The organism is Massilibacteroides vaginae (assembly GCF_900178525.1).
Taxonomy (GTDB): Bacteria; Bacteroidota; Bacteroidia; order Bacteroidales; family Tannerellaceae; genus Massilibacteroides; species Massilibacteroides vaginae.
Window position 1 is genome coordinate 115,344 of the sequence record NZ_FXDJ01000007.1, and the last position, 57,671, is coordinate 173,014.

At 41.6% G+C, this 57,671-nt stretch carries 59 protein-coding genes and 1 tRNA gene (2 of these 60 cut by a window edge); 31 read left to right on the forward strand and 29 right to left on the reverse strand.

The window, feature by feature from the left end:
• Together mobB and mobA are read right to left on the reverse strand one after the other, a co-directional pair.
• Nucleotides 1–562: the 5' portion of a conjugal transfer protein MobB gene (gene mobB / locus B9Y81_RS03430; protein ID WP_085535613.1), read on the reverse strand. It extends 665 nt beyond the left edge of the window; 562 of the gene's 1,227 nt are visible here — the first part of the coding sequence; its start codon is at nt 560–562; its stop codon lies beyond the left edge, outside the window.
• On the reverse strand, nt 547–972 hold the full coding sequence (gene mobA, locus B9Y81_RS03435) for a conjugal transfer protein MobA (protein WP_085535614.1): 426 nt from the start codon (nt 970–972) through the stop codon (nt 547–549). The genes mobB and mobA overlap by 16 nt, the downstream gene beginning before the upstream one ends.
• 649 nt (nt 973–1,621) lie before the next feature.
• On the opposite strand from mobA, the gene B9Y81_RS03445 reads away from it, so the two are divergent.
• The 15 genes from B9Y81_RS03445 to B9Y81_RS03515 all read left to right on the forward strand — a co-directional run bounded on the left by B9Y81_RS03445 (nt 1,622) and on the right by B9Y81_RS03515 (nt 14,506).
• Complete coding sequence (locus B9Y81_RS03445) at nt 1,622–2,401, forward strand: ParA family protein (protein WP_085535616.1); 780 nt, start codon at nt 1,622–1,624, stop codon at nt 2,399–2,401.
• Entirely contained in the window at nt 2,388–2,804 is a 417-nt protein-coding gene (locus B9Y81_RS03450; RefSeq protein ID WP_095996242.1) for a DUF3408 domain-containing protein, read from the forward strand. Before B9Y81_RS03445 ends, B9Y81_RS03450 begins: the two co-directional genes overlap by 14 nt.
• The gene (locus B9Y81_RS03455) at nt 2,801–3,442 is read left to right on the forward strand and encodes a hypothetical protein (RefSeq protein WP_085535618.1); all 642 of its coding nucleotides are present in this window, start codon (nt 2,801–2,803) and stop codon (nt 3,440–3,442) included. The genes B9Y81_RS03450 and B9Y81_RS03455 overlap by 4 nt, the downstream gene beginning before the upstream one ends.
• A gap of 133 nt (nt 3,443–3,575) precedes the next feature.
• Nucleotides 3,576–3,875 carry a DUF4134 domain-containing protein gene (locus tag B9Y81_RS03460; protein ID WP_085535619.1) on the forward strand — a complete coding sequence of 100 codons (300 nt, stop codon included), beginning with the start codon at nt 3,576–3,578 and terminating at the stop codon, nt 3,873–3,875.
• 6 nt (nt 3,876–3,881) lie between these two features.
• On the forward strand, nt 3,882–4,205 hold the full coding sequence (locus B9Y81_RS03465; protein ID WP_085535620.1) for a DUF4133 domain-containing protein: 324 nt from the start codon (nt 3,882–3,884) through the stop codon (nt 4,203–4,205).
• Nucleotides 4,202–6,694, forward strand: a complete 2,493-nt coding sequence (locus tag B9Y81_RS03470) for a TraG family conjugative transposon ATPase (protein ID WP_085535621.1) — start codon at nt 4,202–4,204, stop codon at nt 6,692–6,694. The genes B9Y81_RS03465 and B9Y81_RS03470 overlap by 4 nt, the downstream gene beginning before the upstream one ends.
• A 15-nt stretch (nt 6,695–6,709) precedes the next feature.
• Entirely contained in the window at nt 6,710–7,339 is a 630-nt protein-coding gene (locus tag B9Y81_RS03475) for a DUF4141 domain-containing protein (protein ID WP_085535622.1), read from the forward strand.
• Between the two features lie 18 nt (nt 7,340–7,357).
• The gene (gene traJ / locus B9Y81_RS03480) at nt 7,358–8,371 is read left to right on the forward strand and encodes a conjugative transposon protein TraJ (RefSeq protein ID WP_085535623.1); all 1,014 of its coding nucleotides are present in this window, start codon (nt 7,358–7,360) and stop codon (nt 8,369–8,371) included.
• Nucleotides 8,372–8,411: 40 nt separating this feature from the next.
• On the forward strand, nt 8,412–9,035 hold the full coding sequence (gene traK / locus B9Y81_RS03485; RefSeq protein ID WP_085535624.1) for a conjugative transposon protein TraK: 624 nt from the start codon (nt 8,412–8,414) through the stop codon (nt 9,033–9,035).
• A gap of 12 nt (nt 9,036–9,047) precedes the next feature.
• Nucleotides 9,048–9,344: a TraL conjugative transposon family protein gene (locus B9Y81_RS03490; protein WP_085535625.1), complete on the forward strand. Its 297-nt coding sequence runs from the start codon at nt 9,048–9,050 to the stop codon at nt 9,342–9,344.
• A 31-nt stretch (nt 9,345–9,375) separates the two neighbouring features.
• Nucleotides 9,376–10,638 (forward strand): conjugative transposon protein TraM, encoded by a 1,263-nt coding sequence (traM, locus tag B9Y81_RS03495; protein ID WP_245832402.1) that lies wholly within the window; start codon nt 9,376–9,378, stop codon nt 10,636–10,638.
• Between the two features lie 24 nt (nt 10,639–10,662).
• Nucleotides 10,663–11,583, forward strand: a complete 921-nt coding sequence (gene traN / locus B9Y81_RS03500) for a conjugative transposon protein TraN (RefSeq protein ID WP_085535627.1) — start codon at nt 10,663–10,665, stop codon at nt 11,581–11,583.
• A 1-nt stretch (nt 11,584) separates the two neighbouring features.
• On the forward strand, nt 11,585–12,169 hold the full coding sequence (locus B9Y81_RS03505) for a conjugal transfer protein TraO (RefSeq protein ID WP_085535628.1): 585 nt from the start codon (nt 11,585–11,587) through the stop codon (nt 12,167–12,169).
• Between the two features lie 10 nt (nt 12,170–12,179).
• Complete coding sequence (locus B9Y81_RS03510) at nt 12,180–12,611, forward strand: TraQ conjugal transfer family protein (protein ID WP_085535629.1); 432 nt, start codon at nt 12,180–12,182, stop codon at nt 12,609–12,611.
• A 137-nt stretch (nt 12,612–12,748) separates the two neighbouring features.
• Nucleotides 12,749–14,506 carry a hypothetical protein gene (locus tag B9Y81_RS03515; RefSeq protein ID WP_085535630.1) on the forward strand — a complete coding sequence of 586 codons (1,758 nt, stop codon included), beginning with the start codon at nt 12,749–12,751 and terminating at the stop codon, nt 14,504–14,506.
• Nucleotides 14,507–14,609: 103 nt separating this feature from the next.
• Here B9Y81_RS03515 and B9Y81_RS03520 read toward each other — a convergent pair whose 3' ends face one another.
• The 5 genes from B9Y81_RS03520 to B9Y81_RS03540 all read right to left on the reverse strand — a co-directional run bounded on the left by B9Y81_RS03520 (nt 14,610) and on the right by B9Y81_RS03540 (nt 16,284).
• Nucleotides 14,610–15,224: a hypothetical protein gene (locus B9Y81_RS03520; RefSeq protein WP_085535631.1), complete on the reverse strand. Its 615-nt coding sequence runs from the start codon at nt 15,222–15,224 to the stop codon at nt 14,610–14,612.
• Nucleotides 15,225–15,236: 12 nt separating this feature from the next.
• Nucleotides 15,237–15,467: a hypothetical protein gene (locus tag B9Y81_RS03525; RefSeq protein WP_085535632.1), complete on the reverse strand. Its 231-nt coding sequence runs from the start codon at nt 15,465–15,467 to the stop codon at nt 15,237–15,239.
• A gap of 4 nt (nt 15,468–15,471) precedes the next feature.
• On the reverse strand, nt 15,472–15,669 hold the full coding sequence (locus tag B9Y81_RS03530; RefSeq protein ID WP_245832403.1) for a DUF3873 family protein: 198 nt from the start codon (nt 15,667–15,669) through the stop codon (nt 15,472–15,474).
• 130 nt (nt 15,670–15,799) lie between these two features.
• Nucleotides 15,800–16,015, reverse strand: a complete 216-nt coding sequence (locus tag B9Y81_RS03535) for a hypothetical protein (RefSeq protein ID WP_085535633.1) — start codon at nt 16,013–16,015, stop codon at nt 15,800–15,802.
• A gap of 11 nt (nt 16,016–16,026) precedes the next feature.
• Nucleotides 16,027–16,284, reverse strand: a complete 258-nt coding sequence (locus B9Y81_RS03540) for a hypothetical protein (RefSeq protein WP_085535634.1) — start codon at nt 16,282–16,284, stop codon at nt 16,027–16,029.
• 338 nt (nt 16,285–16,622) lie between these two features.
• Between B9Y81_RS03540 and B9Y81_RS03550 the strand changes: the two genes are divergently transcribed.
• Nucleotides 16,623–16,898: a hypothetical protein gene (locus tag B9Y81_RS03550; protein ID WP_085535986.1), complete on the forward strand. Its 276-nt coding sequence runs from the start codon at nt 16,623–16,625 to the stop codon at nt 16,896–16,898.
• On the opposite strand, the gene B9Y81_RS15195 is transcribed toward B9Y81_RS03550, so the two are convergent.
• From B9Y81_RS15195 to B9Y81_RS03635, 18 genes are all read right to left on the reverse strand, one after another.
• On the reverse strand, nt 16,882–17,076 hold the full coding sequence (locus B9Y81_RS15195) for a hypothetical protein (protein ID WP_139822888.1): 195 nt from the start codon (nt 17,074–17,076) through the stop codon (nt 16,882–16,884). The two genes, B9Y81_RS03550 and B9Y81_RS15195, sit on opposite strands and share 17 nt — an antisense overlap.
• Nucleotides 17,036–17,338: a helix-turn-helix domain-containing protein gene (locus tag B9Y81_RS03555; protein ID WP_085535636.1), complete on the reverse strand. Its 303-nt coding sequence runs from the start codon at nt 17,336–17,338 to the stop codon at nt 17,036–17,038. Before B9Y81_RS03555 ends, B9Y81_RS15195 begins: the two co-directional genes overlap by 41 nt.
• 11 nt (nt 17,339–17,349) lie before the next feature.
• Nucleotides 17,350–19,398, reverse strand: a complete 2,049-nt coding sequence (locus B9Y81_RS03560) for a bifunctional DNA primase/helicase (RefSeq protein ID WP_085535637.1) — start codon at nt 19,396–19,398, stop codon at nt 17,350–17,352.
• Entirely contained in the window at nt 19,361–19,720 is a 360-nt protein-coding gene (locus B9Y81_RS03565; protein WP_085535638.1) for a helix-turn-helix domain-containing protein, read from the reverse strand. The genes B9Y81_RS03560 and B9Y81_RS03565 overlap by 38 nt, the downstream gene beginning before the upstream one ends.
• Before the next feature lie 352 nt (nt 19,721–20,072).
• Entirely contained in the window at nt 20,073–20,918 is an 846-nt protein-coding gene (locus tag B9Y81_RS03570) for an RteC domain-containing protein (RefSeq protein WP_085535639.1), read from the reverse strand.
• 67 nt (nt 20,919–20,985) lie between these two features.
• Nucleotides 20,986–21,447, reverse strand: coding sequence for a YqaA family protein (locus tag B9Y81_RS03575; protein ID WP_085535640.1), 462 nt, complete (start codon nt 21,445–21,447; stop codon nt 20,986–20,988).
• A gap of 338 nt (nt 21,448–21,785) precedes the next feature.
• The gene (locus B9Y81_RS03580) at nt 21,786–23,657 is read right to left on the reverse strand and encodes a heavy metal translocating P-type ATPase (RefSeq protein ID WP_085535641.1); all 1,872 of its coding nucleotides are present in this window, start codon (nt 23,655–23,657) and stop codon (nt 21,786–21,788) included.
• 50 nt (nt 23,658–23,707) lie between these two features.
• Nucleotides 23,708–24,130, reverse strand: coding sequence for a hypothetical protein (locus B9Y81_RS03585; protein ID WP_139822889.1), 423 nt, complete (start codon nt 24,128–24,130; stop codon nt 23,708–23,710).
• Between the two features lie 28 nt (nt 24,131–24,158).
• On the reverse strand, nt 24,159–25,337 hold the full coding sequence (locus B9Y81_RS03590; RefSeq protein ID WP_085535643.1) for a TolC family protein: 1,179 nt from the start codon (nt 25,335–25,337) through the stop codon (nt 24,159–24,161).
• Nucleotides 25,318–28,491 carry an efflux RND transporter permease subunit gene (locus B9Y81_RS03595; protein WP_085535644.1) on the reverse strand — a complete coding sequence of 1,058 codons (3,174 nt, stop codon included), beginning with the start codon at nt 28,489–28,491 and terminating at the stop codon, nt 25,318–25,320. The genes B9Y81_RS03590 and B9Y81_RS03595 overlap by 20 nt, the downstream gene beginning before the upstream one ends.
• Nucleotides 28,492–28,503: 12 nt before the next feature.
• Nucleotides 28,504–30,003: an efflux RND transporter periplasmic adaptor subunit gene (locus B9Y81_RS03600; protein WP_085535645.1), complete on the reverse strand. Its 1,500-nt coding sequence runs from the start codon at nt 30,001–30,003 to the stop codon at nt 28,504–28,506.
• 93 nt (nt 30,004–30,096) lie between these two features.
• The gene (locus B9Y81_RS03605) at nt 30,097–30,360 is read right to left on the reverse strand and encodes a hypothetical protein (protein WP_061115009.1); all 264 of its coding nucleotides are present in this window, start codon (nt 30,358–30,360) and stop codon (nt 30,097–30,099) included.
• 93 nt (nt 30,361–30,453) lie between these two features.
• Nucleotides 30,454–30,873: a hypothetical protein gene (locus B9Y81_RS03610; RefSeq protein WP_085535646.1), complete on the reverse strand. Its 420-nt coding sequence runs from the start codon at nt 30,871–30,873 to the stop codon at nt 30,454–30,456.
• A gap of 591 nt (nt 30,874–31,464) precedes the next feature.
• Nucleotides 31,465–34,743, reverse strand: coding sequence for a glycosyl hydrolase (locus tag B9Y81_RS03615; protein ID WP_085535987.1), 3,279 nt, complete (start codon nt 34,741–34,743; stop codon nt 31,465–31,467).
• A gap of 235 nt (nt 34,744–34,978) precedes the next feature.
• A complete protein-coding gene (locus B9Y81_RS03620) occupies nt 34,979–36,001 on the reverse strand; it encodes a Gfo/Idh/MocA family protein (protein WP_085535647.1) in 1,023 nt (340 codons plus the stop codon).
• Nucleotides 36,002–36,058: 57 nt separating this feature from the next.
• Nucleotides 36,059–37,144, reverse strand: a complete 1,086-nt coding sequence (gene gcvT, locus B9Y81_RS03625) for a glycine cleavage system aminomethyltransferase GcvT (protein WP_085535648.1) — start codon at nt 37,142–37,144, stop codon at nt 36,059–36,061.
• 11 nt (nt 37,145–37,155) lie between these two features.
• Nucleotides 37,156–38,376, reverse strand: a complete 1,221-nt coding sequence (gene pepT / locus B9Y81_RS03630) for a peptidase T (protein WP_085535649.1) — start codon at nt 38,374–38,376, stop codon at nt 37,156–37,158.
• Between the two features lie 12 nt (nt 38,377–38,388).
• The gene (locus B9Y81_RS03635; RefSeq protein ID WP_085535650.1) at nt 38,389–39,792 is read right to left on the reverse strand and encodes an amidophosphoribosyltransferase; all 1,404 of its coding nucleotides are present in this window, start codon (nt 39,790–39,792) and stop codon (nt 38,389–38,391) included.
• 271 nt (nt 39,793–40,063) lie between these two features.
• On the opposite strand from B9Y81_RS03635, the gene B9Y81_RS03640 reads away from it, so the two are divergent.
• The 6 genes from B9Y81_RS03640 (at nt 40,064) to B9Y81_RS03665 (ending at nt 45,973) form a co-directional block, all read left to right on the forward strand.
• Nucleotides 40,064–41,329, forward strand: coding sequence for a carboxypeptidase-like regulatory domain-containing protein (locus tag B9Y81_RS03640; protein ID WP_085535651.1), 1,266 nt, complete (start codon nt 40,064–40,066; stop codon nt 41,327–41,329).
• A 54-nt stretch (nt 41,330–41,383) separates the two neighbouring features.
• Nucleotides 41,384–41,932: an RNA polymerase sigma-70 factor gene (locus tag B9Y81_RS03645; RefSeq protein ID WP_085535652.1), complete on the forward strand. Its 549-nt coding sequence runs from the start codon at nt 41,384–41,386 to the stop codon at nt 41,930–41,932.
• A 1-nt stretch (nt 41,933) separates the two neighbouring features.
• Entirely contained in the window at nt 41,934–42,791 is an 858-nt protein-coding gene (locus B9Y81_RS03650) for a FecR family protein (protein WP_085535653.1), read from the forward strand.
• Between the two features lie 16 nt (nt 42,792–42,807).
• Nucleotides 42,808–44,361: a carboxypeptidase-like regulatory domain-containing protein gene (locus tag B9Y81_RS03655; protein ID WP_085535654.1), complete on the forward strand. Its 1,554-nt coding sequence runs from the start codon at nt 42,808–42,810 to the stop codon at nt 44,359–44,361.
• 88 nt (nt 44,362–44,449) lie between these two features.
• Nucleotides 44,450–44,522: transfer RNA gene (locus tag B9Y81_RS03660), tRNA-Phe, on the forward strand.
• A gap of 239 nt (nt 44,523–44,761) precedes the next feature.
• On the forward strand, nt 44,762–45,973 hold the full coding sequence (locus B9Y81_RS03665) for a site-specific integrase (RefSeq protein WP_085535655.1): 1,212 nt from the start codon (nt 44,762–44,764) through the stop codon (nt 45,971–45,973).
• On the opposite strand, the gene B9Y81_RS03670 is transcribed toward B9Y81_RS03665, so the two are convergent.
• Together B9Y81_RS03670 and B9Y81_RS03675 are read right to left on the reverse strand one after the other, a co-directional pair.
• On the reverse strand, nt 45,968–46,264 hold the full coding sequence (locus tag B9Y81_RS03670) for a helix-turn-helix domain-containing protein (protein WP_085535656.1): 297 nt from the start codon (nt 46,262–46,264) through the stop codon (nt 45,968–45,970). The genes B9Y81_RS03665 and B9Y81_RS03670 overlap by 6 nt on opposite strands.
• Nucleotides 46,265–46,268: 4 nt before the next feature.
• On the reverse strand, nt 46,269–46,556 hold the full coding sequence (locus tag B9Y81_RS03675) for a MerR family transcriptional regulator (protein WP_085535657.1): 288 nt from the start codon (nt 46,554–46,556) through the stop codon (nt 46,269–46,271).
• Between the two features lie 189 nt (nt 46,557–46,745).
• On the opposite strand from B9Y81_RS03675, the gene B9Y81_RS03680 reads away from it, so the two are divergent.
• The 9 genes from B9Y81_RS03680 (at nt 46,746) to B9Y81_RS03720 (ending at nt 56,383) form a co-directional block, all read left to right on the forward strand.
• Nucleotides 46,746–47,519 (forward strand): nucleoside phosphorylase, encoded by a 774-nt coding sequence (locus tag B9Y81_RS03680; protein WP_085535658.1) that lies wholly within the window; start codon nt 46,746–46,748, stop codon nt 47,517–47,519.
• 27 nt (nt 47,520–47,546) lie between these two features.
• Nucleotides 47,547–48,344, forward strand: coding sequence for an aminoglycoside nucleotidyltransferase ANT(9) (gene ant(9) / locus B9Y81_RS03685; RefSeq protein ID WP_085535659.1), 798 nt, complete (start codon nt 47,547–47,549; stop codon nt 48,342–48,344).
• A 333-nt stretch (nt 48,345–48,677) separates the two neighbouring features.
• Nucleotides 48,678–49,547 (forward strand): nucleotidyltransferase domain-containing protein, encoded by an 870-nt coding sequence (locus tag B9Y81_RS03690; RefSeq protein ID WP_085535660.1) that lies wholly within the window; start codon nt 48,678–48,680, stop codon nt 49,545–49,547.
• 213 nt (nt 49,548–49,760) lie between these two features.
• Entirely contained in the window at nt 49,761–50,387 is a 627-nt protein-coding gene (locus tag B9Y81_RS03695) for a hypothetical protein (RefSeq protein ID WP_085535661.1), read from the forward strand.
• 164 nt (nt 50,388–50,551) lie between these two features.
• On the forward strand, nt 50,552–50,893 hold the full coding sequence (locus B9Y81_RS03700; protein ID WP_085535662.1) for a helix-turn-helix domain-containing protein: 342 nt from the start codon (nt 50,552–50,554) through the stop codon (nt 50,891–50,893).
• A gap of 265 nt (nt 50,894–51,158) precedes the next feature.
• Complete coding sequence (locus B9Y81_RS03705; RefSeq protein WP_085535663.1) at nt 51,159–51,746, forward strand: BfmA/BtgA family mobilization protein; 588 nt, start codon at nt 51,159–51,161, stop codon at nt 51,744–51,746.
• A gap of 2 nt (nt 51,747–51,748) precedes the next feature.
• Nucleotides 51,749–52,708 carry a DUF5712 family protein gene (locus B9Y81_RS03710; protein ID WP_085535664.1) on the forward strand — a complete coding sequence of 320 codons (960 nt, stop codon included), beginning with the start codon at nt 51,749–51,751 and terminating at the stop codon, nt 52,706–52,708.
• A 303-nt stretch (nt 52,709–53,011) separates the two neighbouring features.
• Complete coding sequence (locus B9Y81_RS03715) at nt 53,012–54,160, forward strand: ComEC/Rec2 family competence protein (protein ID WP_085535665.1); 1,149 nt, start codon at nt 53,012–53,014, stop codon at nt 54,158–54,160.
• Nucleotides 54,161–54,163: 3 nt separating this feature from the next.
• Nucleotides 54,164–56,383 carry a ThiF family adenylyltransferase gene (locus B9Y81_RS03720; protein ID WP_085535666.1) on the forward strand — a complete coding sequence of 740 codons (2,220 nt, stop codon included), beginning with the start codon at nt 54,164–54,166 and terminating at the stop codon, nt 56,381–56,383.
• Here the strand turns inward: B9Y81_RS03720 and B9Y81_RS03725 are convergent.
• Nucleotides 56,370–57,236: a ComEC/Rec2 family competence protein gene (locus B9Y81_RS03725; RefSeq protein WP_085535667.1), complete on the reverse strand. Its 867-nt coding sequence runs from the start codon at nt 57,234–57,236 to the stop codon at nt 56,370–56,372. The genes B9Y81_RS03720 and B9Y81_RS03725 overlap by 14 nt on opposite strands.
• Nucleotides 57,237–57,243: 7 nt before the next feature.
• A protein-coding gene (locus B9Y81_RS03730; protein ID WP_217809491.1) for a hypothetical protein crosses the window boundary here: on the reverse strand, nt 57,244–57,671 show its 3' portion. It continues 67 nt past the right edge of the window; the window shows 428 of its 495 coding nt (coding positions 68–495); its start codon lies off the right edge, out of view — the gene reads right to left on this strand; its stop codon occupies nt 57,244–57,246.

Sequence of the window (57,671 nt, forward strand, 5' to 3'; positions counted from 1 at the left end):
GTGAAGCGGGACGGACAACATTGCCAATTTGCCGTTTTACATCGCCGTCGCCGTAGTTGACGGCTTTTAATGGTGCGCCTTCCTGCCGCAACTTTTTATCCGCAGGATGTAAACCGTACTGCTGTTCCAACTCACGGCAGGCATCCATCGAACGCCGATGCTCAAACTTATCGTTAATCTTCTTTCCTGTTTCATCCACCCGCAACGAAACCACATGAATGTGTTGCCGCTCGATGTCCTCGTGCTTATACACGATAAACGGTTGGTCGCCGTAACCCATTTTGTCCATGTATTTTTGAGCAATGTCGGATAACTGCTCGTCACTCAATTTGTCTTTCGGGTCGGGATTAATGGACACGTGCAACACGGGTTTTTCCGTCTTATTATTTGCCAATAAGTACGGCTCGAACGAGCGCATACACACAAGAATATCATACACGCCGTCCTTCGGTTCAATCATTCGATTGGTCAAAAGTACCTTCGCATGGTCATCGTCCACCTTGGTTTGGTTGTACGAAAGCGCACCGTAAAGCGTATTGCTCGAACTCATTTTTGCAACCATTTCTTTTCAAATTCTTCCGTGAGTTGCACAATTTGCTTGTTGATGGCGACCAATTCCATCGTTGCTTTTTCCAGTTTAAAGAGAAACGCAAGGGCTTTTTTCTCGGTAAAAGTGGTTTTGATTGCCTTCGTAATCTGATTATAGTTTACACCAATGGCGCGGAACTGCGAATGAAAAGTTGTCAACCGCATGTAGTAATCCATCGCCGCCTTGTCGATTTTAACGACCGAAACGGGCTTGTCAAAGATGCAAGCGGTGATAAAGTGCGCCTTGTTTTTCATCCCCGACGCATCGAACAGGGACAGGAACTGCGCGTTGTCGGCATCGTTCAGGTTGAACGCATACCGATGGCTGCACGGGTCGGTCTTGGGTTTACGACCGCCTTTAGGATTTTTCTTTTCTGCTTTCATAACAAAATGGATTTTAGTGGTACATCATAGCTGCAAGCCAATACACTCGAAAATCTTTCCAAAAAACGCTGACTTCGGAAGCGTTTTCCCCCGCAAGGGGCAAGTCGTTTTCAGGTACGGAAAACGGTTTTGAGGCACTCAAAACACAACTTGCCATTTGCCGATGCAAATAAAATCCGCCCTGCGGGACGGATTCGATGTTAGCGAGATTGACTTTTGAAGTTGGCATATTGACTTTTCTAAACGATGCTGCAAAGTTACGGGGCGGATTTCAGACGTACTCTATATCGCTGAACGCCAACCAGTGCCAAATCGACGCCAACCAGTGCCACCTGTCGAAAAAGTGAAAAATACGCCTGCTTTTCGTCGTTCTTTTGCAGAAAAATCAAAGATGTAATTCTATAAATACATGAAGTTTCAACGACATAAATCAGGATTGAAAGGAATATTCAATGAAGCAACACTTCGCAAAATTGCAGAAGTACAAACGTCAACAAGCATTGTCGTACTGGTTCAAATCAGTATTGTCGTACTGACGTGCTGTCGTATCGTCGTATGTAAGTATTTCAGGAAACCAGTAAATCATCATCAAAATAAGGACTTACAGTCATAAATCAACAAATAATTATTCACGTAAAAATTCAATGAAATGAAGAAAGAAACAGTATTCGTAGCCTTTTCCACGCAAAAAGGCGGGATGGGAAAAACAGCCTTAACGGTGCTAATGGCAAGCCATCTGCACTATGTAAAGGGGTTGCATGTGGGCGTAATCGACTGCGATTACCCGCAGCATAGCATCGGCGAAATGCGCAAGCGCGATACCGAACTGGTGATGCAGGATGACTACTTCAAACGCTTGGCATACCGTCAGTTTTCGACGCTCGGCATTAAAGCCTATTCCGTGAAGGAAACTTCTTCCGACAAGGCGATTGAGGAAGCCCAAAGCATGATGGATAATTCCGACAAGTATTTTGATGTGATTTTCTTTGACCTGCCCGGAACGCTCAACAGCGGCGGGGTTATTAAAACCCTCGTTTCGATGGATTACATTTTCGCCCCCGTGAGCGCCGACCGTGTGGTACTGGAAAGTACGCTGCAATATGCGGTGATGCTGACCGACAACCTGATTACCCCGAAAAAAGGGAACATCAAGGGTTTATACCTCTTTTGGAATATGGTGGATGGGCGCGAAAAGACTTCGCTGTACAAAGCCTACGAAAAAGCCATTGGCGAATTGGGCTTGCCAATGCTCAAAACGCTACTACCCGATAGTAAACGCTTCCGCAAGGAAGTATCGGACGAACGAAAAACTGTATTTCGTTCCACGCTTTTCCCTGTTGATAAGGCTTTGCTAAAAGGCAGCAACATTGAAGAACTCGCCGAAGAAATTTGTCAAACCATAAACCTGAATAACAATGGCAACGAATAAAAGGGACATCGGGGAAATCGACGAATCGCTATTGCTTTCGTCCATCAAGGAAAAAGAACCGCAAAAGGCGGAACGGGTAAAACCTGTAAAAGAGGAAATACAAGTACAGGAAGCCGAAGCCGAGCCTGTTCTCGAAAAACCAAAAGAAACCGCCAAGCGCAAGCGGAACAATGCGGTTGACTACACTTCGACCTTCTTGCAAAAGAACGAAATCAAAACGCGGCAATGCGTATATATCAGCCAGCGCATCCATGCGACCATTACGGAAATCGTTCGGGTGATTGCCGATAAGGATATTACTGTCGGCGGCTACATTGACAACGTGCTGCTGCAACACTTGGAAGCCAATAAGGATGAGATAAACGACCTATACAAACGTGATAGAAAGGACTTAATCGAATGAAACTCTTTGCCATGTTAGCCATTGTCGTTGCGCTGTACTTCCTGTACCGATTGGCGTTTCCGAAGAAAACGGAACTGCCGAAAAGCAACGAAAACATTCCGAAAAAACGGAATGACGAAACAAGTATTGTCGGTCAAAGCCGTGTTGTCCTCGGTTATCGAAGCCAACCACCGCCAACCCCTGCCACTGCTTCAAAATCTGATAATTCGGAAGAAAAAGCCGATACTTTTGCAGAGGAAAACGCATCGGAACCAATGGAAATTGATGTTCCTGCGGAATACGAAAATGAAAGCGAAGAACCCGGAAATGAGGATGTCGATACCAACGAGGAAGCCGAAGAACTTCGGCAAACCTTGGGAAGCGAAGCGGAACTGGCAGCGGGATTTTCGTATGAAGAAATGGACTTGGCGGTTGAAGCGGTCAGCCAACCCGAAAGCGAAAATGAGGCAGAGGCAGCCGAAGTGCTGTACCGACTGGAACATACGGAATGCGTTGAACAACTCGCCGCCGTCAGTCCCGAAAAAGCCTTGCGGATAAAGAGTTTGATAAGCCTGCACGTGCAGAGCATCGAACTGACGGATGAAGAAAATAGGATTGAAGATACGAGCGATTTCAACATCGCTGATTTTTTAAGTTGAATTTTTAAAAACAAGAAAGATGAAACAAAAAGATTACGGTTAGCGCAGCGGGCTACCACTAAAATCCAAAGTAAACAGTATTAACCCGCCGTGAAAGCCCATCCAACTTTCACGGCACATTTCAAGAATCATTATGACAAAAAAGAGATTATTTCTTTCGGCAGCCCTTATGTTGGCTGCTCTCGGCGCATTCGCGCAAGGCAACGGCTCAGCGGGAATCACCGAAGCCACCAGTATGGTAACCTCGTATTTCGACCCTGCCACCAAATTGATATATGCCATTGGTGCGGTGGTCGGTTTGATTGGCGGGGTAAAAGTGTACTCGAAGTTTTCGAGTGGCGACCCTGATACAAGCAAAACCGCCGCCTCGTGGTTCGGCGCGTGTATCTTCCTGATTGTATCGGCAACTATCCTTCGTTCCTTCTTTTTGTAAGCGGTCATGGACTATCCAATCAACAAAGGGATAGGCAAACCTGCGGAATTTAAGGGCTTGAAGTCACAATACCTGTTCATTTTTGCAGGCGGACTTTTGGCTGTTTTCGTGGTGTTTGTGGTGATGTACATGGCGGGTATCGGCCAATGGGTTTGCATCGGCTTTGGCGTGAGCGCAGCATCAGTCTTGGTATGGCTGACCTTCTCACTGAATGCCAAATACGGCGAACACGGCCTGATGAAAGTACAAGCCCGCCGCTCACACCCCAAATACCTTATCAACCGCAGGGCTATCCAACGATTATTCACCCGTAAAAAGAAAAACGCATGAGGAATACATTAAAAGCCGTTACGCTCGAAAGCAAGTTTCCGCTGCTATCGGTGGAACAGGACTGTATCATTTCAAAGGATGCCGACATCACCGTCGCGTTCAAAGTGGAACTGCCCGAACTCTTCACGGTAACAAGTGTCGAATACGAAGCGATACATTCCGCATGGACAAAGGCGGTGAAGGTATTGCCGAACTTTAGTATCGTGTACAAACAGGATTGGTTTATCAAGGAAAACTACGTTCCCGAAATTCAAAAAGACGACCTTAGTTTTCTAAGCCGAAGTTTTGAACGCCACTTCAACGAACGCCCCTACCTGAATCACACCTGTTACCTGTTCCTGACGAAAACCACGAAGGAACGCAGCCGCCGGCAAAGCAATTTTTCGACGCTTTGCCGCGGCTTTATTGTTCCCAAGGAAATTCAGGATAAGGAAACGGCATTGAAATTCTTGGAATCCGTCGGACAGTTTGAACGCATCGTCAACGATAGTGGCTTCATCAAATTGGTAAGACTCACAAACGACGAAATTGTTGGCACACCCGAAAATGCAGGTATCATTGAAAAATACTTAGCACTCTCGCAGGAAGACACCACCTGTTTACAGGATATATCCCTGTCTGCCGCCGACATGAAAATCGGTGATAACATCATGTGCCTGCACACGCTTTCGGATGCCGAAGATTTGCCTTCCAACGTTAGAACCGATGGACGGTATGAAAAACTATCGACCGATAGAAGCGATTGTAGATTGAGTTTTGCTTCGCCTGTTGGTGTTTTATTGTCGTGTAATCACATTTACAACCAGTGGATTTTCATTGACGATTCCGCCGAAAGCCTGCGCAAGTTTGAGAAGATGGCGCGTAACATGCACTCGCTATCCCGCTATTCGCGCGGCAACCAAATCAATAAAGAATGGATTGAAAAGTACCTGAACGAAGCCCATAGTTTTGGGCTGACTTCGGTACGCTGCCATTGCAACGTGATGGCGTGGTCGGACGATGCCGAAGAATTGAAGCGCATTAAAAATGATGTCGGTTCGCAACTCGCCATTATGGAATGCAAGCCGCGCCACAACACCGTGGATACGCCGACTTTGTTTTGGGCTGGCATTCCGGGCAACCAAGGCGATTTTCCTTCGGAAGAATCGTTCCACACCTTTATCGAACAAGCCTTGTGCTTCTTTACGGAAGAAACGAACTATAAAAGTTCGCCTTCGCCGTTCGGAATCAAGATGGTTGACCGCCTGACGGGAAAACCACTGCACGTGGATATATCGGACTTGCCGATGAAGCGCGGGATTATCACGAACCGCAACAAGTTTATCTTGGGTCCTTCGGGTTCGGGAAAATCCTTTTTTACCAACCACATGGTGCGGCAATACTACGAACAGGGAACGCATGTGCTGTTGGTTGATACGGGTAACTCGTACTTAGGTTTGTGCGAGATGATAAACCGCAAAACCAACGGTGCGGATGGGGTTTACTTCACCTACACCGAAGAAAATCCAATTGCTTTTAATCCATTTTATACGGACGATGGGCAGTTTGATATTGAGAAAAGGGAAAGTATCAAGACATTGATATTAACCCTATGGAAGCGGGACAACGAACCGCCCACACGCGCCGAAGAAGTCGCTTTATCAAATGCCGTAAGCCTGTACATCGACCGATTGGATAACATCATTCCGTCCTTTAATACCTTCTACGAATTTGTCGGTGGTGAGTACCGCGAAATCCTTGCTGCCAAACAGGTACGCGAGAAAGATTTTGATGTGGCGAACTTTCTGAACGTCCTCGAACCGTACTACAAAGGCGGCGAATACGACTACCTGCTGAACTCGGATAAACAGTTGGATTTGCTTTCTAAACGCTTCATAGTATTCGAGTTGGACAATATCAAAGACCACAAAATCCTGTTCCCGATAGTTACGATTATCATCATGGAAACCTTCATTTCCAAGATGCGCAAACTAAAGGGTATCAGAAAGATGATACTGATTGAAGAAGCGTGGAAAGCGATTGCAAAAGAAGGTATGGCAGAATACATAAAGTATCTGTTTAAAACCGTCCGAAAATTCTTCGGTGAAGCCATTGTGGTAACGCAGGAAGTCGATGACATCATCGCTTCGCCCATCGTGAAGGAAAGTATCATAAACAATTCCGACTGTAAAATCCTGCTCGACCAACGTAAGTACATGAATAAGTTTGATTCAATTCAAGCCTTGCTGGGATTGACCGAAAAGGAAAAATCGCAGGTACTTTCCATCAACATGGCGAACAACCCATCACGAAGGTATAAGGAAGTCTGGATTGGTTTGGGCGGCGTGCAATCCGCTGTGTATGCGACAGAAGTGAGTTTGGAAGAGTATTACACGTACACAACCGAAGAAACTGAAAAACTGGAACTGTTCCGCCTTGCTGAAAAGTTGGACGGAAACATTGAACTGGCGATTAAGCAACTCGCCGAAAGTAAACGAAGTAATCAATAATTTAAATTCAAAAAAATGAAAACTAAATTTTTTCTTTTGGCTGTACTACTTACCGTATGCAGCCTTTCAAGCAAAGCGCAGTTTGTCGTTACCGACCCTGCAAACATTGCCACCAGTATCGTAAATACTGCTAATCAGATTGTTCAAACGTCATCGACGGCTGCCAACATGATTAAAAATTTTCAGGAAGTGAAAAAGGTCTATGACCAAGGTAAAGAGTATTATGACAAGTTGAAAGCCGTACACAATTTATTACAGGATGCCAAGAAAGTGAGAAATACCATTCTCATGGTCGGCGAAATTTCCGACATCTACGTCAATAATTTTCAAAAGATGATGGCTGACCCGAACTTCCGCATCGAAGAATTGACGGCGATTGCCTTCGGCTATACGAAGTTGCTGCAACAAAGCGCGGATATGATTTTGGAACTCAAAGACGTGGTTAACGTCAACGGACTTTCGATGACCGATGCCGAGCGCATGGACATCATTAACTACGTGCATGACCGACTGGTGCAACATCGCAATCTCGTATCCTACTATACTCGTAAGAATATTTCCATTTCTTACCTGCGAGCGCAAAAGAAGGGTGATACTGACCGAGTGATGTCCTTGTACGGAACGGCTGACGAACGCTATTGGTAACCCTAAAATCAACTCATTATGGTACTATTAGCCGTTGATTTCGACAACCTGCACCAAATTCTGCGAAACCTCTACACCGAAATGATGCCCCTGTGCGGTAACATGGCGGGGGTAGCCAAAGGGATTGCGGGATTGGGTGCGTTGTTCTACGTTGCCACCCGTGTGTGGCAATCGTTATCCCGCGCCGAACCTATTGATGTCTATCCGCTCTTACGACCGTTTGCAATCGGGCTTTGTATTATGTTCTTCCCAACTTTTGTGTTGGGAACGATTAATACCGTGATGTCGCCCGTTGTAAAAGGCTGTAACCAAATGTTGCAAACGCAAACATTTGATATGAACGAGTATCGCCGCCAAAAAGACCAACTGGAATATGAAGCCATGATGCGCAACCCTGAAACTGCTTATCTCGTCAGCAATGAAGAATTTGACCGCCAACTGGACGAACTCGGATGGTCGCCTTCTGACTTAATGGTAGTGACGGGAATGTATGTCGAGCGCGGGATGTATAGCCTGAAAAAGTCCATCCGCGACTGGTTCAGGGAACTTTTAGAAATACTGTTTCAAGCCGCCGCATTAGTCATCGACACGATACGAACGTTCTTCCTGATTGTCTTAGCCATTCTTGGCCCGCTCGCCTTTGCGATAAGCGTCTATGATGGCTTTCAATCGACCATGACACAATGGATAACGCGCTACATCAGCGTGTATCTGTGGCTACCCGTATCGGATTTGTTCAGTTGCATACTGGCAAAAATCCAAGTCCTCATGCTGCAAAACGATATTTCCGAATTGCAGAACAACCCCAACTTTTCCATTGATTCATCCAATACGGTGTATATCATCTTTATGCTGATTGGCATTGTCGGCTACTTCACGATTCCGACGGTATCGAATTGGATTATTTCGGCGGGCGGAATGGGTAACTACGGGCGCAACGTCAACGCTGCTGCCATGAAAGCGGGCGGTGCTGCGGGGGCTGCGGCAGGTTCGGTTACGGGAAACATATCAGGAAAATTAATGGGGCGGTGAGCCACCGCTGGCAATTATTTATTCATAAAACAGAAAATGTATGGAATTTAAATCATTAAAAAACATCGAAACATCCTTCAAACAAATACGGTTCTTCGGAATCGTGTTTGTCTGCCTGTGCGCGGGAATTGTCGGGTATGCCCTTTGGAACTCGTACAGTTTCGCCGAAGCACAGCGGCAGAAAATCTACGTACTGGATGGCGGGAAATCGTTGATGCTCGCACTTTCGCAGGACTTGTCACAAAACAGACCTGTGGAAGCTCGCGAACACATCAAGCGTTTCCACGAACTCTTTTTCACGCTGTCGCCAGATAAGAATGCCATCGAAAGCAATATCAAACGCGCCCTGTTTTTGGTTGATAAAAGTGCTTTCGGCTACTACAAAGACCTGACGGAAAAAGGTTACTACAACCGCATAATCAGTGGGAATATCAATCAAACCATTGCCGTGGATAGTGTGCAGTGCAATTTTGATTCGTACCCGTACAAAGTGGCTACGTATGCAAGGCAAATGATAATCCGTGAAAGCAATATCACCGAGCGAAGTTTAGTAACGCGTTGTAATCTTATTAACTCGGTACGAAGTGATAACAACCCGCACGGCTTTATCATGGAAGCCTTTGAAATCGTTGAAAACAGGGATTTACGAGTCATTGACCGCTAAAATTTACAATGTATGATAAAGAAACAAGTAAACAGATTTAGGGATTGGATAGAAGACGGGCTTCGCCGTGTATGCGGCGGAATGTCGCCTGAACGGCGGCTGATAACCATTTTGGCGTTTTGCGTCATCTTCGGCAGCCTGTCCATTTACATGACCGTCAGTTCCATTTACAACATCGGCAAGCGCGATGCAGAGCAAAAGTATTTGGAAATTGAGCACATGAAACGATTGGAACTGCAATATTCCAACGACAGTATTAACCATTTAAAACAGCAAAAGTATGAGCGAGAACAATCAAACGGACAGTAAGCAAACGCTTACGCCCGAACAAAAGCAGAAGATGAAGAAGTACGCCATCTTCGCTTTGATGGTCGTGATTTTCGGGGCTTGCCTGTGGCTGATTTTCGCCCCGTCGGCGGATGAAAAAGCGAAGACGGAAGCCACGCAAGGCTTTAATGCCAATATCCCAATGCCCAAGGAAGAAGGCATTATCGGCGATAAAGAAAGCGCCTACGAAGACGAAAGGATGAACCAAAAAAAGAACGAGAAAATGCGTTCGTTACAGGATTTTGCCGACATGTTGGGCGGTGAAAAAGAAAAACCGTCAAGCGATTTGGTGTTAATGGATAACGAACCAACTGCACAAAAATCGGGTGGCTACACGTCGCAAAAGCAACGACCATCGTCCATTCAAACTTCCGTTTCCGCCTATAAGGACATTAATCGAACGCTTGGAAATTTCTACGAAAGTCCGAAAGACGACCCTGAAAAGGAACGCTTGGTAAAGGAACTGGAAGAAATTAAGGCAAAAATGGCTGAAAGTGAAAGCAAGAAAAACTCGGTGGACGAACAAATGGCGTTGATGGAAAAATCTTACCAAATTGCAGCGAAGTACATGCCGCAAATGCAGGGACAATCAATGGAAGCCAACGGACAACCTGCTTCGTCCGGACAAACCAATTCGCGCAACGCATCAGGTAAAACGCAGGTGGTTCCCGTGTCGCAAGTAACGGAACGCACGGTGTCGGCATTACAACAGGATATGAGTAGTGCCGACATTGTAAAGGCGTTCAGTCAGCCCCGAAATATGGGATTTTTAACGGCGACTGCTGAAAAGCAAGCGGAAGCCAAGAATACCATTACCGCTTGTGTACACGATGAACAAACGATTTTGAACGGACAGAGCGTCCGCCTTCGTTTGCTCGAACCCATGAAAGCGGGCAATATCCTTATTCCACGAAATACCCTGATTACAGGAATGGGCAAAATCCAAGGCGAACGGCTTGATGTTATTATCAATTCATTGGAATACGAGGGTTCGATTATTTCCGTGCAAATCATGGTGTATGATACCGATGGACAGCAAGGTGTTTTCATTCCGAATACTGCCGAAGTCAACGCTGCCAAGGAAATTGTTGCCAACATGGGCGCGAGTGCCGGAACGAGCATCAGCCTGACAAGCGATGCGGGTCAGCAGTTGGCTGCCGACTTGGGGCGTGGACTGATTCAGGGAACCTCGCAGTTCGTTTCCAAAAAATTAAGAGAAGTAAAAGTCAATCTCAAAGCAGGGTACAGAGTTTTTCTGTTACCTAACGAAAAATAAATAAACCACTAAAATCCAAAAGTAATGAAACAGTATTTTTTAATGATTGCCTTCGTGGTAATTGCATGTACAGCAAACGCACAAAACAAACCGTCTTCGGGCGACTTCTACGACGGGTTTACCCGTAAAATCACGTATGACAGAATGATTCCGCCGTATGGCTTAGAAGTTACGTTCGATAAAACCGTCCACATTATTTTTCCCGCCAACGTGCGCTATGTGGATTTGGGTTCAACCAACATCATCGCAGGAAAAGCGGACGGCTCGGAAAACGTTGTCCGTGTAAAAGCCGCCGTGAAAAACTTTGAAACGGAAACCAACTTTTCAGTCATCACCGACGAAGGCAGTTTTTATGCCTTCAACGTTCGGTATGCCGACGAACCCGAAAAGTTGAATGTCGAAATGAAAGATTTTATGCACGATGGCGAAGCAGTGAACCGCCCGAACAATTCTTTAGAAATTTACCTGAAAGAATTGGGTAACGAATCGCCCAAAGTCGTGCAAATTATCATGAAATCCATCTACCAAAGCGATAAGCGTAAGGTAAAGCACATAGGCTGCAAACGCTTCGGTATCCAGTATTTTTTGAAAGGAATTTATACGCACAACGGATTAATGTATTTCCATACGCAAACTAAGAACGCCTCGAACGTGCCGTTTGACATTGATTTTATCCGTTGGAAAATCGTCGATAAAAAGGTTGCCAAGCGTACTGCCATTCAGGAAACAGTCATTTATCCAGTCCGCGCCTACCACAACGTAACGCAGGTGTTGGGTAAACGTTCGGAACGCAGCGTGTTTGCAATGGATAAGTTTACGATTCCCGACGGCAAGCAACTGGTGGTGGAACTCTTTGAAAAGAACGGCGGGCGGCATCAGACCTTCATTATCGAAAACAGCGATTTGATACGTGCCGAAGTGATTAACGAACTAAAAGTGAAGTAAGATGAAAAAAGTAACATTTTTACTTGCGTTGATGCTGTGCCTGGTTGTTCAAAACCAAGCGCAGGCACAACGCCGTTTGCCCTCGCAAAAGGGCATTCAACTCACTGGCGGAACAGTCAATGGATTCAACTTCGATACCAAAAGCGACGGTTTTGGCTTCCATTTCGGCGCGGCGATGTCGTCCTATACCAAGCAAGGGCATCACTGGCTATTTGGTGGCGAATACCTGCAAAAGCAGTATTTGTACAACGACTTGCGATTGCCGTTGGCGCAAATTACGGGCGAAGGTGGCTACTACCTGAACTTTCTGTCGGATGGTAGTAAAACGTTCTTTCTGTCGCTCGGTGTGTCGGGCATGGCGGGTTACGAAACCATCAACTGGAACGATAAGTTGCTGCCCGACGGGGCGACCATCCAAAACGCTGATGCGTTCATCTACGGCGGTGCGCTGACGCTCGAAACGGAAATCTACCTGACGGATTTTGCCGCACTCATGTTCAACGTCCGGGAACGGATACTGTGGGGTTCAACGGTCGGAAAGTTCAACACGCAAATCGGCGTGGGAATTAAGTTTATCATCAATTAAAACAACGAATATGAAACGATTTGCATCAACCATTTTATACACGCTATTGCTGTCGGCAATAGTCTGTGCCTGTAGCGACGATTTGGATATTAAGCAGGATTACAGATTTTCTGTTGAAACGTTGCCGCTTCCGAAGTCGCTGCAAAAGGGCGAAACAGTTGCCTTAGAGTTTTCGATTGTCCGAGAAGGGCATTACGAAGGAACGGCGTATAAATTCCGGTACTTCCAAAGTGAGGGAACGGGAACGCTGACAGACAGCAAAGGAAAATCCATCCCGATGAACCGCTTTCAGCCCATCGCTTCCGATGATTTTGTGCTGATTTATACCAACATGGCGGAAGAACAAGCCCAATTGGATTTTGTGTTTGAAGATAACTTCGGGAAACGGATGGAATATACGCTTACGTTTACGGGTAAGCGGACGGATGAGGGGCTGAAATAGAATTTTGAGTTTGGTTTTGGAAAGCCCTCGGCATTTGTCGGGGGCTTTCCTGCTAAATAACAGGAAGATAATTGCGCTATATATTAATTAAGTTGTAGCTTTGCACGCAAAATGTGGCATTTATTAAACTATATAATATGCAAATTCAATCTATTGAAATTACAAATGTAAAAGGAATAAGAAATAAGCTATTTAGGTTAGACCTTGTTCCAAATAAACCTAATATATTGGTAGCACCTAATGGATTTGGGAAAAGTTCATTTGCAGTTGCTTTTGATTCTTTAAGGAGTAACAAAATAGAATTGGATGAGAAAAATCATCATAAAAAATCAGCAGCACACAGACCTATTCTTTCACTTACATTAAGTACAGGGTTAACACTTATTGCAGATGATACTCAAAATACTATATTAGATCATTTTGATGTATTTGTCATAAATAATCAAACAGAGCCAAAGTCCAAAGTTCAGTCTTTTGGAGGAAGGACTTTTGCTAAAACTTCACTTGATATTGTCCCAACTGTATTAGTCCCAACGATTCCTTCAAAGATTGGCTTTAATTATTCTTCTGGCTCTATTAAAACATCCTTTGGAGCAAATGGGAATAAAATACTAAATAATATTTCGAATATTTTTGGATGCGGAGCATTATTTCATAGAATCGAAAATGAGATAGATTTCACAAGATTTAGTCTCAGAAATTATCAAACGACACTTAATAATACTATTATACAGATTAACCAGCAAACTGGAACAGGAGATAATATAAAAAACTGGATAAGGATAAATGTTTTACCTGCAATTCAAGCACTAGATGAATATCAAAAACTTTCTGATATTATCGCTTCATTTAGATTCAGGGAAATAACAAATGATGTCGATTTATTTCTAGCGACTTGGCAAATATTAACTATAAGAAATAACTTAGGTGCAAATTTCAAGAAGGCTTGCAAATATCTCTATTACCTCGATGAGAAAGACGACTATACTCAAACTATAGATTCTTTTAATCCTGTAAAAGATAGATTTGATATAAAACCTAAAGAAGAAAGAAATAGCCTTATTGTTTATTGGCCTAAGGCCCACGAAATTTCTAATGGACAAAGAGACATTTTGACATTCATAGCATTGTTATTAAAATCAAGACGTAATTTCAAGAAAAAGGATTGCATTTTAATAATTGATGAAATATTCGATTACATGGATGACGCAAATTTGATAACATTTCAATATTATATTTCCACTTTCATTGATGACATGAAAAGATGCAAGAAAAGAATATTTCCCATCTTATTGACACATTTAGACCCTCTGTTTTTTAATCATTTTTGCTTTAATGATAGTAAAATCAAAGTCAATTACATAAAAGACATCAACGTTAAGTCTAACCAGCAAATACTTAAACTGATATATAAGAGAGCAGACCCAAGCATTCAGGATAATGTTGATGCTTATTTTTTTCACTTTCATCCAGATATTTCTCAAATCGATTTGACAAATGAGTTTAAAACACTTAGTTTAAATATGGATTGGGCTAAGCCCGAAATGTTTTTAAAAAAGATATCTCGCGAGATTAGAAGATATTTATTTGAAGATAATACCTTCGACCCTCTGGCGATATGTTTTGGAGTAAGAATACAAATAGAGAAATTAGTTTACGATAATATCCCGGACAAAGAAAATAAACGAATCTTTATTGAAGAAGTAAATGGAACAAAAAATAAACTTCATTTCGCTCAAACAATTGGAGTTCATATCCCTGAAACTTATTTTCTGCTCGGAATAATTTACAATACCTCTTTGCATTTAATAGAGGGACAAGATGTGTCGAAACCATTAGGCCTAAAATTAGAGAATGGAACAATTAAGCAGATGATATTGAATATCTTTAAGTAATTCAAAAACGATTTAAACTGGTTTCTTTGCTACTTTCTTTTTCCGCTCACGTCAAGAAAGAAAGTAGCGGGCGGTTTCTCGCCCATATAAATAATTCTAAAGGTCAAAAGAATGACAATTGCACTGCTTTTCTGCCCGTCAGTTCATCAAACATATCTTTCACTTGCCGAACGATTTCACACGAAAATTTGGCGTTGAAATTGCCGCAAGTGTCATCCTTCAGTCGCTCGGCTGCGAGTTGGTGATGCAGTAACATTTCTTTTAAACCCTCTTTTAAACAATCCTTTCGGCTGTCCATCACTTTACCCCAAATACTCAAACCGCTTGAACTGCTTGCATTGCCTGTTGAGCAACTGACCGAATACGTCCATTTGCCGTTTTTACCTCGCCCAATTTGCAGGTAGTTTGAGGAATACGGTTTGTCCTTTACGGTAAACGGAATTTCTTCCTGTTCCAAAAATTCGGGACGTTGCAACCATCCGTGTTCATCCAGTTGCTTGCCGTCAAAGCCAAACAGTAAACCTCTGTCATACGCCCGTTTGTTGGTGATAAACTGATACGGGCGGTCGCCAAACCGCTCGTATTCGTCCATTACCGCTTTATCATTGAGCCATACCGCCTTTAGGTAAACGGCAGCAAAATGTCGTTCGCCCCGCCAAAAGTTGGCAGTTTGAAATTCTGCCAACTTTTCAAATTTCGATAGATTTTTGTAGTCCATGATTTTAGCGTTTTACTTTTGAATTTTCCACCAACCGTAAATTTCCGTATCATCGGGGGCAATGCTGCACAACTGCCCCTGTACACAATCTTCCGCAAGCATGTTGCAAATATGCTCTATATCCGAATCCGATAATGGATGCTCGTATTCCTCGTATTCTGCTTGGTAATCCGACCATTCCCACCAGTATTCAATGGTATGGGCATAAAGTCGGGTAGTTTTATTTCTTTCGTTTGTTTTCATATCCTTATGCTTTTTTGTTTAACCATTCGTCCCGCCGTTCTCTGCATTTTTCCAACGTTTCGGCAACCGTTGAAAACAGTTCGCCGTCTGTGTGTCGGTAGTCGTATTGGAAATATTCTTTACCCCGAAATGCACCTAATACACATTTCACATACTGTTCCTGTCCCTTTTCGGTGGTGGTGCTAACACCGTTTTTAGTAATGGATTCCGTTTCTTCGGGTGTGTAGTTCGCACATTGCCCGTGACAATATCCGCCGACTTTGCAGGTCGCACAATTACTGTAATTCGCAGGTAAATAGTACATACATTTTGCTACTGTTTCCATGATGCTATTATTTAGATGTTTGCTTAATTCCTTTGATTTCCTTTTCGGGATGTACATTAAAATCCCAATCTATATCGTCATCAGGCAACGTGGAATGAATATCACCCCCGATAACCAACCCGCAATGTTTTTGTACGTATTCGGCTGCCTGTTGCCTTGTTTCGGCTTTTACCTTAAAAACGCCCTCAAAAATGAAGCGTGTCTTTACTTCAAACTCTTTCATATTCTTTTGATTTATAAAATGATTAAACCCAAAATCAGCAATAACAAAGCGATGGAAACCAACATTACTATAATCCGAAACGCTAACCGTATCAATGCACGGACAATCAGGAAACCTGCTACAACTGCCAAGCAACTGCCTGTTCCGTAGTTCGCAACCAATGCCACAAGCAATCCCACAACTGCTATCCGCTTCGTCCACCGCCAAATTATATGTAGATTTGAGAGGCGAGGGAATTTTTGTTTCACGTTATGTTTACCGTTCTTCATCGTGCTGACTTTTTTTATATGCGTCATCGGTCGGGTCGGTCATTTTTGTTTCATAGGCAAGCACGGTGAAGGGTTTAGGGTTGTCAAGTTTTGCGCAAAAATTACGCTCGCCCGAAGGGAAAGAGGAAGAATTTTTGTGGCAACCGCAGGCTCGAACTTTACTGCCTGTTCAGAACCCGTAAGCACCTTTGCCGAATGATAACAAATACCGAATCCCGACAGCATTACAGACAATGGGAAGCGTGGGAAAGGAACGGTAATTGTAATTGAAAATAAGACCGCACAAACAAAGGTTTGTGTTTGTCTGTTTATAGTATAAACCAATAATGCAAGAAATTATGGATGAAGATTTGAAAAATATGACCCATGACGAACTTGTCGAAGAAGTCAAAAAATTACGGCAAGGTATTCGTAAACACCGCGATAGCAGCGGACATGATTTGTGTTGGTTTCATCCGCAGTTGTGGAATTTACTTCCTGAAAAATATGACCCGAAACTTTCGGTTCCCGACTGGCCGCAGTTTATGGAAGGCTGTGTCCGTTTTCGCAGGTCGTTGGATGAGCAATTGCCAGACGTTCCGCGTACCAACGAAACGTTTAATCCCAATGAATGAAATTCCGTTGCAAGGGTACAGCCGCCGCATGTACGCTTGCTTTCTCGCCGAGATTCTCTTTGAAGTGTACGGCACGGGAACGGAAAAGTGTATCGCAGGCAGGTATGAAAAAGCCGCTTGGGTAGCGGCTCTGTGAATTACTTCTTGCCGGGAAGTCGCCCGTCATTAAAATGCTCACGGATAAACTTATGTACATCCGATTCCAGATAGTACGTTTTCTGCTCGATACGCTTAAACGGCAATTGCCCCGAACTTCGGTAACGCTGCAAGGTACGTTTTGAGATATTCAGCATAAAACATAAGTCCTGATTGTCCAACAACAGTTCGCCGTTAAGTCGGTGGCGTACCTTTTCCTTTTTGGTAATGCGGTTTTCAAGCATATCGAGCCTATCCATAATGCGTTTCATCCACGCCTCGAAATTATTTTTATCTATAAACATGGTATTTGATTTTAAATATGACCGAGTATGAAATAACTTACATTGGACGGGTCTTTCAGAATGATTTCCTTGTCCCGCATGAATTTGATATAGCTTTTGGCTGTGCGTTCTTTCACGTCCAATATCGCTTGGATTTGCTCGCATAAGTCCACATAGGTGCAATGCCGTTGCTTGCCAAAGATGCCACGGGCAACGCTCACCAATTCGCTTTCCTTGCGTTTTTCCTTTTCTTCCTTCGTTTTTTCGCCGATGTATGTGTGCATCGCCAGTTCCTTGTTCCATGCGAACTGAATCAACGGAACGTCCAACGGGCTACCGTCACGAACTTTCAGGGCTTTGATAACCGAGATATTTGGGTCTTCATCCTTTTCGATGGAAAGGATGGCAGCCGCCTTGCGTTGCAGTTCTGAACCCAAATGCCCACGTAGTTTCATGCCGTTGGGAATAAAGTGAAGTACACATACGATACAGGTTTTGTAGATGCCTGCCAATCGGTAGAGTTCGTCGATGATTCCCACACTTTCGGCTTCGTCGTTGGCGCAACGTACCAAATCGGCAATGCCGTCGATAACGACCATTTGAATACCGCCATACTGGTAGTAGAATTTATCCATGCTTTGAACAATGGCTTGTAAGCGTTCTTTGCGCGACATGCTTGTCAGGCAGTAGGCTTTGAAGTAGTCGGGCATTTTATCCTGACGGCTTCTTCTCAAAATATTGGAAATGTTCTTGTACAGTTGCGTTTCTGATTGCTCTGTATCGTAGAGTAATACGGCTTTGTTCTTCCCGTCCACATTAATGGTTGTTCCCAAAGTGTCGATTGAAAAGTCGGCGTTACGGATGGCTCCGGCAATCAGGCTCCCTACATAGTTACTTTTTCCCGTTCCTTCACCACCCGTTATGCCGAACAGGTTGCCTTCCGTCCCCAATGGGACATCATTAATAGATATTATCATTTCTGCTTTGATTGGCGGATTATTGAAGTCAATCTCACACGGCTTTAGAATTGCCATAGTTTCGCTATAAAGTGTGTCCAAAAATTCGATGAACAACCCGATAAAGTTTTCGCGGGTATTTTCTGCTTTGAAATAATCAGATATATCTTTCTCTGTTTTTGTTCCCGCAAGCGGTAAAACGAGCCGTTTTACGCCAAATTCAGCCAATTGCTGTTGGTGCTTCGCCGAAGCATCCAAACCCGTTTTATCCGTATCGTAGAGTAAAACGATATGTTTGAAGCGGTGTGATAGTTTGCGGATGATGCTTGTTGGAATGGTAGCCGTTTCCGAATTGAAACAGATTGCATGAAAGCCACGTGAAGCCAAGGAAAGCACGTCTTTCTCGCCACCTGTAATGAACAGCGTATCGCCTTTGGCGGGCAGTTGTTCCAGTCCAAAACAATAATTTTCACCAAAGTTTCCGCCATACAGGAAGCGTATTTCAGAAACCGGACGGTAGATTTTTACATGCCGTTTACCAAGGTATCCGAATATTGGTTCTTGTTCCGATGAAGTAAAAAAGAAAGGTTTACCTTCGCTATTCTCGCTCTTAAATTCTTTTAGGGAAACGACTTTGTAGGCTTTCAGTATTTCAGAAGTGATGCCGTATTGTTGCCAAAACGCCAACTCTTTGGATGTGAAGTTTTGCTGAATGGTGCTGTATGGCTTACTTTTCTTTGGTTCAATTGGCTGTTCCTCTTTCGCAACTGGCTTCATAACTGGTGAAACTGAAACCACGAACGAAGTGTCGCCATCATCTAAATTCAGCGATAAGTCCCGATTGATAATTTGCAGTATCTCTACAAAGTCTTTTGAGTTCCGGCAATCCAAGCCTTTCAGTTTTCCTACGAAAAAGAAACAATCGCCACTGAAATCGTCGTTACCAAAATCTTTGATACGGTAACAGCCGTTGCGACGGTCAAAAAACACGTTACACGATGCTTTGCTGTCATCGTACAACGGATTCAAGAAGTTCCGTCCGATTCGCCATTGTCCCGGAATATAGTGTTTGAAAACGTCCAAACCGTTATTTGTTCGCCTTAGCAATTCTTCTTTGTTGAACATATTGTTGGTGATTGTTGATTAAGTTTTGAAGTGCTTCTTCGTTGCTGCGGATGCGTTTTTCATTCAGCATTCGTTTGATTTCCGCAATGGTATAGTAGGTTTTGCCCGATATGAGCGAGTAGGAAATCTTACCTTGTGAGCGCAAGCGTTGCAGCGTGCGTTCGCTGATTGCGAGAAAAGTGCAAACCTCGTAACTGTCCACCCATTCTTCGTCGGGGTCGGTGGCATCTGTTGACTGGTGTTCGACTACGAACTTGGCAATCGAATTGATTTTTGCCACTAAATCTTTATACGCTTGTGATTCGATAGTGATAACATCCATAGCAATAACTGTTTGAATTGCTGCAAATGTCGGTGGATTGCAAATTTTGAACGTCCAAGTTGGTACAACTATTTTTTTTAATAGCGATGAAATGCTTATCAGTAAAGGATTTTAAAATCAAAACTTTTGAGAATGTGCTATGTAAAACTTGGTAGTGGTGCTTTTTGCCACAAAATGACATAAAAAAAGCCTCAAAAACGGACGTTTTGAGGCTTAAATTATCAAAATCTATATGTGAAAACTTGGTACTATACTTGGCAAAAATGCTTTAGCAATCCGTTGAATTACAGCCAATTGAAAAATCAATATTGCCAAATAGTCAAATTGGGAACTTGGTAATTGCCCAATTTTACTACTTACTATCGTCTTTATCCATTTTTGCAATCAATTTGTCTTTCAACTCGTCTAAGAATTGAGTGCGGTTTACGCGCCCACGAAGGGTAAGGTAGGTGTGATATACATCGCCCAAATCAATATTAAACACATTTTCAAAGTATTCAGTCAGACGTATTCGTGATATTCGTCCGAAATTGAAACAATCGGCTTCGCAAATGGCATATATCAACTCTACAAGGTCTGTTTTGTTGCGTGTCCACGTTTCCTTTGCTTTAAGCGATGTATAACAATCGGATTGCGGGTGTTGCGGATGCTCTAATGCCATGAGTTCTTCATTGAAATAGATACGCAATAACTCGTTTGCCAAAATCTTTGCGACTTTGAAATCGCACGAAGTGGAAAACTTCGGGTCGCGTTCAAAGTAAAATGTTTCCAACATCATTTGTATATCGGGCTTGCCGCGCAGAAAATAGTATCTGTCTAAATGCGTACTTTCCGAACGATAATATTTGTAGAAATCTATGTTCTTATCAAATACATATTTCAGATGGTCAAGTTCTTTTTCTATGTAATTTTTCTGAACGCTGATGCTACCGTTTGGGCGCATGGCTTCAAAATTGTAAATCTTGCGGTAATAGATTAACTTGTGAAATATCTTTGGCTTTACTTCTTTAAAGAAGTGTATTTCTTCCGCTTCACTTTCAAAAGTATAGCCATATATAAAGTTTTTCAACTGTTCAAAGGCAGTCTCCAGCAGCAAAACTGATTCTTCTGCTTTTTTCAAAATACTCATTTCCGACATGTCAATCGCCTGAAATTGAGTATTCAACTGCTCCGTTATTTTGTCTATTTTCTTTCTCATTTAACTACTATATATTTATCCAACAATTATTTAGACATGATTATCCTAAATATTGCAACATATCAACTTAAACAAACCAATCCAATTCGACTTTAAAATACACAAAAACAATAATTATCAAGACAAACCGAACCAGTTTACCTATAAGCATAAAGAAAGCGGATGAATAAAAATTAGTGCGGTAAAAACCCAATGCCAATGCAAAAACATCCCCGATTATAGGAATCCAAGTCAAAAGCGCAAGCCAACTACCGTATTTATTCACTCTCTTTTTTTGCTTTTCAAGCGTTTCAGGTTTTACCCTGAACCATTTCTCAATCCATTCCCATTTGCCAACATAGCCCATCCAGTAGGTAACTAATCCGCCTAACCAGTTGCCAGAAACGCCCCAAAACAAAGTCAATGGAATGCTGCCGTCAAGAGCCAGTGCGGATACAAATAATGCATCTGAACTAAAGGGAATGATGGTTGCTGCCAAAAAGCAGCCCAAAAACAAACCTAAATAACCCCAGTCACCAAGTAATTCCATTATATACAGTTCATCATCCTTTATTTTACTCTAAATTGAAGTTCCCCTAACTTCGATGTTATTAGTTTGCAACCTTCCTATCCGTCCCCGCTATCATTATCAGTAAAGCAATTCCGAAAATCAGGTTGGGTTTTTCGCCTAAAATAAGGAATAGGCACTTGTTTTCGCTGCACCTATTTCGCATTCTGTAAACCGCCTACTTGGCGTCAAACGAAGAAACCTTGATAATTACAGCTAAACAGCTATAAGTAAATAGCCTTTGTGTCGCTGTTTAGAAAAACATTGACACAAAGGTTGGGAAAATGCTATTTACCAGCAGTGGCGCCCATTTAATGAAATCAATACTTCAATTTCCTGTCGTACAACAATGCTGCATTCAATACAACCAGTACGGAACCTGCATTATGTACCAATGCTCCGGTAATCGGGTTTAACCATCCCATAAGCGACATGCCTATCGCCACGAAATTGATAACCATCGAAAGGGTTATATTGAATTTTATCGTGCTCAAAGTGGAGTTAGATAACTTTTTGAGATACGGTATCTTTGATATTTCATCGCCCATCAGCGCAATATCAGCAGCTTCAATGGCGATATCGCTGCCCATACTTCCCATTGCCACACCGACATCAGCAGTTTTAAGAGCCGGAGCATCATTAACACCGTCGCCTATCATACAAACTTTTCGTCCTTCTTGCTGTAGTATTTCAATCTGCTCTACTTTCTGTCCGGGAAGTAGTTCGGCATAAATGGTATCTATTCCCGCCTGTTCTGCAAAATAGGAGGCAGCTTGCTTGTTATCGCCCGTCAGCAGGATTACTTCCGTACCCATCTTTTGCAGTTTGCCCACCATCTCTTTTGCATCGGGACGAATGACATCGGATAAGGCGACAAGACCTACGCACTTTCCATTTAAAGCAACTAAGATTGAAGCCTTGCCTTCCTGACGTATATTCTGTAAAGAATCTGTTACTTTATCTTCTATTTGGATTCCGTTTTCTTGTAGTAATGCAGTGTTGCTGCATATTACTTCGTGTTCGTCAATAACGGCTTTCAGCCCCTTACCCGGTATCATTTCAAATGTGGAAGGCTCCCTCACATCAATACCTTTATCCCGTGCATATTTTACGACGGCTTTTCCCAATGGATGTTCAGACCGCAACTCGGCAGAAGCAATAAGGGATAGTAAATCCCGCTCATTCATATCGTCTGAAAACATAAGCAGGTCACTAATTTCTAACTTGCCGTAAGTAAGTGTTCCGGTTTTATCGAATGTAACGCTATTCACCTTACCCATTGCTTCCAATGCTTCGCCCGATTTAATGAGTACACCATGCTTGGTTGCCTGCCCGATGGCTGCAATTACAGACGTAGGAGTAGCCAAGACCAATGCACAGGGACAAAAAACAACCAGTACAGTTACCGCACGGACAATATCGCCTGTGAAGAAATAAGCCAATATAGCGATCAGCAGAGCGATAGGAACAAGCCATGTAGCCCATTTATCGACGATGCGTTCCATCGGAGCCTTTTTATTCTCGGCGGATTTTACCATATCGACCATCTTTTGGAGTGAAGAATCTTTGCCCACTTTAGTCGCTTCGATGTCGATAGAGCCGAAGCGATTGATCGTTCCGCAGAATACATCATCGCCGATACTCTTATCCACCGGCAAAGACTCTCCCGTCATAATGGATTGGTCTATGGAAGTGTTCCCAAAAACAATTTTTCCATCGACAGGAATTGTTTCTCCTGGAAATACACGTAATAAATCATCCCTGTGTATTTCTTCCACAGGAACGATTTCTTCCGTGATGTTGCCATCAACCGTAATAATGCGCCGTCCTTTCTGCGGAGCAAGGTTCAACAGTTTGCTGATGCCTTTTCTGGCTCTGCCTGCCGCCCGTTCTTCGAGCAAAGCACCGATAGCCATGATGAAAGCTACTTCGCCTGCGGCAAAAAGTTCGCCTATGGCAATAGCAGCAACCATCGCGATAGATATTAACAAAGCAGATGATACCCACCGTTGAAAAATCAAACGGGTAAGAGCGAGATACAGTAGCGGTAATCCGCATATAAAAACAGTTACCCACGCGGGATCGATGAGCATTTTTGTGTCTGTCAATAACAACACTAAACTTATGGCAAGGAAAACACCTCCTACTATTGTCATCGGAAGACTTTCGAGAAAACTAAATATTTTTTTCATTTTAATTTTTATTTGTTCGTTAAACATTGATTTGATAAAAAGCGATGTGTCTAACAAACAAAGGGTGGTGCTCTAAGCCCCACAAAAAGCACTATACAGTCAGTATAGTTGAATGCAACATTGGGATTAAATAATGAAAGTAACTTCGTTTCGCAAGTTATGTCCGGTGGATTATCAACCATGTAAGATGGTTGATAATCCAGGACATATTCTTTCTTGTCATTCGTTTTTTTAAGATGTAGCCCTGTTGTATCATCTGAATCAGAATAATCAAACCGATAGCTACAATAGCATTCTTTTGTTTTATCTGTTGTTGGATTATGGTGTTCAAATTGTTCCTTAAAATCCTCTCCCAACAGATCGACTACGGATGAAAAGAAACTGAAATGATGCGTATGGGGTATAACAGCATGAGCAAGAACTAATATCCCTGCCAAAACAAGCAACAGCTTGTTTTCTTTGTACAATTTCATTTTACTGTGCATACACATCATTCAAAACTTAAAGTTCCACCGCCGATAACTCCGCCAATGATAAATTATAATCTCTCTCCGCTTCCAATACCTTGTTGATGGCATCGTAGTAGTATTCCACTTCCATGAGGTAGGTAAGCAGTGAGATTTCGCCTGCGTCCAAGGCTCTTTTCAGCAGCGGTTCGTTGCCGTTAGCCGTAATGGACTGGCGGTATTTCAACGCGTTCTGTTGTAAGCCCGACGCTTTCAGGTGCAGGCTTTGCAGGCGGTTATAAAACTGCACTTTGGTGTCAGCCAACACCGATTCGTCGGCTGTAACCTGTGCACGGGCTTGTTTAACGCGGTTTTTGTTTTCCCAAAGCGGAATGGAAACACCGACCATAACGCCTTGGAAGCGTTCGCCTGTTACCGCTTCGCTCATGTAGCCCGCCGAAAACTTGGGCAAGCCCATTGCCTGATTCAACTTTATTTGCCGCTTGCTGATTTCGATTTGTCCGCTGACGTATTGTAACACGGGGCTTTTCGGTTCGGCAGAGGCGTACCAGTCTTCAAAATTGGCAGGCAGCACGTTGGCAGGGTACACATCATCGGTAAAAGCAATGTCCTTGCCGCCGTTCAACCCTTTGAGTTGGGACAGCAAAGTCGCCTGTTCTGTCCTGATACGTGCCATTTCGTTTTGAACGGTTGTCAGGTTCAGTTGCGCCTTGTTGTTTTCCAATACGTTGGCATCGCCTTTCGCCATGCGCGACTGGTAGGTAGCGGCAATGCGTTCGGCATTCTGCAACCTTGCGGCATACTCTTTCGCTAAGGTATTGTAGTACACCAAATCAACGCAAACTTTTTTGGCTGCCAACAGCAGGTTAATCCGCTCGGCTTTGTACTGCATTTCCGCATTGGCGTTTTGCAGGTCGGCAATCTTTCCCCTGTGGCTGTAAGCCGTTGGGAAGTCGAACGATTGCTTTACGGTAAAGTCCGTGCGGTTGCCTATGACGTTGGGATTACCCCATAGATAGTGAAATTCAACTTCGGGATTGGCAAGGTAGATTCCCGTGCGGTTACCCAATTTTTGCGCTTCCATCTGTTCACGCAGCGCAGTGAGCGTGGAACTGTTTGCTTCTATTGTTTGCAAAACAGTTTCATATCCGTTTTGTGCTTTCGCAGAAAACAGAACGGATACGAACAATAGGCTAATTACTATTTTTTTCATTTTTCTTCTGTTTTCTTTTTTCCAACATTTCGTACACTACAGGCACAATATAAATATTTAATAGCGTGGACGTAAGCAATCCACCCAACACTACAACTGCCATCGGGCTTTGTATCTCGTTGCCGGGCTTATCGCCCTGAAAAACGAGCGGGATAAGTGCCAATGCCGCCGTAAGTGCGGTCATCAGTATCGGGTTGAGCCTGTCCATCGAGCCATGTACTACAATCTCACGCAATTTTGAATCTTGAACTTCGATTTCCGAATCAATCCCTTCTGACTTCAACTCATCGCTCGAAATTTGCAATTCTTCATTGTGCTGCTGCATGTGTTGGTATTTGGATATAAGCAGGATTCCGTTTCGCGTAGCGATTCCGAATAGGGTGATAAAACCGATGATGGACGGAATGCTGACAATATCGGACGTGAAGAACACAGCAAACACGCCGCCAATCAACGCCAACGGTAAGTTCAGCAATACAATGGCTGATAGCGTGAGGTTTTTGAACTCGCCATAGAGCAAGAGGAAAATCACACATAACGCCAAAAACGAGGTGATAAGCAGGGTTCGCGAGGCACTTTCGGCACTCTCAAACTGTCCACCGTATTCCACGCGGTAGCCTTCGGGCAGGTTGATATTTGCACCGATGTTGGCTTTGATATCCTCTACGACACCTTTTAGATCACGCCCCGACACGTTTGCCGAAACTACGATTTTACGCTGTACGTTTTCGCGGGTAATAGTGTTGGGGCCGCCAACGGAAACCACTTCGGCAATTTCTTCCAACGGCACTTTACGCCCGTTGCCGATGTCAATCAGAGCGGCTTTCACTTGGTCGATACTTTGGGTGTAGTTTTGATTCAAGCGAAGCACCAAATCGAAGCTGCGTTGCCCTTCGTAGATGTCCGCCAACTTTTCGCCGCCATACGCTATGTCGATAAACTTATTGAAATCTTCAATGGTGATGCCGTACTTGGCTAACATACCGCGATTGGCGCGTACCTGTAATTGTGGTGTTTCGGTTTGCTGTTCCACCGCCACGTCTACCAGTCCGTCAATTCCCTTGATGGAATTTTGGATTTGGTTACCCATCATAAATAAGCGGCTTAAATCGGGGCCGAATATTTTAATGGCAATGTTGGCACGAGTTCCCGAAAGCATATGGTCGATGCGGTGTCCCAAAGGCTGCCCGACGGTAGTCGCCATGCCCGGAACGCCTGCCAACGTGTGGCGTACATCTTCCATAAATTCTTCTCGTGAACGGTCTTTTAGTTGAAACATCACATCAATTTCGGCACTGTTGCTGCTTTGTGCATGTTCGTCCAACTCGCCGCGTCCCGTGCGCCTTGCCGTTCCCGTTACTTCGGGAATATTCATTAGTTCGGTTTCAATTAGATTACCCAAACGACTGCTTTCTTCCAACGAAACACCGGGTTTGGTTACGGCAGAAATGACCAACGAACCTTCATTAAATTCGGGTAAAAAACTCTGTCCCATTGTAAAAAACAAGCCAAGCGACACAATAAACACGCCGATAGTTGGATACAACACTTTCTTTTTGTTGCGTAGCACCCATTGCAGCGATGAACCGTAGAAGGTTGAAAGTTTGCGGGTCAGCAAGCTGTCTTTTTCGTTTTTATCCAAATACTTATCGCCCGAAAGCATCAACTTACACATGAGCGGCGTTACGGTCATGGCGACAATCAGCGACATGAACAGCGAAACAATATATGCCACGCCGAGCGGTTTAAGCATTCGTCCTTCCATTCCCGTAAGGAAAAACAGGGGAACAAACGCTACAATGATAATGAGCGTAGCATTGAGGATAGAAGCACGGATTTCGCGCGAGGCATCGAATACTATCGTGAAAGAGGACTGTCGGTGCTCTTTGGGCTTGCGATGGTTTTGCCGCAGGCGTTTGTACACGTTTTCCACGTCGATAATGGCATCGTCCACCAACGAACCGATGGCGATACACATCCCGCCGAGGGTCATGGTATTGATGTTCATGCCCAACAGGTAGAGTACGATAATTGCACCCAACAGCGAAAGCGGAATAGCCACAACGGATATAACCGTGGTGCGTAAACTTCCCAAAAACAGGAACAGAATAATGACTACGAACAGCGCGCCTTCCATCAGTGCGCCACCCACGTTATTGACGGATGATTCGATAAAATCTGCTTGACGGAAAATTTTGGTATCCAACTTTACATCTGCGGGAAGTGTGGCTTGTATTTCTGCCAACCGCCGTTCGATGTTTTCGGTTACGTTGAGCGTATTGATATTGGGCTGTTTGGAAATGGCAAGTATAACGGCGGGCTTGCCGTTTTGCGAGGCTGAACCCAACTTTAAGGCACTGCCGATAACAATTTCCGCCACATCTGAAACAACAACGGGTTTACCATTTACGGTTTTAATGAATGTTGCTCCCAACTCTTCGAGGCTGTTGGTTCGAGCCATGCCGCGCAGGATAAATTCGTTACCGTAGTCGCGGATTACGCTGCCCGACGAATTGGCGCTGAATGTGCTTCCCACGTTTTCCAACTCGTTCATGCTTACACCGTAAACGTCCATCTTTTGCGGGTCGGCAAGTATTTGGTACTGCTTGTAATCGCCGCCGATAATGGTTACCTGCGACACGCCGCCCGTGGCGAGTATCGAGGGTTTTACCACCCAATCGGCTAAAGTGCGCAGTTCCATCATCGAAGTGCTGTCGGCTTGCAAGCCAAGTAGCAGGATTTCGCCCATGATGCTCGATTGCGGGGCTAATACGGGAACGACATCGGCGGGTAATTCGCTGCCGAGCGATACCATTTTTTCGCTTACAATCTGGCGGGCTTTGAAAATATCCGTTCCCCATCCGAACTCTACCCACACGAAGGAATATCCCTGCATGGATGCCGAGCGGACGCGGCGTACATCGGTTGCACCGTTGACGGCTGTTTCGATATGGAAGGTTACCAACCGTTCCACTTCTTCGGCAGCCATGCCGTGTGCATCGGTCATTACAACTACTGTCGGGGCTGTGAGGTCGGGGAACACGTCAATATCCATCTTTTGGGATATGTACGTTCCGCCTACAATCAGCAGCACCGCTCCCAGCAACACAAATAGTTTGTTATTGAGAGAGAATTTTATGATTTTATTCAGCATGTTGTCAATGGATTAATGCACGTGTCCCGAATGCGCATCCAACGCCCCCGAAGCCTGTGCCAGTTTTACTAATATTGCGCCTTTGGCAACAACACGGTCGCTATCCGCTATGCCTGATACTACTTCTGTGCGGAAACCGTCGGTTACGCCTTTTTTGATTTCCCGTTTCTCGAAAAATTCGGGTGTCAATTGCACGTAAACGAAGTAGTTTCCCATTTCTTCCACAACGGATTCATTGGGTACGGTGATTGCTTGCGCGTTGGTTTGCGTTTTGATGTACATTTCTACGAAACTGCCCGATAGTAATCCTGCACTGTTTTTCACTTGGAAAACAACGGGTATAAGCGGATTAGCGAGGTCGGATGATTTGCCGAATGACACTACACGTCCGTTCAATTCTTCCAATGTAAAGGTGCGACCGTCGTCCAACACTTTGATGTTGGCAGAGGTAATGCCGCCCAAAATCGAAAAATACTTGGGTTGCAATTCGGCTTTGATAAGTAAATCGCGGTTTTGCGAAACCACCAATACGGGTTGTCCCGCTTCGGCGTATTGCCCGTTGCTGACCAATACCTGCGTGATAAATCCGCTGATAGGTGAAGAAACGGTTTGCTTTCCTGCCGAAAAATTCTTCCGTAGGTTGTTGAATACGGCTTCGGCGTTGGTAAATTCCGTTTGTGCCTTCAACAGTTCGCTTTGCGAAACGATGTTGTCTTTTGCCAACTCTTTTTTACGGTCATACTCGGCTTTAGCTCGGTTGTATTCGCTTTCAGCACCGCTGTAACGTACCATCAGGTTGTTGTCAGCCATTCCGCCGCCTTCAATGGAAAACAGCGATTGTCCTGCGCCAACGGCTTTTCCGTCCACCACATCACCGTTCGGAAAAAGTACAATGCCTGCGGTTTTAGCCGTTATAATTTGTTGGTCGCCCTGCGAAGGTTGGATTTGCGCAGTGGTTCGGATAATTTGCCCGAAGGGTTCGCGTGTGGCTGCCGCAGTTGAGAAATCGACTTTCCAACTTTGTTCTTTGGTAAATACTACGCCGTTGCTGCTCGAAGCCACGGCATCTGCCGCGTCGTGCTGTGCATCGTGTACATCGGTATAAACCTTAATGTTGGAAACAACGATTTGCGAAGTTCCCTGCGGTGTTGCAATGTCGAACACCAATTTTCCCGTTCCTGCGGTGGCAGGTTGCAGCGAAAATTTATAGATGCCGGGGCGTGTAGGTGTTTCGAGTGTTTGACGTGCGCCATCGGTTCCGACAATTAAACTTACCGTTATTTTTCCTTCTGTAATCGGTTTGAAATTTTTCAGGAAGGAAAAGTGGGCGAGAATATCGCTCGGTTGTCCCACGACAAAAGGCGTTGCTTCGGCGAAAACCTCAAAATCGCTGCTGTATGCGGTGAGTTGAAGTTTTTCGTCGTGCGGATGGTCGCCTGCGGGTTGTTCTGATTTGCCTTTACAGCCGAACATGACGGCAGTAAGGCATACTAAATATAGGATGCGTTTCATCTTTTACTTGATTTTAGAGAATAGGGTATCAGCAACCGGGGAACAGAATTGCGTAAAGCAACTATTCCCGATTGTCAATTCCCAATTCGATTATTAATGTTTGTGAGGTTTGCCGTCGCCGTGGTCGTGCGCTTGACCGTGGTCATCGTGCTTTTGATTTAGGCTGTCTTTCTTGGCGGCAGTCGTGTCGGCTTCTACCTTGAAAGTTTCTTGTGCAGGCTTGGCTGGGTCGGCGGCATGGTCGGTATGTACGCTACCATCATCGTGCTTATGCGTACCGTTATTACTGTTGGATTTGTTGCCGCATGAGGCAAAAAGGAAACCGCAGATTGCGATGGCTAAAAATATCTTTTTCATTTGAATTTTCGTTTAATTTTTTTGAACTGAATTGAATAATCACAAACCACAAAGCCTGTTACGGGCTGTGGTTGTAAAACGCTCGATAAAAAATTAAACGATAGGTGGGGCGCGTGGCGGAACGCCTAAAGTAAAGGCTATTGGAATTTTAAGCGGGACATAATAAATGTTCTGCTTGTCAATTTCAACCTCTTTAGGTGTAAAGTCAAATGTTTGAACCGCATGGCAGTATAGCGTAAGGGTTGCAAACAGTTGGGCAATGGTATTGCTTGAACTTAATGTATAAACTTCGGGGTGCTGCGATTCCTCATGATGGGGAAACTTATGTGTATCATGGTGATGGGTTGAACCGTCAGCATGATGATGTTCGTCGTCATTATCATGGAATACATCAATCGCCGCACTAACGGTTTCCCAAAGGTGCGTGTGATGGTCGTGCGGGATAATGGTATGTATTAATACCGAACCATATACCGCAAGAATTAGATATGATATGACCTTCCTAAATCTCATGTTTGCAAAGATATGGATTTTTTTAACATGATAGGATAATTCTTATATGGAAAAAAATTTGTGCAAGGTGCAAGTCTATCTATATATAGATGCTTGCACCTTGCACAAAGGATAAAAGATTAATAGTGAGAATGTTTGTTGTTATTGAAAAAATGTGTAATTTTGAACCTGAGTTCTAAGCAGTCAAACGGGTGACAATAGCCGCCAAAAAGGCCAAGTAAAGCAATTTACCCCCATTTGTACCCCATGAACGAAATTGAAATATTGAATCACTGAATATTAGCGTAATACGGGTAGGGTTTTAAACCCGTCCGGACCGCTAAATGGGAAAAGGACAAAAAGACGAATGTAAGTCTTTGATTGTCAAGAGTAAGTAGAAAACGTACATTAACTGTACCCCCTACATTAAAAATAAGGGATAATCTACTAACAGACAGTCAGTTAAAGCGAAAAGTTCATCTTCCGTCCATACCGCCAAACCGATTTACAAATCGAAAAAAGTCCTGAATTCAGTAGAATTCAGGACTTTTTTTTGTTCAGACCCTAACAGAAATTTCTGTTTTTGTCACTGCTAACTTGTTATTATCTTTTTTATTCCGAACTACTGATAGTTACTGGACCTAAAAGACCACTGTTCATCAATGGAGCGTCTTTTGACGGACCGCTGATTGTCCAGGTTTTTCGCACGGATTCCGGCTGTCCGGCATCAAAAACAAGACGGTTATACCAAGTACTTGTTACCTCTACGGTCAACGTGTTTTTTCCTTTTTGTATCGCATCAGTCATATCGAGGCTGTATGGAGGGGTCCATAGGGTACGAAGCTTTTTTCCATTGAGAGATACGGCAGCTATCATATCAACTTGTCCAAGATCAAGGTGGAAAGTCGCTCCTTTCTTTATTTTTTTCACATCGAAGGTGGTTGTGTAGGTCGCTGTTCCCGAAAAGGCTTTACCTTCAGGAGATAAATCAAGCTCTTTCCATGCTTTCAACTCCTTAATATTGAGCGTTGCGGGAGTACCCCAGCCTGAAGGAAAAGAAAGCGTCCATGGATTGGTTAGCGGAATATCCTTAGCAATTGTAGGCACTTCGGTTTTGATTAGGGTACTCTCAGACTCACCCTCTTGTCTGAATACAAGGAAGCATGATCCGGAACGGGGAAGGTCTATTTTAACCTGTGTGTACGCTCCTTGTTGCTCTGAAGTAAGGGGCTTAACTGTACCTGAAACAGGATCCCATAATTCAGCTTTTCCGATTGCGCGGAAGTCCATTACACCACTAAATCCACGTCCTTTTGGAGCTGTTATATAGTACCAATCCGCTCCCTCTATTTTACGGTGCAGCCACAAAGCATCCTGTCCCTTTACATCCGGTTTGATGTTCAGCTCATTTAAGGCTGCATCAAGCGTTATTCCTGAAAGCACAATTCCGTTTCCAACTTTACGAGTACCTGTATGCTTTCCCGCACCCCATATTTTCTCAACGGCCTCATCAAAGCGTTTTTGACTACCGGCAGCACCTGAGAGCGTTGCTAATCCCAATGGAGCGTCTGCAATAACAGTCGCGCCTTTGGTTATTAGTAAGTGTAGTTTTTCCAATGTCTCAGGCAACATTCTTGGTGCTTCCGGAATCCACAATACGCTATATGTAATACCTTCAGGAGTGATAAGCATACCGTTTTTCACATCTAAACGGTTCAGCAATACATCCGGATTACAATAATCGTATTTGTACCCGGCTGGAAAAAGATAATTCTGATCAGGCTTATGATTCATTTCATCACCCAGATACCATAATACGTCGGAAACAGGTTTACCTCTTTCAAGCAAATATGTGCAACGTGCCAGGTAAGACGTAAACTCCGGCATATATTTCCACCATGTCTGTCCGCGAAGGAATGGCGTACCAATAGCTGATCCGAACGACGTTCCCGGTTGTAGGAAATCGATTCTTGGATTGTGCGTATACGTATGGAAAACAAAATGAGTTACCCCTTCAACCGTATTTATGTTAGCCACCTCTTTCAGCATATCCCAATGTTCGTTCCACGTCAAGCTGAAAGACGTAAAAGCCTCTGCTGCAACACGCGGCTTTCCGTATATCCGTGCAGCTGAGGCTGTCGGTTTGATCGGTTTAAAGTTTAACGAGCCTACATAGCCCTCCGTAAAAGGTTGCCAGAATTCGCACATCGGCACATCGGCATGCTTGAAATATTCAAGTATATCCGCAGGAAAAACGTCTCCGGCAGCTGTTTCATACGTAATGCTCAAACCATTTTCTTTCGCGAGTTCGGCCATACGCCCATAAAACCTATTCGAGAAAAGTTCACCTATTGTAGAACGCCAGTCTAACAGAAAACGAGTGGTCGTTTCATGATCATTGACCACATAACCGAACACGGCAGGGAGCCATTGACGAAGTTCGTATCCGGTAAAATTCCTAAACTCATCTTCCATATTTGTTGTCCAGGTTTGTGTTTTACATTCCCAACTATCCAATAAAAGACCATTAAGAAGTCCGCCCTTAAGAACGCCCTCATTCAATCTGCCGATATAACCCGCAAAATGAGCATTCGGTCCTTCTTCAGACAGTTTATCACATTCCCATCCCGTACCTTCAGGTGGCGCCGGAGCATTTTTCTGTCCTGTATTTACGTGTCCGATACGCAGTATAGTCCATTTTCCGGCAGGTGCTTTCCATGTTAATTTCCCTGATTTATCCATCCTGCCGGAAATGTCTAAAATCTGATCCTGATTGATAAACGCTTCTTTGGATTGGTCGGGATGCTGAGCAGTACGTTCTATGGTTCGCAAAGTCCAGCCGGCTTCCGATTCCCAATTATTCTTGCGGGCAGCCGAGAATAAACGGATTGAGTTGAGCGACATATCATGTTGATTAACAAGCTCTATTCTATAGGTTTTCACACCAGTTATTTCAGGACAAGCCAGCGAAAAAGGACGATCATCCTGCCAACTGCTTTGCGGCAAATCAATCTGAATCAGATTCTTTCGACCTCCATCGTCAAAAAGAGCATCTACTCGAACAGCTATTCCGGGTTCGAAGCACCAACCATGACTAAAACTATTGATACTTGGCAGTTCGACAGTGCGAACAATTGTTTCTTCAGGAAAAGTTACTTCAATCCAGTGCGGATTGGCCTCTGTAACCGGAGTGAATTTGAAAGACTCTTTTAACGCCCCGGCAAAGCAATCCTGCCATGCCAGTTCATGATTACTTTTAATAGATGCGGGCTTAAGAGGTTCACCTGTATCACCCAAAGGTGTAGGAAAAGCCAATATCACAACATCTTTATAGTCACGCCAAGGCTCGTTATTTGGCTCAGGAACAGGCAATTGAACACTGACAGTCTCGTTACCTGCTATGTCCGTTCTACTCCATGTCAAATGGCGCATTGCATTGGAGGGCTCTATCCAAGGTCCGCCGGACATTGCCCAACCGGGACAATTCTGCATTGTAAAACGAAGCCCTAAACGACGACATTCCTCTGCCGTATGTTTTACTGCGTTATCCCACAAAGGACTAAGACTGGTTATCTGTGGCTGTACACCCGGCCACTCGCCACCAAATTGCCCGTGAAACAATTGTATGCCTGAAAGCCCTGCTTCGGCAATAGCTTCAAGATCTGCCGTAATTCCCTCGTGAGACACATTCCCTCCAATATAATGAAACCAGGTTTGAGGATAGTATAAACGTGGCGGCAACTTAAAACTCTCAACATCATGCTGCCCAAAAGATCTATTAAGTTCATCGGCAGACGGGAGATGCTGAACTTGTGCAGACAACCACAAACTCCCTGTTAGTAACAAGGAAATATTCAATAAGAACAATCTAAATAGGCTTCCGTTTTTCATATCCATAGTATTATTAGTAAATCAGATTTTAAGGGTGTTCAACTAAGTGTTTTTTTTGCATTACTATCTTTCTAAAAACATAAAGGTTATTTTTGAAAACATAAAGGATATTTTTTCAAAAATAACCTTTATGTTTTTAGACTTGGTACAGTGTTGATTTACAAGACATTGCAAAACGTCTAAAAAACGTTTCAAAAAAACGTTGAAATACGTATTGTCTTAGCAGAAAAAACGATCAGTTGTCGGCCGGATATACAACACCAAGTTGTCGGCGAACTTCATCAATTACTTCTATTGTCAGGAGAGAGTTTTCTAAACTATTGATCTCCGAAACTTTTTTCCCGGTTTGAATCAGGTCAATAAATTCGGCTACTTCATAATAATATTCATCCTTATCGGCAGGGCTGCTTATATCTTCCGGAACAGCTGGTAATGCCTTACCAGAAGCCGCCTGATGGCGTGGTGAGTAAGTTACTGAACCAATTAAGTTAATCCTGTCTAATGTTATATTTCCATCTTCACCCTGTATCTCTGTAGGAAGTGAGGAGTTTGCTATTTTAGAATAAAGAATTGTTGCATTCATCCCATCATAGAGCAGGTTAACAGCCCCCTGACCATCTACGCCTGAAGAAAGCACCACTCCCGAAGCATCAACCCGTTGCGGACGTCCGAATAGAACAATCAGCGGATATAATGTGTAAATCCCTATATCCATCATGGCTCCATTAGACATTTCGGGATTGAAAGCATTTAATACAATGCCTTCTTTGAATTGATTATAGCGTGAAGAGTACTGGCAGTAACAAGAGAAGTATCGTCTCACCTGCCCTATTCTATGCAGATTCTTTTTTACGGATAAAAAATTAGGCGTTAGTGTAGGCTTCATTGCCTCCATCAGGGTTACGTTATTTTTTTCGGCAGCTGCAATCATTGCTTTTACCTCTTTAGTGTTTGAAGCTAAAGGCTTTTCACACAAAACATGCTTACCCTGATTCATAAACAAAATACTTTGTTCTGCATGCAAGAAGTTGGGTGAAGCAATGTACACGGCATCGATTAACGCGCTTTCGGCCATTTCATTCAGGTTAGTGAATGTATGGGGAATGTTATGCTTTTGAGCAAAAGCATCAGCAGTTTCCTGTGTTCTGGAATAAACTGCAACTAATTCGAAACGCTCATCCTGCCTTGCTCCACCAATTACCCAGTCTGAAATAAAGTTAGTACCAACAACTCCAAATCTGATTTTATTTTTTGTCATGATATTATTTATTATGCGAGACGCACCTATGATGCGTCTCTACATGGATAATTTGTTTCACTTACGGAAAGGAGGTTTTACAACCTGGGCTTTCAGTGATTTGTTTCTTACTTTAATATAAATGGATGTGCCTGGCTTTGCGAATTCGGGCTTAACATAACCCATTCCGATACCGATCTTCAATACGGGAGACATAGTGCCCGAAGTGACTTCACCAATAACGGTGTCGTTTTCATCTACAATTTCGTAACCGTGGCGGGGTATTCCTTTTTCCAGCAGTTCAAACGCGCAAAGTTTACGGTTTACACCTTCTTTCTTTTGGTTTTCTAATAACGCTTTAGCCGGGAAGTCTTTTCCGTCTACAAACTTGGTAATCCAGCCTAAGCCTGCTTCGATTGGAGATGTTGTATCGTTCAGGTCATTGCCGTACAAACAGAATCCCATTTCCAAACGAAGCGTATCACGCGCGCCAAGTCCGATTGGTTTTATACCTTCCGGCTTTCCGGCTTCGAATATTGCATTCCAGATAGTCATGGCATCAGAGTTATAGAAATAAAGTTCAAAGCCTCCTGCTCCTGTATAGCCTGTATTGGATATGATTACGTTCTTGCATCCGGCAAATTCGCCTGTAACAAAGGAATAATAAGGAATGGCCGAAAGATCCACCGGAGTAAGGCGTTGAAGCACCTCCATCGCTTTGGGGCCTTGAATAGCTAACTGACCGGTTTTGTCTGAGGCATTTTCCAGTTCTGCTCCAACAGTATTATGTTGCACACACCAATCCCAGTCTTTAGCGGTATTTCCGGCATTAACCACAAGAAGATATTTTTCCGGCTCATAATGATAAACCAGCAAATCATCCACAATGCCACCTTTATCATTCGGGAAACAAGTATATTGCGCCTTTCCGATAGGCAAGCCGGAGGCATCGTTTGATGTAATACTTTGAATAAAGGATAGTGCATTCGGACCTTTTACCCAAAACTCTCCCATGTGAGAAACATCAAATACGCCAACGCCATTACAAACAGTCAGGTGTTCGTCAATGATACCAGTATATTCGATCGGCATGTTATAGCCGGCAAATTCATGCATCTTTGCTCCTAAAGCGATATGCACGTCAGTAAACGGTGTAGTTTTCATGTTTTATTTGTTTAAGATTTATGTGTTAATAGCTCTGCTATTTTTATGATAGTTTCCATACTTTTACGCAAAGAAGGTACAGGTAGAAATTCATAACGCCCATGGAAGTTATGACCACCTGCAAATATATTAGGACAAGGTAATCCCATGAATGATAAGCGTGCACCATCCGTACCTCCTCGAATAGGCTTTACAATAGGCTGCACACCTATTAAAGTCATCGCCTCAAAAGCCAAATCCACGATATGTTTTTTAGGTTCAACCACTTCACGCATGTTAAAGTACTGATCTCTTAACTCCAGCGAAGTGCTTCCCGGATAGTTCGTATTCATTTGATCAACCAAAGATTGCAAGAGTGCTTTCTTGGTCTCAAACAGTGTGCGGTCATGATCACGAACAATATAAGATAGAGAAGCAGATTCAACCGAACCACTCATTTGTATTAGGTGGAAAAAGCCCTCGTAACCTGTTGTGTTTTCCGGACGCTGATCTGTTGGTAAGAAAGAGGCGAACTTCAAAGCGAGTAAGGAAGCATTGACCATCTTATCTTTTGCTGTTCCCGGATGTACGTTCAGACCTTTAAAGCTGATCTTAGCGGCAGCCGCGTTGAAGTTTTCATATTCCAGTTCTCCGATCTGTCCGCCATCAATGGTATAGGCCCATTCACAACCAAATTTTTCCACATCGAAATGATCAGCCCCCTGCCCTATCTCTTCATCGGGAGTAAAGCCAATACGAATTTTCCCATGTTCAATCTCCGGATGGTTTTTCAGGTAGGCCATAGCCGATATTATAGCAGAAACACCTGCCTTATCATCAGCGCCAAGTAAGGTTTTCCCATCAGTCACTACAATATCCTGACCAATATAATTCGTCAGTTCAGGAAACATCTGCGGTGATAGCACAATATTATCTTCTTCATTCAGCAAAATATCTCCGCCTAAATACGTTACAACCCGTGGTGTTACATCTTTGCCCGATAAATCCGGACTGGTGTCTAAATGAGCTACAAAACCTATCGTTGGAACCGGCTTATTTGTGTTTGCCGGAAGAGTAGCCATAATATAAGAACGTTCGTCCAATGTAATATCTTCCAAACCTATTTCTTCCAGTTCTTTTACGATTTGCTTCGCAAGAACAAGTTGCCCCGGAGTGCTTGGGGTTGTTCCTGTGGTTTCGTCAGATTCTGTATTAAATGTGACGTACCTTAAAAATCTGTCTAATGGATTCATATTATTCTAATTTTAAAAATAGCTTTTCGCGTTATAGCAATGCGTACATACGCACTCAGCCGGTAGTCCGATTGATTCAATCAGATCTTCGACAGTATTAAACCTCAATGTAGTAATATTTAGTTTTTCACGAATACATTCTACCATTTTGTTGTACTCGTCGGTTCCGGTAGTAGAATATTTGTCCAGATTTTTCTCGTCATCCCCTTCGAGTTCTTTTACAATACGACGAGCAATCAGTTCCAAGGCTGATTTTGATGCGGAAAAACCAAGAAAAGGACAGGCATGCAGAATTGGAGGACAGCCGATGCGCATGTGTACTTCTTTTGCTCCGTAGCTGTACAGAATGTTCGCATTATCCCGCAGTTGCGTACCACGAACAATTGAGTCATCGCAGAAGACGACCCGTTTGCCACGTAATAAATGTTTATTGGGGATCAGTTTCATACGGGCAACAAGGCTACGTACTTCCTGATTTGACGGGGTAAAACTCCGCGGCCAGGTAGGCGTATATTTCACGATCGCACGTCGGTAGGGTATATTTTTTTGTTCTGCATAGCCTAAAGCCATACCAATACCCGAATCAGGTATTCCTGAAGCAAAATCAGCGTCTACATTATCTCTTCGCGCCATAGCCATACCACTTGCGTATCGTGCAGAATCAACGTTTACACCTTCATACTCCGAAACCGGATATCCATAATATACCCAAAGGAATGAACAAACCTGCATTTTCTTTCCGGGTGCACGAAGCTGAGTTATTTTATCAGCCGTGAGGTGCATAATTTCTCCGGGACCGAGGTTATAATGTAATTCAAAGTCAAGATTAGGGAAACTGCATGGCTCACTTGATGCGGCGAAAGCACCGTCTTTTTTCCCAATCAGCAGCGGTGTTCTGCCGTATTTATCTCTGGCGGCAATAATACCTTCTTCCGTCAGAATCAACATGGAACATGAACCTTTGATTTTGTTTTGAACAATCTCCACCCCTTCGGCAAAAGTATTGCCTTCTGAAATAAGCAAAGAGATCAATTCCGTTTGATTAATACCTCCGGAACTCATTTCGGAAAAGTGCTTTCCTTTTTCTAAAAGCTCTTTTTCCAGTTCAAGCAAATTATTCACTTTCGCAACAGTAACTACCGCATATTTTCCAAGATGAGAGTTTATAAAAATCGGTTGAGGGTCTGTATCACTAATTATACCGATTCCGGAATTACCTTTAAATTTATCCAATTCACTTTCAAAACGGGTTCTGAAATAAGAATTTTCCAAATTGTGGATAGATCGGTTGAATAACCCGTTGTGAAAAGTTACCAATCCTCCTTTTTTCGTTCCCAGATGAGAGTTGTAGTCAGTCCCATAAAAAAGATCAATCGCACAAGGAGATTTGGAAATTGTACCAAAAAAGCCGCCCATTATTTTGTATTTATTATTTAATAAAAAACTATGTACAAAGTTAATAGAATATTTCAGGCTTAAAAGCTATTATAATTTACTATTTGGTTAAGAAATACGGATAGGTTACGGCGTTAATTCTGCCGTCTTTGCATTCAAACTCCTTTTGAATCCGCAAATTGTTATTTAAAATGATATTTTCAGGAGTTTTATTATAGGGTATATCTAATGTGAACAATCTTATATATAGAAGATAAAGATTAAGTAGTAACACTCAAATTATGTAATCAGTATGAAAACACTTTATAAACAAACGTTGGGTATTGTTTTTATTGTAACATGTTTATTGTGCGGTATAATTCCGGCAACAGCCCAGCAAGAAATATTGACGGACTTTATTACAGTCAACGGACTTGTTAGAGACAAAGATTCCAAGAAAAAACTGGAGTATGTGAATGTATCTATTCCGGGAACGAATATCGGAACCATCACAAATACAGAAGGCGAATTTACGATCAAAGTACCCACCACTCATAAAACATCTACAGTGGAAGTATCTCATATCGGATACCTCAGCACACAAATTCCGGTGAACGGCACAAATCTGTCTGAATTGACGGTTTACTTAACTCCGAATTCAAACATATTGGACGAGGTAGTTATACGGGCAAGAGATCCACGCTTTCTTGTGGAAGAAGCACTGAACAAGGTTCCCGAAAACTACAGCGCGAAACATAACATGCTGACCGGTTTTTATCGTGAAACCGCTCAAAAAGGACGTCGCTACATCAACATCTCGGAAGCGATCATCGACATCTACAAAACGCCATATTCAAGAGAAATAGATCAAGATAGGGTACAAATCTATAAAGGACGTAAGTTACTAAGCCAGAAACGGGGAGACACGTTGGTGGTTAAGTTATTGGGAGGACCGAATCTCTCCATCTTTCTCGATGTGGTTAAAAATCCGGACATATTGCTGGATAAAGAAACCCTCTCACACTACGCTTTCCGCATGGAAGAGCCTGTCATGATCGACAACCGTGCGCAATACGTAATTAGTTTTCAACCTCAGGTAATTATGCCTTATGCCTTATACTACGGTAAATTGTATATAGACAAAGACAAGTTAGCTTTCACACGTGCTGAATTCAAGTTGAGTATGGATGATATCAATAAAGCGACACAGGCTATTCTGAAGAAAAAGCCGTTTGGTCTGCGGTTTAAACCGACAGAGGTTTCTTTCCTCGTTAATTACAAGGAAATAAATGATAAAACTTACTTAAGTTATATCCGGAATGAAGTAAAATTCAAATGCGATTGGAAACGACGCCTTTTCTCTACCAACTATACAATCATGTCGGAAATGGTCGTTACGGATATGAAAGAAGAAAATGTTACTAATATTCCATACAAAGTATCATTCAAATCAAGCCAGTCACTTTCTGACAAGGTAACGGATTTTGCGGATGAAGACTTCTGGGGTAACTATAACATTATCGAACCAACAGAATCATTGGAATCGGCAGTCTCCAAATTAAGGAAGCAAAAGAGATAAAAACAAGTTCTTTTATCCTACCTTTGAAGTAGTAACAATTTATTTCTTACCCACATGCTGAACGATCTATTACTGTTGACGAAGATAAAGGAGGGGGATGTCAAAGCATTTGAAAAACTTTTCAGATCCTACCATACTCCCCTTTGTCTTTATGCGGCAAGTATCACGGGGAGCATGGAAGTGGCGGAAGAAATTGTTCAGGATCTGTTTTATTACTTCTGGAAAGAAAGGAAGCAACTTCCAACATTCAGGTCTGTAAAAAGTTATCTTTACCGTGCGGTACGAAATGAATCTATTCAATACCGGGAGCATCTGAATGTTAGAGACAAACACAAAGATATGGTATTAGACAGAAGCACAGAAGCCTCTACTTCCGATCCACAAGAGAGTATGGAATACAAAGAACTTGAAGAGTTAATCAACAGCGCGCTACGCAAACTTCCAGAACGACGCTTGAAGATATTCCGCATGCACAGATTTCAAGGGATGAAATATGCGGAAATAGCCTCTGCCCTTTCTGTATCTGTCAAAACAGTTGAAGCAGAAATGAGCAAGGCGTTACAAGTATTACGAAAAGAAATAGAAGACTACATATATATATAACATGATACAACTTCAAAACAATAGTAAAACAGACGCAGCATGGAATCAGTTGTATGATCGATTGGAAACAGATGGTCTGCTTTCGGAAACTAAAAACCGGAAAGTAGAAAAATTATTCCGTTTGGCATACCTTAAATGGGCAGCAGCTATCGCCCTTATCTGCATTTCAGTAACAACGCTGATCTTTACAACAAATCAAGACAAGGCAGACAAAGACAACTTGCTGACCTTACAGAATAAAAAAGGAGCAGTTACACTTGTTACTACATTAGAGGATGGATCTATCGTCTATCTTGCTGATGACGCCCAACTGAATTATCCATCGCATTTCGAGGAAAACATACGTGAAGTTTTCCTGAGTGGAAATGCATTGTTCGAAATCAGCGGAAACAAAGAACGACCTTTCCTGATCGACACAAAGGAAGTTCGTGTGGAGGTATTGGGCACTTCTTTTTACATTAAGGATGATACAAACACGACTTTTGAATTAGCCGTGAAACATGGCAAAGTAAAGGTAATTCATAAAGAGAAAGGGAGTGAGAAAATAGTTGAAGCCGGACAAACAGTACGCTTGCTATCCGACAAACTATCAGTTACGCCTACGGAAAACGAAAATTTGTTTAATCTTTATACGCAAAAAATACAGTTTAAAGACGAGCCTTTGGGAAATATCCTTCACGTAGTAAACAAGAAACTAAACAGCACAAAATTGCAAACAACACCGGAGTTAAGCAAACGCCCATTAACGGTTACTTTTTCAAACAACTCTCCGGAAAAGGTTGCGCAGTTAATCTGCTTGGCTTTAGACCTGACTTATGAGGAAAGAAACGAAGTAATTCTGATTTCAGAAATGAATTAGTTAAACTTTTACGTAAATGAAACCACGTAATTTTTATAGCCATATTTTGACTTTCTGTTTGTTACTTTGCATCGTAATTCCTTTGCAGGCAACAGAAAAACACGACTTATTGGACACTAAAATTACGCTACCCCGCTCTAAAGGCACAATATACCAGCTTCTCAGCCTGATAACCGAACGTACCGACCTACTGTTTGTATACGACAGTAATATTATCAACAACGAGCAAGAATCCTTTATAGATGAAGGCGAATACAGCATAAGAGAAGCTATTTATACAATTACTGGCAATTCCGCCCTTACCTTACGTATTATTGACGATCACATTCTGATTCATTCTCCGGAAAAAGAAACAATAATAAATTCGGACAAAACGACAGAAACTCCCGATGTAAATTATTTCACAATAACCGGAATCTTATACGACAAGGAAACAGAAGAGCCTATAATTTATGCCTCCGTGGGCATTAATCAAGCCGGTATAGGAACAATCACCAACCAAGAGGGAGAATTCAGACTTAAACTGCCACAATCTTTATTACAATCAAAAATACACATTTCACATTTAGGCTATCTCCATCAGGAAATTCCATGCGAAATGTTAGCAGATAAATACAATACTTTTTACCTTGAGTCTAACCCCGTATCACTACAAGAAATCATTGTTCGCGCAATTAATCCATTGGCCGTAATCAATGAGATGTTAGAGAAAAGAACAGACAATTACATGCACGAACCAGTTTACCTGACCACTTTCTACCGTGAAGGTATCGAGCGTAAAAAAGGAATGGTCAGTCTGAACGAAGGCATATTCAAAGTTGTTAAAACGCCTTTCCACAGCCGATCTTTCGATCAGGTAAAACTACTAAAAATGAGAAAAGTAAGCAATGTACATGAAAAAGACACTCTCATTACAAAAATTAAATCCGGCATAAATGCCTGTCTGATGTTAGATTTGATCAAACAGTTGCCTGATTTTCTCCGCGCCGAAGCAGAAAGCCCTTATATATATACCCATTCAGCAATAACAGTAATTGATGATAACTTTGTTGATGTAATTAGCTTTAAACAAAAAGAAAGTTTCAAAGAACCCCTTTACGAAGGAGACATATACATTGACAAAGACAACAAAGCCCTGCTAAAAGTTGAATTTAAAATCCAACCGGAACACATAAAAAAAGCCACAAATATGTTTGTGGAGCGGAAAAGCAAAAATCTGCAAATCACTCCGCAAGAAATAAAATATACAGTATCCTACAAAAAATGGAATAACAAATACTACATAAACCACGTTCGCGGTGATCTGCAATTTCGAATAAAAAAGAAAAAGCTCCTTTCCTTCTCCACAAATGTACACACCTGGTTTGAAATGGTTACCTGTAAAATCGAAACAGAAGACGTATCCCGCTTCTCCCGATCAGAGACCCTGTCAACCCGGACCGTATTTGCCGAAACCCGCTTCGAATACGACAACAAGTTCTGGGGCGAATTCAACATTATCATACCCGAAAACGAATTAAGTGAAGCCATTCGAAAAATATCCTCAAAAATAGAAGAAACAAACAATTAAGCATCTTTACCTCTAAAAAACATTGATTTCCCTCCCATCAAATTTGGAGTATAAAAAAAAACATCTATCTTTGCACCCGTTCAAACAAGGTGCCATAGCTCAGTTGGTAGAGCAAAGGACTGAAAATCCTTGTGTCCCCGGTTCGATTCCTGGTGGCACCACTTTTAAAAGACTTCAAAATTGGAAAATCCCTGAAATACAGACGTTTCAGGGATTTTTGTTTTCTACAAAATCCCACTTTTTTAGCAAAATCAGGCAGTTTCGCCGGACTAAATCGTGTACATTTTTTAGTCCTCGAAAAATTGTCCACGAATAGCCACTTAAGTCGCTGGTTGTCTTATCGTTATATGCTCTTCATTTTACGCGGTTGAAGTATCTTTAACCCATTATTTTTTAGAGTATGAGACAGACATTTAATGTGCTTTTCTTTATCAGGAAAACACGAACAGTGAAATCGGGAGAAACACCCATCATGTTGAGAATTTCCATTCAGGGACAGTTGGCAGAAATCCAGTTGAAACGCACGGTAAAGCCTACCCAATGGAATCAGAAGAAAGAACGATGTACAGGCAAGGATGCCGCATCATTGGAGATTAACCGTTATCTGGAATCGGTTAAACTTCGTTTGTTCGATATTCATCGGACGATGGAGCAAGAGGATAAACTTATCAATCCGTATGAAATCAAACGGAAGTTCTTAGGGTTGGACAATGAACATAAGTTATTCTTTGAGGTTTTTCAGGAGCATAACGACAAGTGCAGGGAACTTATCGGAAAGGATTACGCCAAAGTAACGGTTTCCCGCTTCGATACCTGCCTGAAGTATTTCCGCGAAATGGCTTTGAAGAAGTATCACATGAAAGATATTCCCTTGAAAGAACTTACCTATGCCATCATTCAAGACTACATCCATTTTTTGAAAACGGAAAAGGATTTGCAGGAGAACACGCTTATCCGCTACATGAAAGCCGTTAAGAAGATTACTAATTTGGCGATTGCCAATGATTGGATGAATAAGAATCCGTTCTCCAATATCCGTTTCCATGAACCGGAAGTGCATAAGGACTTTTTGACAAAAGAAGAATTGAATGTGCTTTGGAAAAAGACGTTTGAAATTCCACGTATGGAATTAGTACGTGATGCTTTCCTGTTCCAGTGTTATAGCGGGTTGGCGTTCATCGACCTGTCGGAGCTAAAGGCTGAACATATTGTGGAAGACAATCAGGGGAACTTGTGGATTCGCAAGGCGAGACAAAAGACTAATGTTATGTGTAATGTTCCGCTGTTGGATATCCCTATTCAGATTTTAGAGAAGTACAAAGAGCATCCGTTATGCAAGAAGAGCGGAAAATTATTGCCTGTTTTATCGAATCAAAAGATGAACAGTTACCTCAAAGAACTGGCTGATGTGTGCGGAATTAAGAAGAAGCTGACGACTCACACCGGCCGATACACATTTTCGACCGTGGTCACACTGGCTAATAATGTGTCGTTGGAAAACGTAGCGAAAATGCTGGGACATACCAGTACAAGGATGACACAGCGGTATGCAAAGGTGTTAGACCAAAGCATTTTGAGGGATATGCAGAATGTAAGGGAAAGCATGTTATAGACTATCGTTATTGTATGCGGGTCGGAAACGTTCTTCCAAAATCTTTTTGATGTCGGATTCACGAAACAGGACTTTCCCCGGCAACTGGATAAACGGTAAAATTCCGTTGTTGCGGTAGTCCTGTAACGTGCGCCGACTTAATTTCAGGGTAGAACAAAGCTCTTCGCTTGTCAGGTAGCGTTCGCCATCGAATAGCGGTTTGTTGTTTTTCAAGGCTTGTTCGATATGTGGCAACACATCGTTTAAGGCTTGCAAAAGTTTCCTGTTATCATCATTGGTATATAGTTCCATCGGATTATTGTTTAGCGTTGATACTACTTTGTTCCAACAAAGATTTTACTTCGGAAATCCGGTAGTAAGTTTTCTTTCCGAGTGTAGAAAAAGAGAGTTTGCCGCTTTCCCGAAGGTATTGCAAACGGCGAAGGGTAATGTTCAGGGATGCGGCAAGTTCCTTCCCTTCTATCCATTCCTGTTCTATAGGTTGGATATTGGAAGAAGGTTGCTTCGGAACCAATGAAATAATTTGCCGGAGTTTCTTTCTGAAAGCCTCGAAAGATTCACGTTCTATTGCTATTAAATCCATATTGTTGACGGTATTTATTCGTTTTGCCAACAAATATAGAAGTTGAACAGACTGGTTTAAAGAATTGTCCGGCGGTGGTAGAGGGTGTAGGAAGTTGGCTCAATACTATTACACAAAATAAAAATTATCAAGAAGCATAAAAACCGCATCAAGCACTATGGGTATATTTGCAAATTAAAACTTATTATTATGACATTGATAAAACATAAATATCCTATTTTGGAGTATGATACTGTACGGGAAGCCATAATTCGCCCCAATAGAAAGGAGCTTTCGCCATTACCGAAAAAAGCGGTATTCGCTTTTTTATTGGATGAAATAGAACACTACGTGCAGACACATCAAGGTAACCTGATTGATGAATTTGAGACTATAACCAAAGTGTACCCCATTTATGAATGTGAGTATAAAAACGAAAAAGTTTGTCTTTGTCAGGCGCCTTTAGGAGCGCCAGCAGCGGTTCAGCTTTTAGAATATCTCATTGACAGAGGAGTAACACAGATTATTTCTACGGGTTCCTGTGGTACATTGGTGGATATTCCTGAAAATGAATTTCTGGTTCCGGTGTCAGCATTAAGGGATGAGGGTATTTCTTATCATTACCTACCACCTTCCAGAGAGATTGAAATATCCCAAAAAGGAATACAGGCTGTAGAAACAGCTTTGAATCAGGCCGGATTGGCTTTTGTGGAAGTAAAAACATGGACTACAGATGGTTTTTATCGGGAAACGAAAGAAATGATACGTTACCGCATAGAAGAAGGATGTCAGGTCGTGGAAATGGAATGTTCCGGTTTAGCTGCCTGTGCCGAGTTTCGGGGTGTCACTTGGGCAATAATACTGTTTACAGCAGATACCCTTGCAGATACAACTGCTTATCAGGAGAGAAACTGGGGAAAAGAAAGTATGTCTGTAGCCTTGCAACTGGCATTAGATGCAGTTGTTGTGATGAAAGATGATTAAAAAATCAACATTAAGGAGAGAATTTACATGAGAAATAATATAAATCTTGAAAACGTGCCGAATCAAGCAATTCAGGCACAGGAAGTAATTGAAGGATTATTAGGAAATCAATTGATAGGAATCTATCTATATGGTTCAGCTATACATGGCGGTCTGAACATAAATAGCGATATAGACATTTTAGTCATTAGCAATCAGGGCTTATCGAAAACAACGAGAAACGAGTTGACTAAGCGATTAATGCTTGTATCCGGAAAGATTGGATGCAAAAACAAAAGACCGCTTGAAGTCACTATAATTAATCAAAATGATGTTGTTCCGTGGCAATTCCCACCCAAGTGCGAATACATGTATGGAGAATGGCTAAGAGAGCAAATGGAGGCAGGAGAAATTCCTCAGGCAAGTCATAATCCTGATGTAGCAATTCTCTTGTGGCAAGCAAGAAAATATAGCTTATCTTTAAAAGGACTGGAAGTGACAAAAATAATTGAGCCAATACTGATGGCGGACGTCCAAAAAGCGATTGGCTGTTCTCTCCCTGAATTAATTGCCGGAGTTAAAGGAGATGAACGCAATGTGCTTTTAACGTTAGCCAGAATGTGGTTTACACTTTCTACAGGTGAGATTTGCCCAAAAGATAAGGCAGCAGAATGGGTAATTCCCAAACTTCCAAAAAATCTTGCTACATTACTTGAGACAGCTCGAAAAGCCTATTTAGGTGAATGCGATGATTATTGGAACGATTTAGAAGCTGAAACAACTTCACTTATTTCCTTCATGAACAAGTCCATTGAAAATTTGCTTAATAACACGGACAATGCCTGACTTATTGAGTAGCTATCGAAGACGCTAATCAACGCTATAGTCTATTCTCTAAGATTATACCCTTTCGGGTGTTGATTTCATAAAAAGAGCATCAATAATACCTGAAAGGGTGTTGTTTTGTTGAGGGGCGATTAAACTTTCAGTGAAAGAATCTATCTAATATCATATTTTTTATACTTTTGCAAAATAATAGTAATACAATGTCTAAGTAGTACCTACCCATACAATATCAGTGAGTGTTCGCAATTCTCTTTTTGCGAACTGATATTCTATTATTTTCTGATTTACCGTTCAGAATAATCAGTTTTGTTTTAATCGTTAATTTATTTTTTTATGTATTCGAATTTGACTAGTAGCAAACAGCTATTATTAGATACTATTATTGAGGATTTGAAAGACATTCGCAATGTTTCGGCGATTGTCTTAGGGGGGTCGTATGCTGAAAAAATGGCTACTATTGCTTCCGACTTGGATATCGGAATTTATTATGAAAGGGATAAGCCTTTTGATATTAAAGAGATAGAACGTGTAGCCCAAAAGTATGCAATAGAAAATCCGACAGTAACCGATTTCTACCAATGGGGGCCATTTGTCAATGGCGGCGCATGGATATCAACCTCACAAGGAAAAGTTGATTTTTTATATAGGAATATTAATCAAGTAGCAGATATAATCGAGAAGGCTAAACGCGGAGAATGGGAGAATTGTTATGAACAACAACCGCCTTATGGTTTCTCAAGCATCTTTTGTTTGGCAGAAGTAGAAATTTGTGTCCCTCTATATGACCCTGATAATATTGTCCGGAAATTAAAGGATTCCATCAGGAAATATCCTCGGAAATTAAAGCAATCTGTCATAAGCCAATCTTTATGGTCTGCCGAATTTACCATTTGGCACGCAGATAGTTTTGCTCAAAAAAACGATATATATAATTTGACCGGCTGTCTGACGAGAGCTATAAAAGATTTGACGATGGCATTATTCGCTATAAATGAAATATATCCTCTCGGGGATAAACGCGCTATCGATAGATTGGAAAAGGCTACTATAAAGCCTAATAGCTTAATGAGTAGAATTGACAACATATTATGTGTTAGTAAAACTCATCCTTCAAGTAATGTTGTGGAAATTAAAAAGCTATTCGAAGAAGTTGTAAATCTATCCGGTTCGTATCATTCACTATATCAACTATACGAAAAATAGGGTGATACGTCAATTCTTGTAGTAACCAAATTGTTTAGTTTATGAGCTAACGCTTTCTGTACATATAATTTAGGGTAAGCCGGATTCTATTTCCAGCTCAAATTTATGGTGCCCTAATTTATGATACAGAATTTCAGTTATCAAATTTTAATAAATCGAGCAAATCACCATTTCATGTTGGTTTGTAGTTTATCATTTTAATAATTGAATATCATGTGGCGTGTTTCTCAAACTAATTTGTTTAAAATATTATCCAATGAGGTTGCTATTAGCAATACGGCTTCCGAACTTGAGACTGCTTATGAAGAATTTGTTGAAAGGTTAATATCATATTTGGATTCTGAAAATGATAATGTAGACCGAATCCGGACACTTAATTTAGTTTCTTTAGAGTTTGATATGATTAAGGCATCAGAACTTGCATGTCGGGAAAAACGGGATGCACTGAAAGTTTTATATGCCGAGAAGGTCATATCTTTTGTTGGTAAAGAATTAGATTTAATCCATTATCAGATGAAATATCCGAAATACTTTATTAAAGCAGGTGCAGTATGGAAATCTCCTTTGTTTTTAAATCCCGATATAATCAACCATGTTGATGTGATGGAGAATATTTGCGGATATTACTATACAAAAGGAATCACAACTATGGACGGGCAAAGCATTTCGTTCAGTCAATTGACAAACGGTTTTGAGTTCCTTTTCAACTTTAAATTTGCAGATATTTATAAAAAGCGAGGGGAAGTTATCAAGCGTCAGCCTAATAAACGTACGGGATTCTTAAGTCAGATGACTGCTGCTATTGTGCAAGAAAGCAGAGAACAAGGTTATTACCCATAATCTTTGTGAATTTAGGCTGAAGTAATTATCTAAATTTCAGCATTTTACAAATTAATTCTCGGGGAGTAGATAGTCTATTCCCCGATTTTATTTTCACCGTTCTGCCGAATTTTGCTTCATCAATGCATTGAGAAAATTAGTATTAATCTCAAAAACGAAGCAATATGTACATCAACAATGATGATTTTGAAAAATGGATGGAACGGCTATCCAAAAAATTGAACGATATAGGCAAAGACCTGAAATCACTCGTCAACACCAACGAAGTTTTCGACAAGGACGAAAAGTTGCTCGACAATCAGGACTTGTGTTTCATGCTTAGATGCAGTAAACGCACCCTCCAACGCCACCGGAGCAACGGCGTTTTACCTTTCCTGCGATACGGGCAGAAAATCTACTATCGGGCGGATGATGTTCGTTCTTTCGTAAACGAACATTGCGATTATCGAACCATTCAGAAGTTTGAAAAGGATAATCCACCGAAAGAGCAATCCGAAGCGGAATAACGAAGGCTATATTCGGTTAGCCGCCTTGTGCTATGGCTCCGCATTTAGCAGGAACAACCTCGCCTCACGGCTCTGTTTGTTTCGCTAAATTCAGCAAGAGGGAACTGGACAAGTCCTGTTCTTCCCTCTTGCCCTGCGGGGCAAAGCCTTCGGCTTTAGCGGTTTAACTTAAACCGCTGTAATAACACCTATAATAATCAATTTTAGTTTATTGCTTATTATCAGGTAATTAAATGAACGAATTTCTATAAAATTGTAATTACTCATGCAAAATAACAGCAGGAAAACCATATTCACCACCGTTTCCATAGACAAGGAAACAGGTGGGTTAGTAGAAAAGATATGCAAACGCTATTCGCTGAAAAAAGCGGAAGTAGTGAAACTGGCTTTTCGGTATATCGACAAGGCAAATATCAATCCCGCCGACGCCCCTGAATCGGTCAAAGCCGAACTTTCCAAAATCAACAAACGGCAGGATGATATTATCCGTTTCATTCGGAACTACGAGGAAAAAGAACTAAACCCGATGATACGGGCAACCAACTCGATAGCCGTCCGCTTCGATGGAATAGTGAAGGCATTGGAAACGCTTGTTCTTTCCCAATTGGAGAAGAACCAAGAGAAATACAATGCCGTGCTGCAAAGAATCAGCGACAAATTCAGTGAACATGCCGACGTGATAAACAGTCAAGGTAAACACATCGGCGCATTAAAAGAAATCCAGAAAAAGGACAATGCTAAACTTTTGAAGTTGATTAGCCTTTATGCGGAGTTGGCAGCTTGCGGAGTGATGGACGGCAAACGCAAAGAGAATCTGAAAGCGGAAATAACGAATCTGATAAACGAGAATTAAGCATGAACATAGATTTTCCGCCACCATCCAACGGAGTGTATAACAATGCAGGCAGTAGCCGACAGTTAGCCAATTATTGCGAGCATGAAGATTTGCAGCGGATGGAGCAGGGAATCTATACAGAAGGATTTTTCAACCTAACGGATGATAATGTATATAAATCCCAAGTTGTAAAAGACATCGACGGGAATATCGGTCAACTCTTAAAAACCGATGCAAAATTCTATGCTATACACGTCAGCCCATCCGAAAAAGAACTACAAGCGATGGGAAACACGGAGCAGGAGCAAGCCGAAGCCATGAAACGGTATATCCGTGAAGTGTTTATTCCCGAATATGCCAAGAATTTCAACAAAGGATTATCGGCAGAGGATATTAAGTTTTACGGCAAAATACATTTCAACCGTGACCGTTCCGACAATAATCTGAACATGCACTGCCATTTGATTGTAAGCCGTAAAGACCAATCGAACAAAGTCAAGATAAGCCCGCTAACCAACCACCGAAACACCAAGAAAGGCATTATTACAGGCGGATTCGACCGTACAACCTTATTTGAGAACGTAGAAAAGGGTTTTGATAATCTATTCGGCTACCATCGGCAGCTATCCGAAACGTTCGAGTACTGCAACACCATGAAAAACGGCACGGTCACGGATAAATTACAGATGCAGGAACGGGAATTGAAAGCCCCCGAACAAGATTTTGCTGGCGAAAAGAAAAAGATTGTAGATGTACAAACAGATGAAAATATAAAAACGCAAACAAATAAAAATATAAAAACGTTTTCAGATACTTCAATACAACAGCAAATCAGTACAATAGTACAACATCAAACAAGTGAAAGCGGCTTATCTTCTTTGTTTTCTATACTTCCATCGGCTACGGATGTCAATCCGGTGGATGAGCAACAACCACCGAAACCCAAGAAAAAGAAGAAACGAAGACCAAGATTAAGTTGATAAAGTTCAGACTTATATTGTGCCAAAAGTTATTTCCCGTCCAACTTCGGTTATTTCCCGCTCATGGCTTCCCTGCCCGTTTTGAAGGGCGGAAGCCCCACGAGAATAACCGATTGTCCGAGAATAACTTTTGGCAGGTTAACGAACTCTTAAAGTCTATTTTTCAAAAAAATCCGCAAACAAATTTGTCTTTCTTGCTTAATACATAAGTGTTTGGCATATAAACTTATGAAATATGACAATTTGTCATTTATCAAGCAATGGCACACTTATTGAGTAAATTACTCAAAAATAACAATTAGTATGGCTGTATCACACAAAATTAAATTTTATCCTGTTGACAATGGGGATAACGTATTACTGAAATTGGACGATAAAACTACCGTTATCGTTGATTGTCAAATGAAAGATTGTGAAGAAAACACTGATGGAGTAACCACCTATGATGTGAAAAAGGATTTAATAAAAGAACTCAATAAAGATTCTAAGAACAATCCTTATGTAGACTTATTTATCAATAGCCACCCTCATAATGACCACTGTCTTGGTTTTGAGAAAAATTTCTATTGTGGCTCCCCTGATGATTATACAGATACGAATCGTAAAAATGAGGAAATTATTATAGGCGAATTATGGGTAACACAAAGAGTGTTTTCAAACGATTTATGTTGTGATGGTGGAGCTATACGACGTGAGGCAAAACGTCGAAAGAAATTATTTGAAGATAATTCAGCGGAAAGCTCAAAATATGGAAATCGGCTGCATATTATAGGTTATAACGAGGACGATACAACTGTCGATGGGTTACATTATGTTCCGGGAAACACAGTTAGTACATTTAATGGAAAAACAAATGATTACCTATCTATGTTCATTCATGCCCCTTTCAAGAGTGACCTTATAAGAAGTAAAGCCGACGAAGATGAAAATGCTGCAAGTATTGTTGTTCAAATGCAATTGCGCACACAGAAAAACGGGGATATAAAATCCAGAATTATAATTGCAGGAGATGCAGACCATTATGTATTCGAGCAGATTCTTGAAAAATCAAAAAAGAACAATAATAAAGATAAACTGGAATGGGACTTGTTTTTAGCCCCTCACCACTGTTCTTGGTCTTTTTTTAACGATAGGCCATATGAAAACAACACTGAACCTAAAGATTATTCGTTAGAATTTTTAGATTATAAAAATGCAGGAGCCAATGTTATTGCTTCATCGAAGAAAATAGAAAACAAGAAGCCGAATCCCCCTCATCATTCCGCAAAAGAAGAATACATAAGGAAAGTTGGAGATTCAAAATTTAAAAACACGGCTATAAACAAAGATGAGAAAGCGCCGGAACCATTGATTTATACGATAGATGACAATGGCTTCAAACTGGAAAAATCCGCTATTGCCGCGTCTGTGGGTATTATGACAAGTTCAACTCCACGAGCAGGCCGAAATTGAAGAATGAAATATTCATATAAAGAAATACAAGGAAGTATCGTTGATGTCAACGAATTGGATGTTGCAAGGGCTAAATCAATAGCCCTTGCTGCTTTGAATAATCCGGCTTACATACTTAATCCTGTATTTGTAAAGCGAATTGATGGGGCAGAAGTCATTCTTGTAACGTTAGATATCGAAGTCTATCAGAATCCACTTAACGGCGTTGAAGAGCAAGAAGATATTGCAATAATATGTCATCCGGAAGATGATTCTTTTCCCGAAGTATATGCTTTGCGTAATAATTTTCAGTTAGGATTGCCGCATACGAATTTACGCATAGAGGACTATCCTGTGTGTTTATGTGTAACAGAGCAATTATTTCAAGAAGTAAAACATAGATTTAACCCCTTCGAATTTATTGAAAGCATTCGACAATGGCTGACACTGACATCCCAAGATAAATTACATGCAATTGACCAACCATTGGAACCATTTTTCGTATCTAAAGGTGGAATAATTGTGCCAAGTAATAAGGATAATATTGACGTTAATAATTTCTACATTACTCCCGTTGCTCCCAATTCCAACTTATTTCGCATACAAAAAGAAAAAAATGCTGATAGTGCTTATTTCTGTTTTGGATTTCATGCAGATGAACAAGTTAGTGGATTCATAAGGCGGGAACCGCAAGTGATAAAAGATTTAGCAGATTTTATTTTCATTAAAGGAATCGACCTGTCTACAGCATTATCAAATTGCTTTAATAATCTTGCCCAGTTCTTTTTAGAAGAAAAAGAATTACTTCAAAAGAAAGTCGCAATTTGTTGTGGTATACCTGTTAAACGATACTCTAAAGATATTGAACCTGAAAGAACGGAAGAATTATTTTTCGTAACAAAGAAAACGGTTCGGGAAATTGCTATGGAAAGTAATGTATGGGAAGAAACCCTTGATAAAAAGAGTATAGTTCCATTGTTAGGCAAACATTTTACCAAAGAAATTATTGAAAAAATAGGAATTGAGACCTATACAACAATGATTGATTTTAATAGACTAACTGCGGCAATTTACAATAATGAAATTCCTAATAAGGATAAATTTACTCTGATAGGGGTTGGAGCATTGGGCTCTCAGGTTCTTTCACTATATGCTCGAACGGGATATGGTGAATGGAATATAATAGACCATGATTTGCTTCTTCCTCATAATTTAGCGAGACACGCACTTGGTAGAGACTCTATAGGCTTTAGTAAAGTCGAAAAGTTAGCCGAACAGTTGAATTTCTTAGTTGGCGAGGAATTTTGCACACCCATTAAGTCTGATTTTATTAAAGTGCATAGCGATGAGAATGTGATTTCTTTTTTGAAGGAATCTAAGGCTATAATAGATATTTCAACCTCTATTGCAGTAGGCCGTTTGCTTGCGAGGGACTATGCTGATAAGATAAGCACACGAAGAATTTCTGCTTTTCTAAATCCGACAGGAAAAGATTTAGTAATATTGGCAGAAGATGAAAAGCGAAGGCATAGGCTGGACTTTCTTGAAATGGAATATTATCGCTTTTTATACAAAAATGAGAATTTGCATGACCACTTGATTTTTAATGATGATTTTAAGATTCGGCTAAATAGAAACAGTTGTAGAGAAATAAGCAGTCGGATAAATCAAACGGACATTTCAATGCTTTCTTCAATCTGTGCAAAATCAATTAGAAAAATTGTAGAACATCGTGATGCCTCGATTGCGGTTTGGAGAATTAATGATAGTGACTGTACGATTCAACAGTATACAACAGCACCAACAAAATGGGAAAAGGTCTATTCTAATGAATGGAAAATATATTTGAATAATCAATTATTAGATGAGATGCGTTCTTTAAGAACACAAAAACTTCCTAAAGAAACAGGAGGTGTGTTACTCGGCTCTATTGATATGGAACGAAAAATCATTTATATATATGATACCATTGCAGCACCAGAGGACAGTGATGAAACCACATCCTCTTTCGAACGTGGAATAGAAGGAGTCCTTGAAGAATATAATAAATATCGAACAATAACAGATAATCAAATACAATACTTAGGTGAATGGCATTCTCATCCCAAAGGATGCTCTACAAATCCAAGTGAACTTGATAAAAAATTATTTGCTTATCTGGCGGACAAACTACTACGACAAGGCTATCCTACGATAATGGGGATTTTGGGAGATAATAACTGTGGTTTTACTATTTCTTTTTGATATTTAGAAATGGCTTATTCTCCGAGGTGTACCCCATTTTAATGACTATATGTCCATCATTATATGTGGATAAAGTATTCCTCTTTATAGAAGAACCATCTTTTCTGCTAAAGACAGTCCATCCACTGCTAATAGTGCCATAATCGGCAACAACGCTTGTATCCTTTTTACTACTATCAGATATAATAGTAAGTTTAGGTTTTACGAGTTTGACAAATTCATCATGATAGCCGGATGCCCTTCCGTGATGAGATGCAACTAAAATATCAGCATCTTTTATGGCATTTTTGAAATTAACGTCTTTAAGCAATTCATTATATGAAGGGCTTTCATTGTCACCTGCAATTACTATTTTTGAGTTGGCAAATGAGAACACTGAAATAATGCTTTGATTGTTTAAATTGCATGTGGCACAATTCGGTGTAGAGAAAGTTTGAATTTTTAGTCCTCCAAAATTTTCAGAATTTGTTGGGTCATTCGTTGTCCCTGAAACACTGCTTGTGTATTTGTTGCTAAATTCAATATATTTTTCATATAACGGAATATCCGTTTTAGCTGTTTGGGTTGTAATAATATCGTTTCTTGTTAAATGCTTAGGTCTCCTAAGCACTTTTGGGCTTAGTCCAATCAAGTTATTGATATCTTCAATATGGTCTTTGTGCGGATGTGTCAGTATAGCATAATCTATCTGCTTTACATTATAGGTTTTCCATAAATGGTAAAGTGGGCTAAAAGTTTTATCACTATTTTCGTATGAACCCAAACCAGTATCTACAATAATATGTCTGCCATTGGGGGATTTGACATATGCCGCACTTCCATGTTGTACATCCCAAATAATTATTTCAACCATATTTCAATTATTTATGTATTTGCTTTTCTACCCTCTTTCTAATAAAGGCTGTCTGTTTCCTATATGAAAACAAAAATAAGATTAATAATCCTATAATAACCCCAATAGAAGTGGTTTCTATAGGGATAGAAAACCGAATAGCAATTTTATCATAGGCAACAGTCAATGAAACAGCAACGAACAAAGCAATAAATGTTCGATACATATTATTTCCCTCGGATAATAAATCTATCTTATTATCCCTTTCGCAAGCAATAAGATAGTCCTTGTATTCGGCATACTTCACAAACTTTACCCATTTCAAAAAAGGTTCAATAATTAAAGAACTTAAACGACTAATTATCATTCCGACAAAATAGTAAAAGAAAGCTCCTATGAAATTGTTTTCTAATATTAAATTGAAATTTGTAAGTTCTGTTACAACAAACACAAATA

Excerpts from the sequence above, each read along its gene's own strand:
- B9Y81_RS03720 (WP_085535666.1), top strand. The coding sequence starts at position 54,164 with ATGAAATATTCATATAAAGAAATACAAGGAAGTATCGTTGATGTCAAC.
- B9Y81_RS03595 (WP_085535644.1), bottom strand. The coding sequence starts at position 28,491 with ATGCTGAATAAAATCATAAAATTCTCTCTCAATAACAAACTATTTGTG.
- B9Y81_RS03520 (WP_085535631.1), bottom strand. The coding sequence starts at position 15,224 with ATGGACTACAAAAATCTATCGAAATTTGAAAAGTTGGCAGAATTTCAA.
- B9Y81_RS03640 (WP_085535651.1), top strand. The coding sequence starts at position 40,064 with ATGAAAACACTTTATAAACAAACGTTGGGTATTGTTTTTATTGTAACA.
- B9Y81_RS03465 (WP_085535620.1), top strand. The coding sequence starts at position 3,882 with ATGGACTATCCAATCAACAAAGGGATAGGCAAACCTGCGGAATTTAAG.
- B9Y81_RS03705 (WP_085535663.1), top strand. The coding sequence starts at position 51,159 with ATGCAAAATAACAGCAGGAAAACCATATTCACCACCGTTTCCATAGAC.
- B9Y81_RS03655 (WP_085535654.1), top strand. The coding sequence starts at position 42,808 with ATGAAACCACGTAATTTTTATAGCCATATTTTGACTTTCTGTTTGTTA.
- B9Y81_RS03505 (WP_085535628.1), top strand. The coding sequence starts at position 11,585 with ATGAAAAAAGTAACATTTTTACTTGCGTTGATGCTGTGCCTGGTTGTT.
- B9Y81_RS03635 (WP_085535650.1), bottom strand. The coding sequence starts at position 39,792 with ATGGGCGGCTTTTTTGGTACAATTTCCAAATCTCCTTGTGCGATTGAT.
- B9Y81_RS03560 (WP_085535637.1), bottom strand. The coding sequence starts at position 19,398 with ATGTTCAACAAAGAAGAATTGCTAAGGCGAACAAATAACGGTTTGGAC.
- B9Y81_RS03600 (WP_085535645.1), bottom strand. The coding sequence starts at position 30,003 with ATGAAACGCATCCTATATTTAGTATGCCTTACTGCCGTCATGTTCGGC.
- B9Y81_RS03535 (WP_085535633.1), bottom strand. The coding sequence starts at position 16,015 with ATGAAAGAGTTTGAAGTAAAGACACGCTTCATTTTTGAGGGCGTTTTT.
- B9Y81_RS03680 (WP_085535658.1), top strand. The coding sequence starts at position 46,746 with ATGACATTGATAAAACATAAATATCCTATTTTGGAGTATGATACTGTA.
- B9Y81_RS03725 (WP_085535667.1), bottom strand. The coding sequence starts at position 57,236 with ATGGTTGAAATAATTATTTGGGATGTACAACATGGAAGTGCGGCATAT.
- B9Y81_RS03510 (WP_085535629.1), top strand. The coding sequence starts at position 12,180 with ATGAAACGATTTGCATCAACCATTTTATACACGCTATTGCTGTCGGCA.
- B9Y81_RS03650 (WP_085535653.1), top strand. The coding sequence starts at position 41,934 with ATGATACAACTTCAAAACAATAGTAAAACAGACGCAGCATGGAATCAG.
- B9Y81_RS03460 (WP_085535619.1), top strand. The coding sequence starts at position 3,576 with ATGACAAAAAAGAGATTATTTCTTTCGGCAGCCCTTATGTTGGCTGCT.
- mobA (WP_085535614.1), bottom strand. The coding sequence starts at position 972 with ATGAAAGCAGAAAAGAAAAATCCTAAAGGCGGTCGTAAACCCAAGACC.
- B9Y81_RS03670 (WP_085535656.1), bottom strand. The coding sequence starts at position 46,264 with ATGGAACTATATACCAATGATGATAACAGGAAACTTTTGCAAGCCTTA.
- B9Y81_RS03590 (WP_085535643.1), bottom strand. The coding sequence starts at position 25,337 with ATGAAAAAAATAGTAATTAGCCTATTGTTCGTATCCGTTCTGTTTTCT.
- B9Y81_RS03665 (WP_085535655.1), top strand. The coding sequence starts at position 44,762 with ATGAGACAGACATTTAATGTGCTTTTCTTTATCAGGAAAACACGAACA.
- B9Y81_RS03570 (WP_085535639.1), bottom strand. The coding sequence starts at position 20,918 with ATGAGAAAGAAAATAGACAAAATAACGGAGCAGTTGAATACTCAATTT.
- B9Y81_RS03450 (WP_095996242.1), top strand. The coding sequence starts at position 2,388 with ATGGCAACGAATAAAAGGGACATCGGGGAAATCGACGAATCGCTATTG.
- B9Y81_RS03540 (WP_085535634.1), bottom strand. The coding sequence starts at position 16,284 with ATGAAGAACGGTAAACATAACGTGAAACAAAAATTCCCTCGCCTCTCA.
- B9Y81_RS03715 (WP_085535665.1), top strand. The coding sequence starts at position 53,012 with ATGGCTGTATCACACAAAATTAAATTTTATCCTGTTGACAATGGGGAT.
- B9Y81_RS03550 (WP_085535986.1), top strand. The coding sequence starts at position 16,623 with ATGGATGAAGATTTGAAAAATATGACCCATGACGAACTTGTCGAAGAA.
- B9Y81_RS03690 (WP_085535660.1), top strand. The coding sequence starts at position 48,678 with ATGTATTCGAATTTGACTAGTAGCAAACAGCTATTATTAGATACTATT.
- B9Y81_RS03575 (WP_085535640.1), bottom strand. The coding sequence starts at position 21,447 with ATGGAATTACTTGGTGACTGGGGTTATTTAGGTTTGTTTTTGGGCTGC.
- B9Y81_RS03610 (WP_085535646.1), bottom strand. The coding sequence starts at position 30,873 with ATGAGATTTAGGAAGGTCATATCATATCTAATTCTTGCGGTATATGGT.
- traM (WP_245832402.1), top strand. The coding sequence starts at position 9,376 with ATGAAGAAGTACGCCATCTTCGCTTTGATGGTCGTGATTTTCGGGGCT.
- B9Y81_RS03615 (WP_085535987.1), bottom strand. The coding sequence starts at position 34,743 with ATGAAAAACGGAAGCCTATTTAGATTGTTCTTATTGAATATTTCCTTG.
- B9Y81_RS03675 (WP_085535657.1), bottom strand. The coding sequence starts at position 46,556 with ATGGATTTAATAGCAATAGAACGTGAATCTTTCGAGGCTTTCAGAAAG.
- B9Y81_RS03565 (WP_085535638.1), bottom strand. The coding sequence starts at position 19,720 with ATGGATGTTATCACTATCGAATCACAAGCGTATAAAGATTTAGTGGCA.
- gcvT (WP_085535648.1), bottom strand. The coding sequence starts at position 37,144 with ATGAAAACTACACCGTTTACTGACGTGCATATCGCTTTAGGAGCAAAG.
- traK (WP_085535624.1), top strand. The coding sequence starts at position 8,412 with ATGGAATTTAAATCATTAAAAAACATCGAAACATCCTTCAAACAAATA.
- B9Y81_RS03490 (WP_085535625.1), top strand. The coding sequence starts at position 9,048 with ATGATAAAGAAACAAGTAAACAGATTTAGGGATTGGATAGAAGACGGG.
- B9Y81_RS03700 (WP_085535662.1), top strand. The coding sequence starts at position 50,552 with ATGTACATCAACAATGATGATTTTGAAAAATGGATGGAACGGCTATCC.
- traJ (WP_085535623.1), top strand. The coding sequence starts at position 7,358 with ATGGTACTATTAGCCGTTGATTTCGACAACCTGCACCAAATTCTGCGA.
- B9Y81_RS03470 (WP_085535621.1), top strand. The coding sequence starts at position 4,202 with ATGAGGAATACATTAAAAGCCGTTACGCTCGAAAGCAAGTTTCCGCTG.
- B9Y81_RS03525 (WP_085535632.1), bottom strand. The coding sequence starts at position 15,467 with ATGAAAACAAACGAAAGAAATAAAACTACCCGACTTTATGCCCATACC.
- B9Y81_RS03555 (WP_085535636.1), bottom strand. The coding sequence starts at position 17,338 with ATGTTTATAGATAAAAATAATTTCGAGGCGTGGATGAAACGCATTATG.
- B9Y81_RS03645 (WP_085535652.1), top strand. The coding sequence starts at position 41,384 with ATGCTGAACGATCTATTACTGTTGACGAAGATAAAGGAGGGGGATGTC.
- B9Y81_RS03620 (WP_085535647.1), bottom strand. The coding sequence starts at position 36,001 with ATGACAAAAAATAAAATCAGATTTGGAGTTGTTGGTACTAACTTTATT.
- pepT (WP_085535649.1), bottom strand. The coding sequence starts at position 38,376 with ATGAATCCATTAGACAGATTTTTAAGGTACGTCACATTTAATACAGAA.
- B9Y81_RS03695 (WP_085535661.1), top strand. The coding sequence starts at position 49,761 with ATGTGGCGTGTTTCTCAAACTAATTTGTTTAAAATATTATCCAATGAG.
- B9Y81_RS03580 (WP_085535641.1), bottom strand. The coding sequence starts at position 23,657 with ATGAAAAAAATATTTAGTTTTCTCGAAAGTCTTCCGATGACAATAGTA.
- B9Y81_RS03515 (WP_085535630.1), top strand. The coding sequence starts at position 12,749 with ATGCAAATTCAATCTATTGAAATTACAAATGTAAAAGGAATAAGAAAT.
- B9Y81_RS03445 (WP_085535616.1), top strand. The coding sequence starts at position 1,622 with ATGAAGAAAGAAACAGTATTCGTAGCCTTTTCCACGCAAAAAGGCGGG.
- B9Y81_RS03475 (WP_085535622.1), top strand. The coding sequence starts at position 6,710 with ATGAAAACTAAATTTTTTCTTTTGGCTGTACTACTTACCGTATGCAGC.
- B9Y81_RS03605 (WP_061115009.1), bottom strand. The coding sequence starts at position 30,360 with ATGAAAAAGATATTTTTAGCCATCGCAATCTGCGGTTTCCTTTTTGCC.
- B9Y81_RS03455 (WP_085535618.1), top strand. The coding sequence starts at position 2,801 with ATGAAACTCTTTGCCATGTTAGCCATTGTCGTTGCGCTGTACTTCCTG.
- B9Y81_RS03710 (WP_085535664.1), top strand. The coding sequence starts at position 51,749 with ATGAACATAGATTTTCCGCCACCATCCAACGGAGTGTATAACAATGCA.
- traN (WP_085535627.1), top strand. The coding sequence starts at position 10,663 with ATGAAACAGTATTTTTTAATGATTGCCTTCGTGGTAATTGCATGTACA.
- B9Y81_RS03585 (WP_139822889.1), bottom strand. The coding sequence starts at position 24,130 with ATGAAATTGTACAAAGAAAACAAGCTGTTGCTTGTTTTGGCAGGGATA.